56 protein-coding genes and 1 riboswitch (2 of these 57 only partly in view) are annotated in these 54,940 nt (G+C 71.0%); of the genes, 30 read left to right on the forward strand and 26 right to left on the reverse strand.

The genetic code is table 11. From position 1 onward, the window contains the following. Together ABZ928_RS31800 and ABZ928_RS31805 are read left to right on the forward strand one after the other, a co-directional pair. On the forward strand, positions 1–1,454 hold the 3' portion of the coding sequence (locus ABZ928_RS31800; protein WP_361526473.1) for an ABC transporter permease subunit. 523 nt of this gene lie to the left of the window's left edge; 1,454 of the gene's 1,977 nt are visible here — the last part of the coding sequence; its start codon lies off the left edge, out of view; it ends in the stop codon at positions 1,452–1,454. A 22-nt stretch (positions 1,455–1,476) separates the two neighbouring features. Next, positions 1,477–2,433 (forward strand): ABC transporter substrate-binding protein, encoded by a 957-nt coding sequence (locus ABZ928_RS31805; protein WP_361526714.1) that lies wholly within the window; start codon positions 1,477–1,479, stop codon positions 2,431–2,433. Between the two features lie 11 nt (positions 2,434–2,444). On the opposite strand, the gene ABZ928_RS31810 is transcribed toward ABZ928_RS31805, so the two are convergent. Genes ABZ928_RS31810 through ABZ928_RS31820 form a run of 3 tightly spaced genes read right to left on the reverse strand, consistent with a single transcriptional unit; the run spans position 2,445 to position 4,113 of the window. Next, positions 2,445–3,161, reverse strand: a complete 717-nt coding sequence (locus tag ABZ928_RS31810) for an isocitrate lyase/phosphoenolpyruvate mutase family protein (RefSeq protein ID WP_361526476.1) — start codon at positions 3,159–3,161, stop codon at positions 2,445–2,447. Continuing rightward, positions 3,158–3,607 (reverse strand): carboxymuconolactone decarboxylase family protein, encoded by a 450-nt coding sequence (locus ABZ928_RS31815; RefSeq protein WP_361526478.1) that lies wholly within the window; start codon positions 3,605–3,607, stop codon positions 3,158–3,160. Before ABZ928_RS31815 ends, ABZ928_RS31810 begins: the two co-directional genes overlap by 4 nt. Beyond that, positions 3,604–4,113 (reverse strand): carboxymuconolactone decarboxylase family protein, encoded by a 510-nt coding sequence (locus ABZ928_RS31820; protein ID WP_361526481.1) that lies wholly within the window; start codon positions 4,111–4,113, stop codon positions 3,604–3,606. The genes ABZ928_RS31815 and ABZ928_RS31820 overlap by 4 nt, the downstream gene beginning before the upstream one ends. Positions 4,114–4,160: 47 nt before the next feature. On the opposite strand from ABZ928_RS31820, the gene ABZ928_RS31825 reads away from it, so the two are divergent. Beyond that, on the forward strand, positions 4,161–5,546 hold the full coding sequence (locus ABZ928_RS31825; protein WP_361526484.1) for a PLP-dependent aminotransferase family protein: 1,386 nt from the start codon (positions 4,161–4,163) through the stop codon (positions 5,544–5,546). Between the two features lie 56 nt (positions 5,547–5,602). Here ABZ928_RS31825 and ABZ928_RS31830 read toward each other — a convergent pair whose 3' ends face one another. Next, positions 5,603–6,439, reverse strand: coding sequence for a hypothetical protein (locus tag ABZ928_RS31830; RefSeq protein WP_361526716.1), 837 nt, complete (start codon positions 6,437–6,439; stop codon positions 5,603–5,605). A 139-nt stretch (positions 6,440–6,578) separates the two neighbouring features. Between ABZ928_RS31830 and ABZ928_RS31835 the strand changes: the two genes are divergently transcribed. Both ABZ928_RS31835 and ABZ928_RS31840 read left to right on the forward strand, forming a co-directional pair. Continuing rightward, on the forward strand, positions 6,579–6,938 hold the full coding sequence (locus ABZ928_RS31835) for a hypothetical protein (RefSeq protein ID WP_361526486.1): 360 nt from the start codon (positions 6,579–6,581) through the stop codon (positions 6,936–6,938). A gap of 37 nt (positions 6,939–6,975) precedes the next feature. After that, complete coding sequence (locus ABZ928_RS31840; protein WP_361526489.1) at positions 6,976–8,160, forward strand: glutathionylspermidine synthase family protein; 1,185 nt, start codon at positions 6,976–6,978, stop codon at positions 8,158–8,160. A gap of 37 nt (positions 8,161–8,197) precedes the next feature. On the opposite strand, the gene rocD is transcribed toward ABZ928_RS31840, so the two are convergent. Beyond that, on the reverse strand, positions 8,198–9,403 hold the full coding sequence (gene rocD / locus ABZ928_RS31845; RefSeq protein WP_361526492.1) for an ornithine--oxo-acid transaminase: 1,206 nt from the start codon (positions 9,401–9,403) through the stop codon (positions 8,198–8,200). 92 nt (positions 9,404–9,495) lie between these two features. Then, positions 9,496–9,585: riboswitch (ZMP/ZTP riboswitch) on the forward strand. A 42-nt stretch (positions 9,586–9,627) separates the two neighbouring features. On the opposite strand from rocD, the gene ABZ928_RS31850 reads away from it, so the two are divergent. Continuing rightward, positions 9,628–11,079 carry a glycine hydroxymethyltransferase gene (locus tag ABZ928_RS31850; RefSeq protein ID WP_361526495.1) on the forward strand — a complete coding sequence of 484 codons (1,452 nt, stop codon included), beginning with the start codon at positions 9,628–9,630 and terminating at the stop codon, positions 11,077–11,079. Positions 11,080–11,117: 38 nt separating this feature from the next. Here the strand turns inward: ABZ928_RS31850 and ABZ928_RS31855 are convergent, their stop codons facing one another. The 3 genes from ABZ928_RS31855 to ABZ928_RS31865 form a co-directional block, all read right to left on the reverse strand. Further along, positions 11,118–11,849, reverse strand: a complete 732-nt coding sequence (locus ABZ928_RS31855; protein WP_361526498.1) for a hypothetical protein — start codon at positions 11,847–11,849, stop codon at positions 11,118–11,120. 122 nt (positions 11,850–11,971) lie between these two features. After that, the gene (locus tag ABZ928_RS31860) at positions 11,972–12,979 is read right to left on the reverse strand and encodes a hypothetical protein (protein ID WP_361526501.1); all 1,008 of its coding nucleotides are present in this window, start codon (positions 12,977–12,979) and stop codon (positions 11,972–11,974) included. After that, complete coding sequence (locus ABZ928_RS31865) at positions 12,966–13,526, reverse strand: RNA polymerase sigma factor (protein WP_361526504.1); 561 nt, start codon at positions 13,524–13,526, stop codon at positions 12,966–12,968. Before ABZ928_RS31865 ends, ABZ928_RS31860 begins: the two co-directional genes overlap by 14 nt. A 131-nt stretch (positions 13,527–13,657) precedes the next feature. Between ABZ928_RS31865 and trpS the strand changes: the two genes are divergently transcribed. Then, positions 13,658–14,671, forward strand: coding sequence for a tryptophan--tRNA ligase (trpS, locus tag ABZ928_RS31870; RefSeq protein ID WP_361526507.1), 1,014 nt, complete (start codon positions 13,658–13,660; stop codon positions 14,669–14,671). Positions 14,672–14,822: 151 nt separating this feature from the next. After that, on the forward strand, positions 14,823–15,392 hold the full coding sequence (locus ABZ928_RS31875) for a 2'-5' RNA ligase family protein (protein ID WP_361526510.1): 570 nt from the start codon (positions 14,823–14,825) through the stop codon (positions 15,390–15,392). Positions 15,393–15,488: 96 nt separating this feature from the next. On the opposite strand, the gene ABZ928_RS31880 is transcribed toward ABZ928_RS31875, so the two are convergent. Continuing rightward, positions 15,489–16,244, reverse strand: a complete 756-nt coding sequence (locus ABZ928_RS31880) for a decaprenylphospho-beta-D-erythro-pentofuranosid-2-ulose 2-reductase (RefSeq protein WP_361526513.1) — start codon at positions 16,242–16,244, stop codon at positions 15,489–15,491. A gap of 37 nt (positions 16,245–16,281) precedes the next feature. Further along, positions 16,282–17,631 carry an FAD-binding oxidoreductase gene (locus ABZ928_RS31885; protein WP_361526516.1) on the reverse strand — a complete coding sequence of 450 codons (1,350 nt, stop codon included), beginning with the start codon at positions 17,629–17,631 and terminating at the stop codon, positions 16,282–16,284. Between the two features lie 215 nt (positions 17,632–17,846). On the opposite strand from ABZ928_RS31885, the gene ABZ928_RS31890 reads away from it, so the two are divergent. From ABZ928_RS31890 to ABZ928_RS31905, 4 genes are read left to right on the forward strand one after another with little or no spacing between them, the layout of a single operon-like run. Next, on the forward strand, positions 17,847–18,437 hold the full coding sequence (locus tag ABZ928_RS31890) for a phosphatase PAP2 family protein (RefSeq protein ID WP_361526719.1): 591 nt from the start codon (positions 17,847–17,849) through the stop codon (positions 18,435–18,437). Next, positions 18,430–19,452: a decaprenyl-phosphate phosphoribosyltransferase gene (locus tag ABZ928_RS31895; RefSeq protein WP_361526519.1), complete on the forward strand. Its 1,023-nt coding sequence runs from the start codon at positions 18,430–18,432 to the stop codon at positions 19,450–19,452. Before ABZ928_RS31890 ends, ABZ928_RS31895 begins: the two co-directional genes overlap by 8 nt. Further along, positions 19,449–19,907, forward strand: a complete 459-nt coding sequence (locus ABZ928_RS31900; protein ID WP_361526522.1) for a GtrA family protein — start codon at positions 19,449–19,451, stop codon at positions 19,905–19,907. Before ABZ928_RS31895 ends, ABZ928_RS31900 begins: the two co-directional genes overlap by 4 nt. Before the next feature lie 23 nt (positions 19,908–19,930). Beyond that, complete coding sequence (locus ABZ928_RS31905; protein ID WP_361526525.1) at positions 19,931–20,842, forward strand: YihY/virulence factor BrkB family protein; 912 nt, start codon at positions 19,931–19,933, stop codon at positions 20,840–20,842. Here ABZ928_RS31905 and ABZ928_RS31910 read toward each other — a convergent pair. Beyond that, complete coding sequence (locus ABZ928_RS31910) at positions 20,796–22,091, reverse strand: D-alanyl-D-alanine carboxypeptidase (protein ID WP_361526528.1); 1,296 nt, start codon at positions 22,089–22,091, stop codon at positions 20,796–20,798. The genes ABZ928_RS31905 and ABZ928_RS31910 overlap by 47 nt on opposite strands. A gap of 181 nt (positions 22,092–22,272) precedes the next feature. Here ABZ928_RS31910 and ABZ928_RS31915 point away from each other — a divergent pair, with 181 nt between their 5' ends. The 4 genes from ABZ928_RS31915 to ABZ928_RS31930 all read left to right on the forward strand — a co-directional run bounded on the left by ABZ928_RS31915 (position 22,273) and on the right by ABZ928_RS31930 (position 26,072). Next, positions 22,273–22,515, forward strand: coding sequence for a hypothetical protein (locus tag ABZ928_RS31915; RefSeq protein WP_361526531.1), 243 nt, complete (start codon positions 22,273–22,275; stop codon positions 22,513–22,515). Between the two features lie 43 nt (positions 22,516–22,558). Next, the gene (locus tag ABZ928_RS31920; protein WP_361526534.1) at positions 22,559–23,821 is read left to right on the forward strand and encodes a metallophosphoesterase; all 1,263 of its coding nucleotides are present in this window, start codon (positions 22,559–22,561) and stop codon (positions 23,819–23,821) included. A gap of 193 nt (positions 23,822–24,014) precedes the next feature. Next, entirely contained in the window at positions 24,015–25,574 is a 1,560-nt protein-coding gene (locus ABZ928_RS31925) for an ABC transporter substrate-binding protein (RefSeq protein ID WP_361526537.1), read from the forward strand. Positions 25,575–25,670: 96 nt separating this feature from the next. After that, the gene (locus ABZ928_RS31930; protein ID WP_361526540.1) at positions 25,671–26,072 is read left to right on the forward strand and encodes an ATP-binding protein; all 402 of its coding nucleotides are present in this window, start codon (positions 25,671–25,673) and stop codon (positions 26,070–26,072) included. Between the two features lie 54 nt (positions 26,073–26,126). On the opposite strand, the gene ABZ928_RS31935 is transcribed toward ABZ928_RS31930, so the two are convergent. Both ABZ928_RS31935 and ABZ928_RS31940 read right to left on the reverse strand, forming a co-directional pair. Further along, the gene (locus ABZ928_RS31935; RefSeq protein WP_361526543.1) at positions 26,127–27,557 is read right to left on the reverse strand and encodes a HAMP domain-containing sensor histidine kinase; all 1,431 of its coding nucleotides are present in this window, start codon (positions 27,555–27,557) and stop codon (positions 26,127–26,129) included. Beyond that, a complete protein-coding gene (locus ABZ928_RS31940) occupies positions 27,554–28,243 on the reverse strand; it encodes a response regulator transcription factor (protein ID WP_361526545.1) in 690 nt (229 codons plus the stop codon). Before ABZ928_RS31940 ends, ABZ928_RS31935 begins: the two co-directional genes overlap by 4 nt. A gap of 168 nt (positions 28,244–28,411) precedes the next feature. On the opposite strand from ABZ928_RS31940, the gene ABZ928_RS31945 reads away from it, so the two are divergent. Beyond that, positions 28,412–30,823, forward strand: a complete 2,412-nt coding sequence (locus ABZ928_RS31945; RefSeq protein WP_361526722.1) for an MMPL family transporter — start codon at positions 28,412–28,414, stop codon at positions 30,821–30,823. A 33-nt stretch (positions 30,824–30,856) separates the two neighbouring features. Here the strand turns inward: ABZ928_RS31945 and ABZ928_RS31950 are convergent, their stop codons facing one another. Both ABZ928_RS31950 and ABZ928_RS31955 read right to left on the reverse strand, forming a co-directional pair. Beyond that, positions 30,857–31,594, reverse strand: a complete 738-nt coding sequence (locus tag ABZ928_RS31950) for a TetR family transcriptional regulator (protein WP_361526548.1) — start codon at positions 31,592–31,594, stop codon at positions 30,857–30,859. A 231-nt stretch (positions 31,595–31,825) separates the two neighbouring features. Next, the gene (locus ABZ928_RS31955) at positions 31,826–32,236 is read right to left on the reverse strand and encodes a VOC family protein (protein ID WP_361526550.1); all 411 of its coding nucleotides are present in this window, start codon (positions 32,234–32,236) and stop codon (positions 31,826–31,828) included. Positions 32,237–32,368: 132 nt separating this feature from the next. On the opposite strand from ABZ928_RS31955, the gene ABZ928_RS31960 reads away from it, so the two are divergent. After that, positions 32,369–32,806 (forward strand): hypothetical protein, encoded by a 438-nt coding sequence (locus ABZ928_RS31960; RefSeq protein WP_361526553.1) that lies wholly within the window; start codon positions 32,369–32,371, stop codon positions 32,804–32,806. Between the two features lie 41 nt (positions 32,807–32,847). After that, on the forward strand, positions 32,848–33,240 hold the full coding sequence (locus tag ABZ928_RS31965) for a hypothetical protein (RefSeq protein WP_361526555.1): 393 nt from the start codon (positions 32,848–32,850) through the stop codon (positions 33,238–33,240). A 26-nt stretch (positions 33,241–33,266) separates the two neighbouring features. Here the strand turns inward: ABZ928_RS31965 and ABZ928_RS31970 are convergent, their stop codons facing one another. The 8 genes from ABZ928_RS31970 to ABZ928_RS32005 all read right to left on the reverse strand — a co-directional run bounded on the left by ABZ928_RS31970 (position 33,267) and on the right by ABZ928_RS32005 (position 40,440). After that, the gene (locus tag ABZ928_RS31970) at positions 33,267–34,301 is read right to left on the reverse strand and encodes a M48 family metallopeptidase (RefSeq protein ID WP_361526557.1); all 1,035 of its coding nucleotides are present in this window, start codon (positions 34,299–34,301) and stop codon (positions 33,267–33,269) included. Positions 34,302–34,675: 374 nt separating this feature from the next. Beyond that, entirely contained in the window at positions 34,676–35,455 is a 780-nt protein-coding gene (locus tag ABZ928_RS31975; protein WP_361526560.1) for a hypothetical protein, read from the reverse strand. Between the two features lie 61 nt (positions 35,456–35,516). After that, positions 35,517–36,125, reverse strand: coding sequence for a Uma2 family endonuclease (locus ABZ928_RS31980; protein WP_361526563.1), 609 nt, complete (start codon positions 36,123–36,125; stop codon positions 35,517–35,519). Positions 36,126–36,280: 155 nt separating this feature from the next. Beyond that, the gene (locus ABZ928_RS31985) at positions 36,281–37,042 is read right to left on the reverse strand and encodes a succinate dehydrogenase iron-sulfur subunit (protein ID WP_046261720.1); all 762 of its coding nucleotides are present in this window, start codon (positions 37,040–37,042) and stop codon (positions 36,281–36,283) included. Then, the gene (gene sdhA / locus ABZ928_RS31990; RefSeq protein WP_361526567.1) at positions 37,042–38,796 is read right to left on the reverse strand and encodes a succinate dehydrogenase flavoprotein subunit; all 1,755 of its coding nucleotides are present in this window, start codon (positions 38,794–38,796) and stop codon (positions 37,042–37,044) included. The genes ABZ928_RS31985 and sdhA overlap by 1 nt, the downstream gene beginning before the upstream one ends. A 22-nt stretch (positions 38,797–38,818) precedes the next feature. Further along, positions 38,819–39,301: a succinate dehydrogenase hydrophobic membrane anchor subunit gene (locus tag ABZ928_RS31995; RefSeq protein ID WP_361526570.1), complete on the reverse strand. Its 483-nt coding sequence runs from the start codon at positions 39,299–39,301 to the stop codon at positions 38,819–38,821. Positions 39,302–39,306: 5 nt separating this feature from the next. Beyond that, positions 39,307–39,687 carry a succinate dehydrogenase, cytochrome b556 subunit gene (sdhC, locus tag ABZ928_RS32000; protein WP_361526573.1) on the reverse strand — a complete coding sequence of 127 codons (381 nt, stop codon included), beginning with the start codon at positions 39,685–39,687 and terminating at the stop codon, positions 39,307–39,309. A gap of 156 nt (positions 39,688–39,843) precedes the next feature. Continuing rightward, positions 39,844–40,440 carry a 2-oxo-4-hydroxy-4-carboxy-5-ureidoimidazoline decarboxylase gene (locus ABZ928_RS32005; RefSeq protein ID WP_361526576.1) on the reverse strand — a complete coding sequence of 199 codons (597 nt, stop codon included), beginning with the start codon at positions 40,438–40,440 and terminating at the stop codon, positions 39,844–39,846. A 230-nt stretch (positions 40,441–40,670) separates the two neighbouring features. Between ABZ928_RS32005 and ABZ928_RS32010 the strand changes: the two genes are divergently transcribed. The 4 genes from ABZ928_RS32010 (at position 40,671) to ABZ928_RS32025 (ending at position 44,391) form a co-directional block, all read left to right on the forward strand. After that, entirely contained in the window at positions 40,671–42,290 is a 1,620-nt protein-coding gene (locus ABZ928_RS32010) for a glycoside hydrolase family 20 protein (RefSeq protein ID WP_361526725.1), read from the forward strand. A 162-nt stretch (positions 42,291–42,452) separates the two neighbouring features. After that, positions 42,453–43,148 carry a DUF4328 domain-containing protein gene (locus ABZ928_RS32015; RefSeq protein WP_361526578.1) on the forward strand — a complete coding sequence of 232 codons (696 nt, stop codon included), beginning with the start codon at positions 42,453–42,455 and terminating at the stop codon, positions 43,146–43,148. Between the two features lie 104 nt (positions 43,149–43,252). Further along, positions 43,253–43,756: a hypothetical protein gene (locus ABZ928_RS32020; protein WP_361526581.1), complete on the forward strand. Its 504-nt coding sequence runs from the start codon at positions 43,253–43,255 to the stop codon at positions 43,754–43,756. An 86-nt stretch (positions 43,757–43,842) separates the two neighbouring features. Beyond that, positions 43,843–44,391: a hypothetical protein gene (locus ABZ928_RS32025; protein WP_361526584.1), complete on the forward strand. Its 549-nt coding sequence runs from the start codon at positions 43,843–43,845 to the stop codon at positions 44,389–44,391. 16 nt (positions 44,392–44,407) lie between these two features. Here ABZ928_RS32025 and ABZ928_RS32030 read toward each other — a convergent pair whose 3' ends face one another. Beyond that, positions 44,408–44,893, reverse strand: a complete 486-nt coding sequence (locus tag ABZ928_RS32030; protein WP_361526586.1) for a DUF1877 family protein — start codon at positions 44,891–44,893, stop codon at positions 44,408–44,410. Between the two features lie 178 nt (positions 44,894–45,071). Here ABZ928_RS32030 and ABZ928_RS32035 point away from each other — a divergent pair, with 178 nt between their 5' ends. Both ABZ928_RS32035 and ABZ928_RS32040 read left to right on the forward strand, forming a co-directional pair. After that, the gene (locus ABZ928_RS32035; RefSeq protein WP_361526589.1) at positions 45,072–45,470 is read left to right on the forward strand and encodes a hypothetical protein; all 399 of its coding nucleotides are present in this window, start codon (positions 45,072–45,074) and stop codon (positions 45,468–45,470) included. Between the two features lie 62 nt (positions 45,471–45,532). After that, on the forward strand, positions 45,533–47,008 hold the full coding sequence (locus ABZ928_RS32040; protein ID WP_361526591.1) for an MFS transporter: 1,476 nt from the start codon (positions 45,533–45,535) through the stop codon (positions 47,006–47,008). 50 nt (positions 47,009–47,058) lie between these two features. Here ABZ928_RS32040 and ABZ928_RS32045 read toward each other — a convergent pair whose 3' ends face one another. Further along, a complete protein-coding gene (locus ABZ928_RS32045) occupies positions 47,059–49,653 on the reverse strand; it encodes an FG-GAP-like repeat-containing protein (protein WP_361526594.1) in 2,595 nt (864 codons plus the stop codon). 294 nt (positions 49,654–49,947) lie between these two features. On the opposite strand from ABZ928_RS32045, the gene ABZ928_RS32050 reads away from it, so the two are divergent. The 5 genes from ABZ928_RS32050 (at position 49,948) to ABZ928_RS32070 (ending at position 54,304) form a co-directional block, all read left to right on the forward strand. Beyond that, positions 49,948–50,382 (forward strand): hypothetical protein, encoded by a 435-nt coding sequence (locus ABZ928_RS32050; RefSeq protein WP_361526597.1) that lies wholly within the window; start codon positions 49,948–49,950, stop codon positions 50,380–50,382. Positions 50,383–50,588: 206 nt separating this feature from the next. Beyond that, the gene (locus ABZ928_RS32055; protein WP_361526600.1) at positions 50,589–51,206 is read left to right on the forward strand and encodes an RNA polymerase sigma factor; all 618 of its coding nucleotides are present in this window, start codon (positions 50,589–50,591) and stop codon (positions 51,204–51,206) included. 102 nt (positions 51,207–51,308) lie between these two features. Then, the gene (locus ABZ928_RS32060; protein WP_361526603.1) at positions 51,309–52,094 is read left to right on the forward strand and encodes a hypothetical protein; all 786 of its coding nucleotides are present in this window, start codon (positions 51,309–51,311) and stop codon (positions 52,092–52,094) included. A gap of 327 nt (positions 52,095–52,421) precedes the next feature. Next, entirely contained in the window at positions 52,422–53,108 is a 687-nt protein-coding gene (locus ABZ928_RS32065; RefSeq protein ID WP_361526606.1) for an RNA polymerase sigma factor, read from the forward strand. Further along, entirely contained in the window at positions 53,108–54,304 is a 1,197-nt protein-coding gene (locus ABZ928_RS32070) for a hypothetical protein (RefSeq protein ID WP_361526609.1), read from the forward strand. Before ABZ928_RS32065 ends, ABZ928_RS32070 begins: the two co-directional genes overlap by 1 nt. A 223-nt stretch (positions 54,305–54,527) precedes the next feature. Here ABZ928_RS32070 and ABZ928_RS32075 read toward each other — a convergent pair whose 3' ends face one another. Then, positions 54,528–54,940 carry the 3' portion of a L,D-transpeptidase family protein gene (locus ABZ928_RS32075; RefSeq protein WP_361526612.1) on the reverse strand. The gene runs 424 nt beyond the window's last position, so 413 of the gene's 837 nt are visible here — the last part of the coding sequence; its start codon lies beyond the right edge, outside the window; it ends in the stop codon at positions 54,528–54,530.

Raw genomic sequence — 54,940 nt, forward strand, 5'->3', positions numbered from 1 at the left:
GCGCCCTGCGCCCCGTCCTGGACACCATGCAGGTGCTCCCGGCGTACGCGTACCTCCTCCCCGTGGTCATGGTCTTCGGCCTCGGCGTCCCCGCCGCCGTCCTCGCCACCGTCGTCTACGCCGCCCCGCCCATGGCCCGCCTCACCGCCCTCGGCCTGCGCGGCGCCGACAAGGAGGTCCTGGAGGCCGTCGAGTCCCTCGGCGCCAACGGACGGCAGCGCCTGCTGACCGCCCGCATCCCGCTGGCCCGCAAGGAACTCCTCCTCGGCCTCAACCAGACGATCATGATGGCCCTGTCCATGGCCGTCATCGCCTCGGTCATCGGCGCGGGCGGCCTCGGCGACCGCGTCTACCAGGCGCTCGCGTCCGTCGACGTGGGCGCGGCGCTGGCCGCCGGCATCCCGATCGTGCTGCTGGCCGTCGTACTGGACCGGGTGACGGGCGCGGCTGGCAGCGGTCGGGCCGAAGCCCTCCGCACCGGTGCCGCGGGCGGCGGCGGTACGTCGGCAACACCCCGCACCGGATGGGCGTACGCCGTCGTCGGCACCCTCGCCATCGCCCTCGCCGGACGTCTCATGGGCCGCCTCGACTGGCCCGACGCCTGGGTCGTGCAGGTCGCCGAGCCCGTCAACCGTGCCGTCGACTGGATGACCGACCATCTCTACTCCGGTGTCCCCGTCATCGGCGGCACCGCCGACTGGGCCGCCCACTTCACCACCTGGGTCCTCAACCCCGTCCGCGACGGCCTGCAATGGCTGCCCTGGTGGTCCGTGCTGCTCGTGGTCGCGGCCCTGGCCTGGCTGATCGGCACCTGGCGCACCGCGCTCACCGCGGTCCTCGCCATGGCCACGATCGGCGTGCTGGGCGTCTGGGGCCCCGCCCTGGACACCCTCTCCCAGGTGCTCGCGGCCGTCGCCGTCACGCTCCTCATCGGCCTCGCGACCGGCATCGCGGCGGCCCGCAGCGACCGCTTCGAACGGCTGCTGCGCCCCGTCCTGGACGTCTTCCAGACGATGCCCCAGTTCGTCTACCTGATCCCGGTGGTCGCCCTGTTCGGCGTCGGCCGCGCCCCCGCGGTCGCCGCGGCCGTCGTCTACGCGCTCCCCGCCGTCGTCCGCATCACCACCCAGGGACTGCGCCAGGTCGACCCGGCCGCGCTGGAGTCCTCGAACTCGCTCGGCGCGACCGCCTGGCAGCAGATCCGCCAGGTCCAACTCCCGCTCGCCCGCCCGGCGTTGCTGCTCGCCGTCAACCAGGGCGTGGTCCTGGTCCTCGCCGTCGTCATCATCGGCGGCCTCGTCGGCGGCGGAGCCCTCGGCTATGACGCCGTGTTCGGCCTCGCCCAGGGCGACCTCGCGACCGGCCTGGTGGCCGGCGCCGCGATCGTCTGCCTCGGCCTGATGCTCGACCGGGTGACCCAGCCGACGGAACGCCGTACGAAGAAGGGAGCGTGACATGCGCAGAAGAGAGCGTGACATGCGTATCCGTACGACCGCCGTAGTGGCCGGTGCCGCTTCCCTGCTGTTGCTGACCGGTTGCGGTGCCGCCGACATGACCCGGCAGGCCTCGCCCTTCGCCAACGCGCAGGGCGCCAGGACCGTGACCCTGTCCGTCCAGTCCTGGGTCGGCGCACAGGCCAACGTGGCCGTCGCGCAGTACCTGCTGGAGCACGAACTCGGCTATCGCGTCGACACCGTGCAGGTCGACGAGGTCCCCGCCTGGGACGCCCTCAGCCAGGGCCGCGTCGACGCCATCCTGGAGGACTGGGGCCACCCCGAGCAGGAACAGCGCTACGTCCAGGACAAGAAGACCATCGTGAACGGCGGCGGCCTCGGCGTCACCGGCCACATCGGCTGGTACGTCCCCACGTACTTCGCCAAGGAGCACCCGGACGTCACCGACTGGAAGAACCTCGACAAGTACGCCGACCGGATGCGCACCGCGGAGAGCGGCTCCAAGGGCCAGCTGATGGACGGCTCGCCCTCCTACGTCACCAACGACAAGGCGCTGGTGAACAACCTCAACCTGGACTACCAGGTGGTGTTCGCCGGCTCGGAGGCCGCCCAGATCACCCAGATCAGGCAGTTCGCCAAGGAGAAGAAGCCCTTCCTCACCTACTGGTACTCACCCCAGTGGCTGTTCGAGAAGGTCCCCATGACCGAGGTGAAACTCCCCGCCTACAAGGACGGCTGCGACACCGACCCCGAGAAGGTGGCCTGCGCCTACCCGCATACCCCGTTGCAGAAGTACCTCAACGCCGACTTCGCCCGCTCCGGCGGCACGGCGGCCGCCTTCCTGAAGAAGTTCAAGTGGACGACCGAGGACCAGAACGAGGTCTCCCTGATGATCGCCGACCAGAAACTGACCCCGGAGGAAGCGGCGAAGAAGTGGGTGGACAGCCACGAGGCCACATGGCGCACCTGGCTGCCCTGAGCCCCGTCACCTCACCGCATCTCCTCCACCAGCTCCGCCAGGATCGCCGCCGACCGACGCTGGAGGCCCGGCCCGAACGTGATCCGGGTGGCGCCCCGTTCCCCGAGATCGGCGGGGGACAGCTCCCCGCCGATCAGCGCGAACATGTTGAGCGGGCCGTGGATCCCGGACCGCAGCAACGGCAGTACGGTCACCGGGGCGCCGATCGGATACACACAGTCGGCGCCCGCCGCGGTGTACAACGCGGCCCGCTCGATGGCCTGTTCGGGATCGGTGACCCCGCGCACGAAGGTGTCGATCCGGGCGTTGACGAACAGCTCGTCCCCGGCCGCGTACCGCACCTCGGCGAGCCACTCGGCGTGCTGGTGCGGGTCCTTGAGGACACCCCCGTCGGAGTCCTCAAGGTTGCAGCCCACGGCACCCGCCTCCAGCAGCCGCTCCACCAGCTCCTTCGGAGCCAGCCCATAGCCGCCCTCGACATCCGCGGACACCGGAATGTCCACCGCCCGGGCGATCCGCGCCACCGCCGCGAACATCTCGTCCGCCGGCGTCGACCCGTCCTCGTATCCGAGCGAGGCGGCGATCCCCGCGCTGGGCGTGGCGAGCGCCCGGTACCCGGCGTCGGCGAGGACACGCGCACTGGACGCGTCCCAGGGGCCCGGCAGGACGAGCGGGTCGTCCGGCGCGGGGCGTCGGTGCAGCTTGTGGAAGATCTCGACCTTGCTCATGGTGTGTAGCCTCCCGGCGGGATACGACGGCTCACCATCACCCGGTTCCAGTTGTTGATGGCGACGACCAGGCCTATGAGATGGGCGAGCTGCCCCTCGTCGAAGTGCTTGGCGGCCCGCTCGTACACGGTGTCCGGCACGAACCGGTCCGTCACGACGGTCACCGCCTCCGTGAGCGCGAGCGCGGCCCGCTCCCGCTCGTCGTAGACGCCGTCCCCGGCCTCCTCCCACGCCGCCAGCAGATCCAACTGCCGCTCGCTCACCCCGTGTTCGCGGGCGATCCGCAGATGCATGTCGAGGCAGAAGGCACAGTGGTTGAGCTGCGAGGCCCGGATCACGACCAGCTCGGCCAGCGCGGGGTCCCCGAGCCCCCTCTTCGCGGCGGCACTCAGCGCGGACATGGCCTGCCCGACCGCCCGGTCCAGCAGCCGCGTACGCCCCGTCACTTGTTCCCCGGCCGGTAGTGCCCGGGCACGAGCCGACAGCTCACCCCGAACCGGTTCCACGCGTTGATGACGGTGATCGCCGCGATCAGCTGCGCCAGCTCCGCCTCCTCGAAGTGCTTGGCGGCCCGCTCGTACACCGCGTCCGGCACGAACCCGTCCGTCAGCACGGTCACCGCCTCCGTCAGCGCCAGCGCCGCGAGCTCCTGCTCCGTGTAGAAGTGCTCCGACTCCTCCCACGCGCTCAGCTGGACGATCCGCTCGACGCTCTCGCCCGCCGCGAGTGCCTCCTTGCTGTGCATGTCGACGCAGAGCGCGCAGTGGTTGATCTGCGAGGCCCGGACCTTCACCAGCTCAAGGAGCTTCGGATCGAGGCCCTTCCGCGCGGCCGCGTCCAGCCGGACCATCGCCTTGAAGACCTCGGGGGCCTGCTCGGCCCAGTTCAGCCGGGGGAGGTGCTCAGGGGCGTACTCCACGGTCGAGGTGGTGCCGTCGTTGTTCATGGTCATGCTGTCGACACTACGAGTGAGGCTGCCCACCGGTATGGTCCATTCCCATGCCGAAATCCTGGGCCACTCTGGGCGTCGACCTGCACCTCGAACCCACCGGCCCCGGCCTGCGCCGGGGACTGACCGACGCCCTGCGCGAAGCCGTCCGCACCGGCCGCCTCGCCCCCGGCACCCGGCTGCCCTCCTCCCGCACCCTCGCCGTCGACCTCGGCCTCGCCCGCAACACCGTCGCCGACGCCTACGCCGACCTCGTCGCCGAGGGCTGGCTCACCGCGAAACAGGGCTCCGGCACCCGGGTCGCCGACCGCGCCGTGGTCCTGCCCTCCGGCACCGGCCCCGGCCGCCGGGAACAGCACGGCCCCGCCCACGACTTCCGCCCCGGCCACCCCGACCTCACCGCCTTCCCGCGCACCGAGTGGCTCAAGGCCACCCGCCGCGCCCTCCTCGCCGCCCCGCACCACGCCCTCGGCTACGGCGACCCCCGAGGCCGCGTCGAACTCCGCACCGCCCTCGCCGGCTACCTCGCCCGAGCCCGCGGCGTCCGCACCGACCCCGACCGCATCCTCATCACCGCGGGCTGCGCCCACGCCCTCCGCCTCCTCGGCACCGTCCTCCGGGCCCGCGGCGCCCGCTCCGTCGCCGTGGAGTCGTACGGCCTCGACGTCCACTGGAACCAACTCACCGCGGCCGGCCTCCACGCTGCCCCGCTCCCCTTCGACGAACGAGGCACCGACCCGACGGAGCTGACGGACCAGGGAGCCGTCCTGCTCACCCCCGCCCACCAGTTCCCGATGGGCGTCCCCCTCCACCGCGACCGGCGCACCGCGGTCGTCGACTGGGCCCGCCGCACCGGAGGCCTGGTCCTGGAGGACGACTACGACGGCGAGTTCCGCTACGACCGCCAGCCCGTCGGCGCCCTCCAGGGCCTCGACCCCGACCGCGTCGTCTACCTCGGCACCGCCAGCAAGTCCCTCGCCCCCGGCCTCCGCCTGGCCTGGGCGGTCCTCCCACCAGGCGTGGCGGACGAGGCAGCCGAGGCCAAGGGGAAAGTGGACACCTGCGGAGTCCTGGACCAACTGACCCTCGCCGAGTTCATCACCTCCGGCGCCTACGACCGCCACGTCCGTGCCTCCCGCCTCCGCTACCGCCGCCGCCGAGACGCCCTCGTCACCGCCCTGGCCCACCACGCCCCCGACGTCCACGTCACCGGCATCGCCGCCGGCCTCCACGCCGTCCTCCGCCTCCCACCCGACACCGAACAGTCCGTAACCCAGTCCGCCTCCTGGCAGGGCGTCGCCTTCCACGGCCTCTCCTACTTCCGCCACCCCCAGGCGGTGACCGAACACCTGGACGCGGCGGTGGTGGGATACGGCACCCCGTCGGACCGGGGGTGGACGGGGGCGTTGGAGGCGTTGTGCCGGGTGATGCCGTAGCGGACGGGCAGGGGTGGCGGGGGCGAAACCAGCCGACGGCACCCAAGACCCCGCCGTCACACCCCCACTGACTCCTCCGCCGGCGCCTCCCCGAACCGCGCCAGCCCCAAGGCCCCCGCCACCGCCACGAGGAACCCCACGACCGCGAGCCACCCCCACCCCTCCCGCGTACGGTCCCCGAGCCACACCACCCCCACCAGCGCGGGCCCGACCGTCTCCCCGATCACCATCGCCGCGGTGGCCGTCGTCACCGACCCCCGCTGCAGCGCCGACGTCAGACACAGGAACGCGGCCGCCCCGCCGAGCAGCAGGGCGTACGACGCCGGGTTGGCGAGCAGATCCGACGGCGCGAGGGAGTCGATCAGCCGTACCGCCACCTCGACGACCCCGAACCCGAACCCGGCCCCTAGCCCCAGCAGCAGCGCCCGCCCCCGTTCCGGCAGCCGCCCTCCGGTGAGGCCGAGCAGCAGCACGCCGACGGCGACGGCGAGCATCACGTACTTCAGCGCCCCCGGCCCGCTCCGCTCACCCTCCGTCCCCGAAGCCACCCCCAACATCGCGAGCCCGGCACACACCACCCCCACCGCGCCCCACTCCGCCCCGCTCAACCGCACCCGGAGCAGCCGCGCCGCCACCACGGCCGTCACGGCCAGGCTCGCCGCCAACGCCGCCCCGACCGCGTAGATCGGAACCGACCGCAACGCCGCGACCTGCAACAGGAACCCCAGCCCGTCCAGCGCCAGGCCCGCCAGATACCGCCACTGCCGCACCGCCCGCAACAGCAGCGCCGCCTCCCCGCCGGAGCCGTCGGCCGTGCCCGCCGCCCGCGCGGCAACCGCCTGCAACACCGTCGCCGTACCGAAACAGACCGCCGCACCAAGCGCACACAGCATCCCAAAGAGCACAAAGCGACTGTAGGGGAGTCGTGCAGACGGGCGGGGTGCCTGCACGGCGCTTATTACCGATCTCTAGGCTGACCGCCGGACAACCGCACGACGAACGACACGGCAACGGACAACGGGGAGACAGGCAATGGCGGAAACCAAGCGACGGCTGCGTTCGAGCACCGTCGTACTCGGTGGCATGGGAGTCGTCGCGGCAGCGCTGACATCCTGCAGCTCCGACCCCGACCGACGCTGCGTTGACCGCGACAGCTACACCTACGAGGGCTACAAGGTCGTCGCCGACAAGAACTGCAGCTCCAGCTCCTCTGGTTCCACGTCCTCGTACGGCAAGAGCGGCAAGAAGAAGACCGGCACGAGCGCCGACGCCGCCTGGTACTACGACTCCGACGTCAGCGGCGGCCGCGCCGACTACGGCACCTTCAGCAAGAGCGAGGCCGTGGACCGCGGCGGCTTCGGCTGCTCCAGCTCGGGCAGCGGCGGCGGCTGAGCGAACGCAGGACCGTAGGCACCGAAGGACCAGAAGCATGGAACGCCGCACCATCGAGCCCCGCCCCGGCTGGCAGCAGACCGTCGAGGAGCAGGGGCTCGTCTACCCCCTCACCCGCTATCCCGACGACTCACTGCGCCCCTACTGGGACGAGAGCGCCTACTACGTCTTCTCCCTCGACGAGGTCGAGGCCCTGGAGGAGGTCGTCGAGGAACTCCACCGCATGTGTCTGCGCGCGGCGGACCACATCGTCACGACCGACCGCTTCGCCGACCTCGGCATCACCGACCCGCGCATCGCGAAGGCCGTCGCCGAGGCCTGGCACCGCCGCGCCGAACTCCCCTCCGTCTACGGCCGCTTCGACCTGCGCTACGACGGCACCGGCCCCGCCAAGCTCCTGGAGTACAACGCCGACACCCCCACCTCCCTGGTCGAGGCCGCCTCCCCCCAGTGGTTCTGGATGGAGGAGCGCTTCCCCGGCGCCGACCAGTGGAACTCCCTCCACGAGCGCCTGGTCGCCGCCTGGAAGAACCAGGCCGCCCTGCTCCCGCCCGGCAGCCCCCTGTACTTCGCGTACTCCTCGGCCGACGAACTCGGCGAGGACCTCATGACCGTCGCCTACCTCCAGGAGACCGCCGAACAGGCGGGCCTGGACACCGCCTGGATCTCCATGGAGGAGATCGGCTGGGAAGGCCTGTCGGGCCGCTTCGTCGACAAGCAACTCCGCTTCATCCGCAGCTGCTTCAAGCTCTACCCTTGGGAATGGCTCACCACCGACCGCTTCGCCGACCACGTCCTCGACACCCTCGACAACGGCGGCGGCACCGGCAGCACCCTGTGGATCGAACCCGCCTGGAAGATGCTCCTCAGCAACAAGGCCCTCCTGGCCATCCTCTGGGAGCTCCACCCGAACCACCCCAACCTCCTCCCCGCCTACCTCGACGGCCCCCGCGAACTGGCGACCACGACCGGCTACGTCGCCAAGCCCCTCCTCGGCCGCGAGGGCGCCGGCGTCACCCTCCACGCCCCGAACACCGCCCCGCCCACCCCCGAAGAGCCCTGCTGCTACCAGCAGCTGTCCCCCCTCCCCGACTTCGACGGCAACCACGTCGTCCTCGGCGCCTGGGTCGTCGAGAACGAGTCCGCGGGCCTCGGCATCCGAGAATCCTCCGGCCTGATCACGGACGAGTACGCCCGCTTCCTGCCCCATGTGATCCTCTGAATGTGATCCTCTGACGCGCGGCGGCGATCATGAACGGCTAGACGCCGAGCACCCCTCGCAACTGGGCCAGCCCCCAGTCCAAGTCCTCCTTGGAGATCACCAGCGGCGGTGCGAGCCGGATGGTCGCGCCGTGGGTGTCCTTGACCAGGACGCCGCGGTCCATGAGTTTCTCGGAGATCTCGCGGCCGGTGCCATAGGCGGGGGCGATGTCCAGGCCCGCCCAGAGGCCGCGGCCCCGGACCGCCGTGACGCGGCCGGTGTCGGTCAGCAGGGACAGTTCGCGGTGGAGGTGGTCTCCGAGCTCGGCGGCCCGGGCCTGGTACTCGCCGGTGCGGAGCATCGCGATCACTTCGAGGGCCACCGCGCAGGCCAGGGGATTGCCGCCGAAGGTGGAGCCGTGTTCGCCGGGGCGGAAGACTCCCAGGACCGCCGCGCTCGACACCACCGCCGACACCGGGACGACCCCGCCGCCGAGCGCCTTGCCCAGGACGTACATGTCGGGCACCACGCCCTCGTGCTCGCAGGCGAAGGTACGGCCCGTCCGGCCGAGACCCGACTGGACCTCGTCCGCCACGAACAGGACGTTCCGCTCGCGCGTCAGCTCCCGGACCGCCGGCAGATAACCCGCCGGCGGCACCAGCACCCCTGCCTCGCCCTGGATCGGCTCCAGCAGCACCGCGACCGTGTTCTCCGTGACCGCCGCGCGCATCGCCGTGAGATCTCCGTACGGCACGATCTGGAAGCCGGGTGTGTAGGGGCCGTAGTCCGCCCGCGCCTCCGGATCCGTGGAGAAGCTGATCAAGGTCGTCGTACGGCCGTGGAAGTTGTTGCCCGCCACCACGATCTTCGCCATCTCCGCCGGCACGCCCTTGACCCGGTACCCCCACTTCCGGGCGGTCTTCACCGCCGTTTCCACCGCCTCCGCGCCGGTGTTCATCGGCAGCACCATCTCCATCCCGCACAGCTCCGCGAGCTCCTCGCAGAACGCCGCGAACCGGTCGTGATGGAAGGCCCGGCTCGTCAGCGTCACCCGCTCCAGCTGCGCCTTGGCCGCCTCGACGAGCCGTCGGTTGCGATGCCCGAAATTGAGCGCCGAATAGCCCGCCAGGAGATCCAGATACCGACGGCCCTCGACATCCGTCATCCAGGCCCCGTCCGCCGTGGCCACGACCACGGGCAGCGGATGGTAGGTGTGCGCACTGTGGGCATCGACCGAGCCGATGAGTCTCTCCGTGGCGTTCACGGGATCCTCCCAGGGGTGAGGTGGCCTCCTTCCTATCGTCGCTCGCATGGTGGACGCAGGACCTTTCCCGTCCGGCGCGCCCGGTAGGCTGACCGGCGGGCCGTGACTGGCGCGCTGGGATGGGACGGACCATCGGGGAGCGGCCTGTGAGTGACCGAGTGCCGTGCGCCTGGGCCGAACCGTGAATCGTGACCGCAACCCGCCACGCCATCCGGAGGCCGCACATGTCGGACCAGCAGCCCCTTTCCACCGAGTCCACCGCCTTCCGTGCCGCCCTCGACGTGATCCGCGCCGTCGAGCCGCGCGTCGCCAACGCCATCGGCCAGGAGGTCCACGACCAGCGCGAGATGCTCAAGCTGATCGCCTCCGAGAACTACGCCTCCCCGGCCACCCTCCTCGCGATGGGCAACTGGTTCAGCGACAAGTACGCCGAAGGCACCATCGGCCGCCGCTTCTACGCCGGCTGTCGCAACGTCGACACCGTCGAGTCGCTCGCCGCCGAGCACGCCAAGGAGCTCTTCGGCGCCCGCCACGCCTACGTCCAGCCGCACTCCGGCATCGACGCCAACCTCGTCGCCTTCTGGTCGGTCCTCGCCGCCCGCGTCGAGGTCCCCTTCCTGGAGAAGACCGGCGCCCGTCAGGTCAACGACCTCACCGACGCCGACTGGGCCGAGCTCCGCCAGGCCTTCGGCAACCAGCGCATGCTCGGCATGTCCCTGGACGCCGGCGGCCACCTCACCCACGGCTTCCGCCCGAACATCTCCGGCAAGATGTTCGACCAGCGCTCCTACGGCACCGACCCGGCCACCGGCCTCATCGACTACGAGGCGCTGCGGGTCTCCGCCCGTGAGTTCAAGCCGCTCATCATCGTCGCCGGCTACTCCGCCTACCCCCGGCTGGTGAACTTCCGCCTCATGCGCGAGATCGCCGACGAGGTCGGCGCGACCCTGATGGTGGACATGGCGCACTTCGCCGGTCTGGTCGCGGGCAAGGTGCTGACCGGTGACTTCGACCCGGTCCCGCACGCCCAGATCGTCACCACCACCACCCACAAGTCGCTGCGCGGCCCGCGCGGCGGCATGGTCCTGTGCGACGACTCCCTCAAGGACCAGGTCGACCGCGGCTGCCCGATGGTCCTCGGCGGCCCGCTCCCGCACGTCATGGCAGCCAAGGCCGTCGCCCTCGCCGAGGCCCGGCAGCCCGCCTTCCAGGACTACGCCCAGCGCATCGTCGACAACTCCCGCGCCCTCGCCGAGGGCCTGATGCGGCGCGGCGCGACCCTCGTCACCGGCGGCACCGACAACCACCTCAACCTGATCGACGTCGCCTCCTCCTACGGCCTCACCGGCCGTCAGGCCGAGGCCGCCCTCCTCGACTCCGGCATCGTCACCAACCGCAACGCGATCCCGGCCGACCCCAACGGCGCCTGGTACACCTCCGGCATCCGCATCGGCACCCCGGCCCTGACCACCCGTGGCCTGGGCACCGCCGAGATGGACGAGGTCGCCGCGCTCATCGACCGCGTCCTCACCACCACGGAGCCCGGCACCACCAAGTCCGGCGCCCCCTCCAAGGCCGCCCACGTCCTCGACCCCAAGGTCGCCGAAGAGATCTCCCACCGCGCGACCGACCTCGTGGCCGGCTTCCCGCTGTACCCGGAGATCGACCTGGGCTGACACACGCCCTCTGTTGAGTTGTCAAAGATCAGCGACTCTCATAGATCAATGAGTTCCTGACGTGGTTCCTCCCGCGGCGGTCCGGCCTCCAGCCGGCCCGCCGCGCGGCGTATCAGCACCGTCCCGCCGACACCGGCCGCCACCCCGACGGCGAGACCAGGCGCCGCCCACCCCCAGTCCGCGCCGTCCGCCGACTCTGCCCGCCGGGCCGGGGCCGGAGCGGTCGCGGGTGCCGACTCCGGCGCCCCGGTGCCCGTGCTGTCGGCGTCCATGTCCCAGGGCGGTGGATACTCCACGGCGTTCCCGTCCCCGGACGCCTTGCCCATCACGCCGAGGTCCTTGAGGAGGTTGCGGAGCACGGTGGGTCGGCCGGCGCGATGCCAGGTGCCGTTCGTCGTCGCGTCCAGGTTCGCCGCCGTATGGATCCAGACGTCCTGGGAGCCCACGCCCGGGTAGACCCTGTCGACCCGCCACGGCGACACATCGTGCAGCATCCATGTCACGTTGATCTGCGGGCCGGTGACCAGGTCGGCCTCGGGCGGTTTGACCGCCGTGCCCATGGCCGTGTCCCCGAGCAGCCGCTCCAACGCGCCGTACTGCCGGTCCGAGTAGTACAGCGACGCCGTCTCCGAGCTCTCCGGCGACACGATCAGCACGCTGGTCGGACCACCGGCCGACGCGGACCCGGCGCCCGCCAGAGTGAGCCCGACCGCGGCCCCCAACACCCCTGTCAGCGCCGCCAGTCGACGACAGCCGTCCCTCCGATCCACCGCACACCTGCGCATCCTGAGCCCCCAACTTGCCGATGCCGTACGGCCCGTCAGCACCCCCGCGAGCCGTCTGTCACTTCTGGTACACCGCTCGACCCGCCGGGGTTCCCACTCGGCCGGAACTAATCGAGAGGCTCCTCCAGCGACTTCGCGATCTCCACCGCCCGCGCCTTCGACGCCACCCCCTCCAGCCGCAGCGTCACCTCCTCGGCGCCCGACCCATGGCTCCACAGCAGCGTCGGCCCGGCCGTTCGCTCCTTCCGCGTGTAGCGCTCCCCGTCCGCGTCCACCAGCCAGAAGCTCAGCAGATGAGGGCGGGGAAACCACAGCGCCGTGTCATACGCGGGGCCGGTGTCCGAGCCGCTGAGGGAGATCCACTCGGGCTGCTCACGCACCGTCTTCGCGAAGGCCAGGTCCAGGTCCGCCGCGAACTCGTCGAGCCGGACCGTGGCCCCCCGCTCCCGCCAGCACAGGCTGACCAGGAACCGCCCCTGCGGCTCACCGGTCACCGCCACCGCGTCCGGAGCGCCCAGCGCGTCCGGCACCAAGGGTGCGAACCCGGCCCTCCGCTCGGCCTGCGCCAGCGAGACCGACCGCCCGCAGCCGGGCACCTCGGCACCGGACGAGGGCATCGCCGACGGGTCGTAGCGCACCTCGACCCCGCCGAAGTCGAACCAGTCGACGACCGCGGCCCGCACCGGCGGCGTGAGCGCGAGCACCGTCAGCAGCCCGCACAGGGTCGCCGTCAGGGAACGCCACCGCACCCGAGTCCAGCGCCGCACCGCCCTTAGCCGCCCACGGACCCCCGGCGGCTCGGCCACCGGGACCGGCAGACGCTCGGCGAGTATCTGCCCCAGCACCCGCTCCACCATCGTCTCGGAGTCCAGGGAACCCGGGGAGCCCAAGGGCCCGCCGGCACCGTCGACCCCGGGCGCGTCCAGCGATCTGCCCAGCGCCCGCAGCTCCTCCGGAAGGCCGGATACACCCCCCTTGGACCCTCGCTCACGGTCATGCCCCCGCGCACCCGGACCCCGGTCACCGCCACGGCCACGCGGCCCCCGGCCCCCGGCGCCCTCGGGCCCCCGGGCGCCCTCACCGCCGTACGACTCTCGTCCCTCACTCACGCTCATCACCTCCTTCCCCAGGCTTGAAATCCGGCAGCAGCCGGCCCATCTTCGTCAGCGCGCGGTTCAGCCGGGACTTCACCGTGCCCCGGGGCCAGCCCAGGGCCTGGGCGGTCTCGGACTCGTCCATCTCCAGCAGATAGCGGTAGGTGACGACCAGACGATGCTCCTCGCTCAGCAGCTCCAGGGCGGCCACGAGCTCCGCGCGGCGCTCCGCGTCCAGCGTCGCCACCGCCGGGTCCGCCGATTCCGGTATCAACGGCTCGGCCTCTATGAAGGCCGCCTCCCGGCCGGCGAGCGTGCGCTGGCGCGCCGCCGTACGCACTGTGTTCCTCGTCTCATTGGCCACGATCGACAGCAGCCACGGCCTGAACGCCGAGCCGTCCTTGAACGTGCCCAGCGCGCAGTACGCCTTGACGAAGGCCTGCTGCACCACGTCCTCCGCGTCCGCACCCGCCCCGAGTACCGCTGCCGCCCGCAGCGCGATGCCCGTATGGGCACGCACCAGCTCCGCGTACGCGTCCGGCTCCCCGGCGCGTACACGTGCGATCACCGCGGCCTCATCGACGATGCGGCCCCCCTCCCGCGTTCTCACACTCTTGTTACACCGCAGGAGACGGATCGGTTCCCATCTGTTTCCGACCAGTTCCGGATCGCACCCCGACACCTGAGAGAATGGTGAGCATGGCCTCTGACCGTCCCCGCGTGCTCTCCGGAATCCAGCCCACCGCAGGCTCGTTCCACCTCGGCAACTACCTCGGCGCCGTCCGCCAGTGGGTGGCCCTGCAGGAGTCCCACGACGCGTTCTACATGGTCGTCGACCTGCACGCGATCACGCTCCCGCAGGACCCGGCGGACCTGCGGGCCAACACCCGCCTCGCCGCCGCCCAGCTCCTCGCGGCCGGTCTCGACCCGGACCGCTGCACGCTCTTCGTGCAGAGCCACGTCCCCGAGCACGCGCAGCTCGCCTGGGTCTTCAACTGCCTCACCGGCTTCGGTGAGGCCTCCCGCATGACCCAGTTCAAGGACAAGTCCGCCAAGCAGGGCGCCGACCGCGCCAGCGTCGGCCTCTTCACGTACCCGATCCTCCAGGTCGCGGACATCCTGCTGTACCAGGCCAACGAGGTCCCCGTCGGCGAGGACCAGCGCCAGCACATCGAGCTCACCCGTGACCTCGCCACGCGCTTCAACGGCCGCTTCGGCGAGACCTTCACGCTGCCGAAGCCGTACATCCTCAAGGAGACGGCGAAGATCTACGACCTCCAGGACCCGTCGATCAAGATGAGCAAGTCGGCTTCCACGCCGAAGGGCCTGATCAACCTGCTCGACGACCCGAAGACCACCGCCAAGAAGGTTAAGAGCGCGGTCACCGACACCGACACCGTCATCCGCTTCGACAGCGAGAACAAGCCGGGCGTCAGCAACCTGCTCACCATCTACTCGACCCTCACGGGTACGGGAATCGCGGAACTGGAGCAGAAGTACGACGGCAAGGGCTACGGTGCGCTCAAGACGGACCTCGCCGAGGTCATGGTCGAGTTCGTGACGCCGTTCCGGGAGCGCACCCAGCAGTATCTGGACGACCCGGAGACGCTGGACTCGGTCCTGGCCAAGGGCGCGGAGAAGGCGCGCGCCGTCGCGGCGGAGACGCTGGCGCAGGCCTACGACCGGGTCGGCTTTCTGCCCGCCAAGCACTGAGGTCTGAGCCCGCACACACGTACCACTGGACAGAGCGCTGCACATCACTACGGTTGCGCCTGCCCACAGCACAGCCGTGGCCGTACAGTCGATAGCCGGACGGCCGGGACCGAACCCGACAGGAAGCCCGAGAGGGAAGACAGGAGACGACGTGGGGACCGTAACGATCGGCGTGTCGATCGCGGTCCCGGAGCCACACGGCAGCCTGCTCCAACAGCTGCGCGCGGGCTTCGGCGACCCCGCGGCTCATGGCATCCCCACGCACGTCACGCTGCTGCCGCCGACCGAGGTCGAGGACGGCGCGCTGCCGGCCATCGAGGCGCACCTCACCGAGGTCGCCGCGGCGGGGCGGCCGTTCCCGATGAAGCTGTCCGGCACGGGGACGTTCCGGCCGCTGTCGCCCGTGGTGTACGTGCAGGTCGTCGAGGGGGCCGAGGCCTGTACGTGGTTGCAGAAGCAGGTTCGTGACGCGTCCGGGCCCGTCGCGCGCGAGCTCCAGTTCCCCTATCACCCGCATGTGACCGTCGCCCATGGCATCGACGACGAGGCGATGGACCGGGCCTTCGAAGAACTGTCCGAGTACGTCGCCGAGTGGCCGTGCACCGGGTTCGCGCTCTATGAGCAGGGGGCCGACGGGGTGTGGCGGAAGCTGCATGAGTACGCGTTCGGTGGGGCTGTGGTGCCGCCGCAGGCTTCGGCGCCGGTGGAGCAAAAGGCCTAGGTCGTGGCGTAGCTGCGGGCCGGTGGGGGCTGGTCGCGCAGTTCCCCGCGCCCCTGAAGGGGCGCGTTCAGCTGGGCCTGCGTTCGATGGGACCGATCAGATCGGCAGCCTTCGGAATGCCTCCCGCGGTACATGCCGCAGCGCCGACATCACCCACCGCAGCACCCCTGGCACCCACACCGTCTCCGACCTCCGCCGCAGCCCCAGTTCGATCGCCGTCGCCACCGCCTCCGGTGTCGTCGCCAGGGGCGCCTCCGGGAGGCCCGCCGTCATCTTCGACCGTACGAAGCCGGGGCGTACGACCATGACGTGTACGCCGGTGCCGTGGAGGGCGTCGGCCAGGCCCTGGGCGAAGGTGTCGAGGCCGGCCTTGCTGGAGCCGTAGATGAAGTTGGCGCGGCGGGCGCGTTCGGCGGCGACCGAGGAGAGGACCACCAGGGAGCCGTGGCCCTGGACCTGCAACGCGCGCGCGGAGACGAGGCTCGCCGACATCGCGCCCGTGTAGTTGGTCTGCGCGACACGTACCGCGGAGACCGGCTCGCGCTCGTCGTGGGCCTGGTTGCCGAGGATGCCGAAGGCGAGCAGCACCATGTCGATGTCGCCCTCCGCGAAGACCTTGCCGAGGACCGTCTCGTGGGACTCGGGGTCGAGGGCGTCGAAGGCGACGGTGTGGACGTCGGCGCCCAGGGCGCGGAAGTCGGCCGCGGAGCGTTCCAGCGCCTCGGAGGGGCGGCCCGCCAGCCATACCGTGCGGCAGCGGCGGGCGATCAGGCGGCGGGCGGTGGCCAGCGCGATCTCGGACGTGCCGCCGAGGACGAGCAGGGACTGGGGGATGCCGAAGGCGTCCTTCACGACAGCAGCTCCTAGAGGTTGCCTGGAATGCCCAGAGCTAGAGGGAGAGACGGCGGGACAAGTCCGAGACGAACACCCCGCGCGGGTCGGACTCCGCGCGCAGCGCCCGGAAGTCGTCGAGGCGCGGGTACATGGCCGCGAGCAGTTCGGGGCGTAGGCGGGAGTCCTTGGCGAGGTAGACGCGCCCTCCGGCGGCGGCCACCTCCTCGTCCAGTTCGTCGAGGAGGGCGCCGAGGCCGGGCAGGCCCGCCGGGAGGTCCAGGGCGAGGGTCCAGCCGGGCAGCGGGAAGGAGAGCCAGCCCGGGTCGGCGTCGCCGAAGCGCTTGAGGACGGCCAGGAAGGACGGGCAGCGGCGCTCCGAGACGCGCCGCACGATCCGGCGCAGGGTGTCCTCCTGGCCGTATGCGACGACGAACTGGTACTGCACGAAGCCGCCGCGGCCGTAGACGCGGTTCCAGTGCGGGACGCCGTCCAGGGGGTGGAAGAAGGCGGAGATGCTCTGCAGTTGGCCGGTACGCGCGCGTGGGGCCTTGCGGTACCAGAGCTCGTTGAACAGGCCCACGGTCGTCCTGGTGAGCAGGCCCTCCGGGAGGAAGGCGGGGGCGGCCGGGAGCCGGGGGGTGCGGAAGGCCAGCGGCTCTCTACGCGCGCGTGGGCCCAGTGCGTCCAGGGGCGCGTGATCGCCGCGGGTCAGTACCGCGCGCCCCATGGACGCGCCGCGCGCCAGCAGGTCGATCCAGGCGACGGAGTAGCGGTAGTCGTGGTCGGTGGCCGACAGCCGGGCCATCAGGTCGTCCAAGTCCCGGGCGCGTTCGGTGTCGACGGACATCAGGGACGTCTCGACCGGTTGCAGCTGGACCGTCGCGGTCAGGATCACCCCCGTCAGCCCCATGCCGCCCGTGGTCGCGTCGAACAGGGGCGTACCCCGGCTCACGGTGCGGATCTCGCCGTCGGCGGTGAGGAGTTCGAAGGACAGCACGTGGCGGGAGAAGGAGCCGGAGACGTGGTGGTTCTTGCCGTGGATGTCGGCGCCGATCGCCCCGCCGACCGTCACCTGGCGGGTGCCGGGCGTCACCGGCACGAACCAGCCGAGCGGCAGCAGCACCCGCGTCAGCCGGTGCAGGGAGACGCCCGCGTCGCACAGCACGATGCCGTTGGCGGCGTCGATCACATGGACGCGGTCCAGCCCCGTCATGTCGAGCACCGCACCGCCGGCGTTCTGCGCGGCGTCCCCGTACGCCCGTCCCAGGCCCCTCGCGATGCCGCCGCGGGCCCCGCAGCCCCGGACGGCGGCCGCGGCCTCCTCGTAGGTCCGGGGGCGGATCAGACGGGCCGCGGTGGGCGCCGTGCGGCCCCATCCCGTGACGGAAACGGTCTCGGCAGACATGCCGGTGACCGTATCGCCCTTAAGCGGGCGATTGGTTTTCAAACATCCCGGGACATTCATCCTCTCCCCGAAATGGGTGATTAATGGGATGTCGCTCAATATTGCCGGAGTTATCGCGGTGTTGACGTGAACAGTGACTCCACATGGACCCACTCGACGACCTCGGCCACCACGGCGCCTCCGGCGACCGCGACGCCCCCGGCCACCTCGGCGACATGGACCACCGCATCCTTTCGGCGCTCCGGGCGTGCGGCGCCGACCCGCGCGTCGGCGGCGCCGCGCGCGCCCTGTCCCTGGCCGGTGAGCACGGGGCGCTGTGGCTCGCGGCGGGCCTCGCGGGGGCCGCCGTGGACGGCGCGCGACGCGGCGCCTGGTTGCGCGGAACGGCGCTCGTCGCGGGCGCGCACGCCGTCAGCATGGGCGTGAAGAGAGTGGTCCGGCGCCCCCGCCCCGCGCACATCGAACCTCTCGCGCACACCGCCGGCCAGCACTCCTTCCCGAGCTCGCACGCGACGTCCGCCGTGGCCGCCGCGGTCGCCTTCGGAGGGCTGGGGGCGCGCGGGGCGCGAGGCGGAACCTCCCGCGCTGCAACCTCCCTCAACGCAAGCCCCCGGCGCGCACCGCTCGCCACGCGCGCCGTCCCCACCTTCGCCACCCGCGCCCTCCCGCCCCTCGCCGCCGCCATGTGCCTCTCGCGCCTCGTCGTAGGCGTCCACTACCCCTCCGACGTGGCGGCGGGCGCGGTCCTGGGGGCGCTCACGGCGCGTGTGGGAGCGCGCTGGATGAGAGGGGGCGCGCGTGACTGAGACCGCGCCGCTCACCGACACCGCGCACACCCCGAACACCGCGCGCACCCCGAACGCGGCGCTTCTTGAGCAGCGCACGCCCCCGTCACGCACCCCACCACCCCACCCCAGCCCCCTCTTCCTCCTCTTCCTCGGGCTCCTCCGCACCGCCCGCCCCAAGCAATGGGTCAAGAACGTCCTCGTCGTCGCCGCCCCCGCAGCCGCCGGGCAGCTCTTCACCCCGCACGCCCTCACCCGACTCGCCCTGGTCTTCGTCCTGTTCGCGGCGTGCGCCGCCGCCGTCTACCTGATCAACGACGCCAGGGACGCCGAGGCCGACCGCGCGCACCCCACCAAGCGGCACCGCCCGGTCGCCTCCGGCCAGGTCCCCGTACCGGTCGCCTATGCCGTCGGAGGCACCCTCGCGGTCCTCGCGCCGACCGTCGCCGTCTGGCTCACCCCGCCCCTCGTCCCGGCCCTGCTGACGGCCTACCTGGGCATGCAACTGGCCTACTGCGTCAGCCTCAAGCACGTCCTCGTGGTCGACCTGGTCGTCGTCACGACGGGGTTCCTGATGCGGGCGATGGCCGGCGGACTCGCCCTCGGGATCCCGTTGTCGCGGTGGTTCCTGATCACGACCGGGTTCGGCGCGCTGTTCATGGTGGCGGCCAAGCGCTACTCGGAAGCCGTGCAGATGGCAGGGAAGGGGAAAGCGGGCGCCACGCGCGCGTTGCTCACCGAGTACACCACCGGATACCTGCGGTTCGTCTGGCAGTTGGCGGCCGGAGTCGCGGTCCTCGGGTACTGCCTGTGGGCGCTGGAGGACGGCGGCACGCACAGCACGACGGACGCCGGTGTCCTGCCCTGGCGGCAGCTCTCCGTGGTGGCCTTCATCCTCGCGGTCCTCAGATACGCCGTCTTCGCCGACCGAGGGACGGCCGGGGAGCCCGAGGAGGTCGTCTTGAGGGACCGCGCCCTCGCCGTCATCGGCCTGGTGTGGCTCGCCATGTACGGGATGGCGGTGGCCCATTGGTGAGCACACGCGCGTCAGCGAGCCCACCCGCGTCGGCGAGCACACGCGCGTGGACCACCCGTCAGGAACTCCTCGGCTTCGCCACCGCCGGCCTCCTCGCCTACGCCACCGACCTGGCCCTCTTCACCTGCCTCCGTGGCCCCGCCGCCCTCGACCCCCTCACCGCCAAGGCCCTCTCCTTCCTCGCCGGCTGCTCGGTGGCGTACGCCGGCAACGCGCTGGGCACGTACCGGCACACCCCTCACCGGGGCGGCCCGAGGACGTACGCCACGTTCCTCGCGGTCAACCTCGCCGGCGCCCTCGTCCAGCTCGCCTGTCTCACCGTCAGTCACTACGGCCTCGGGCTCACCTCGCAGACCGCCGACACGGTCTCCGGCGCGGGAGTCGGCATGGCGCTTGCCACTGTGCTGCGCTTTTGGGGTACCCGCACTTTGGTCTTCCGTACGTTCCGCACCTAGGTCATCGAGGGAAGAGTCAGATCATGGACTGGCTGAAGAAACTCCCCGTAGTCGGGCCGGCCGTCACCCGGCTGATGGCCACGCACGCGTGGCGGTCGTACGAGCGTCTGGACCGGGTGAAGTGGACCCGGCTGGCCGCCGCGATGACGTTCATCAGCTTCATCGCGCTGTTCCCGCTGCTCACGGTCGCCGCCGCGGTCGCCGCCGCGACGCTCAGCGAGTCGCAGCAGGACGAGCTTCAGAACAAGATCGCCGACCAGGTGCCCGGCATCTCCGACCAGCTCGACATCGACAGTCTGGTCGCCAACGCGGGCACCATCGGTCTGATCGCCGGCGCGATCCTGCTGTTCACCGGCATCGGCTGGGTCGGCAACATGCGCGAGTGCCTGCGCGCGGTGTGGGAGCTGCCCGACGAGGAGGAGAACCCGCTCCTGAGCAAGGCCAAGGACGCGGGCGTGCTGTTCGGTCTCGGCGGCGCGCTCCTGATCACGATCGCCGCGTCGACCGTCGGCTCCGCCATGGTCGGCTGGATCAGCGACGAGATCGGCATCGACAGGGAGGGCTGGGGCGCCGTACTGCTGCGCACCGCCGCGCTCCTCATCGCCGTACTCGCCGACTTCCTGCTGCTGCTCTACGCCCTCACCCTGCTGCCCGGCGTCCAGCCGGGGCGCCGCCGGCTGCTGGTGGCGGCGCTGATCGGGGCGGTCGGGTTCGAGCTGCTGAAGCTGCTGCTGAGCGGCTATATGCAGGGCGTGGCGTCGAAGAGCATGTACGGCGCGTTCGGCGTGCCCATCGCCCTGCTGCTGTGGATCAACTTCACGTCGAAACTGGTGCTGTTCTGCGCCGCGTGGACGGCGACGCAGAGCAAGGAGGACGAACTGCCGGACGTCAGCGCCGACGACGTACCAGATCCGGCAGCGGCCACCGGCGGTTGACCAGGAACACGCCGCCCGCCAGCAGCACGAGCACCCCGCCGGTGATCGCCAGCGCGATGCCGATGCCGCCGGAGCCGCCGTCGACCTGGGCGGCCACCGGCTTGCCGGAGACGGACGGAGAGGCCGACGCGCCGCCCGCCTGGCCGTTGTCGTTGGCGCCGGGCTGGGCGCTGGGCTGCGTGCCCTTGGGGGCCACCAGCTCGCCCACCGGCTCGACCTTGCCCGCGGCCTTGAAGCCCCAGTCGAAGAGCTTGGCGGTCTCCTTGTAGACCTCGTTGTGCTCGTCCTTCTCCGGCTTCATGACGGTGACGAGCAGCACCTTGCCGTTGCGCTCGGCGACGCCCGTGAAGGTGGCGCCGGCGTTGGTGGTGTTGCCGTTCTTGACGCCCGCGATGCCCTGGTAGACGTCGATGTCGGAGTCGCCGGACAGCAGCCGGTTGGTGTTCTGGATCTCGAAGGACCCGCGGACCTTCTTGCCCTTCTTGTTCTTCTTCGTCTCGCCCGGGAACTTCGCGGTGACCGTCGAGCAGTACTCGCGGAAGTCCTTCTTCTGGAGCCCGGAGCGGGCGAACAGCGTCAGGTCGTACGCGCTGGAGACCTGTCCCTCGGCGTCGTAGCCGTCCGGGCTGACCACGTGGGTGTCGAGGGCCTGGAGCTCCTCGGCGTGCTCGTTCATCTGGGCGACGGTGTTCTTCACGCCGCCGTTCATCGCGGACAGCACATGCACCGCGTCGTTGCCCGAGCGCAGGAAGACACCGAGCCACAGGTCGTGGACGGTGTACGTCTCGTCCTCCTTTATCCCGACCATGCTGGAGCCGGCGCCGACGCCCGCCAGGTCGGAGGGGACCACCTTGTGCTCGGTGGTGCTGGGGAACTTCGGCAGGACGGTGTCGGCGAACAGCATCTTCAGGGTGCTCGCCGGGGCCAGCCGCCAGTGCGCGTTGTGCGCGGCGAGCACGTCACCGGTCTCGGCGTCCGCCACGATCCACGACCGCGCGGAGATGTCCTTGGGCAGCACCGGCACCCCGGTCGCGAGATTGGCCTGTGTCCCGGCCTGCCCGAGCCGGGCACCGCCCACGGTCGACATGTTCGCCGGGGGAGTGGCCGAGGGCGAGGCCGACGGCGACGGACTCGGCGCCGCGAACGCGGGCGCGGCGGACACGGCGGACACGGCGGTCAGTGCGAGGGACGACACGACGGCGGAGGTGACCAGCAGGGATCGCCTGGCGGTCTTCTTGGGTGCGGGCACGGAGGGAAACGTACCTGCCCCGGGCCGGTAAGTCCCGCCGCCCTCCCCACCCCGGCGACGGAACCGGACACCCGGCGGAGATACTGGACGTATGCCGTGCTCACCCGGGGGACAACCCCCGGACCCCCGGCCGATTGGGTTGGTGGCGGATGCCCGGAATTGTTTTGAAAGGTCCTTTCTTGTGAAGCTCAGCCGCCCCGTCTCCTGGTTCCTGCTCGCCTTCGGGGTGTGGAGCTGGTTCATCTGGATCACTTTCGTCAAGAACCTCGTCAAGGACGCCAGCGGGCTCGCGTTCGACGACGCGGGCGACCCGACGGGGTACTTCTGGGTGCACCTGACGCTGGCCGTCGTCTCCTTCGTATTGGGGACGGTCGTCGGGTCCATCGGGTTGCGCGGGGTGCGCGCACTGCGCCGCACGTCATAACCGGCGACCGGCGCCACCACCGACAACAAGGGGATACGACTCCGTGATCATCGTCTTCGCGCTGCTCGCCCTCGCCGTCCTGGTGACCGGCAACTGGTACCTGTGGCGCCGGTTGTTCCGGGACACCACCGAGCGGCCGGGGTGGGTCCGCCGCGCGGGTGCCGCGCTGATCGCCGGCGGCTGGCTGATGGCGATCGGCGCCCTCGTGGGCGAGCGCACCGGGGCGCCCTTCTGGCTTCAGCAGGTGCTGGCGTGGCCGGGTTTCCTGTGGCTGGCGCTGTCGATCTATCTGCTGCTGGGCGTGGTGGCGGGTGAGGTCGTACGACCCCTGCTGCGACGTTTCCTCGAACGCCGGGACCGGCGACGGGCGCCCGCCGAGGCGGACGTACGGCGGCCGGCGACCGTACCGGCCGGAGCCGCACCCGAGGAACCGCGGGAAGTCGACCCCGGGCCCGACGAGTTGCCGCGCCTTGTGGCGGCCCCCTCCCGCCGTCTCTTCGTCTCCCGCGTCGTCGGCGGCACCGTCGCCGCCGCCGCGCTCGGGACGGTCGGCTACGGCACGTACGGCGTGCTGCGCGGGCCGGGCGTCAAGCGGGTCACCGTCCCCCTGGCCAAGCTGCCGCGCGCGGCGCACGGTTACCGGATCGCCGTGGTGAGCGACATCCATCTCGGGCCGGTCCTGGGCCGGGGCTTCGCGCAGACGGTCGTCGACACGATCAACTCCACCCAGCCCGACCTGATCGCGGTCGTCGGCGACCTGGTCGACGGCAGCGTGAAGGACCTCGGTCCGGCGGCGGCGCCCCTGGCGCAACTCCGCGCCAGGCACGGCTCGTTCTTCGTCACCGGCAACCACGAGTACTTCTCCGGCGCTGAGCAGTGGGTCGAGGAGGTACGGCGGCTCGGCATCCGCCCGCTGGAGAACGACCGTACGGAACTGCCGTACTTCGACCTTGCCGGCGTCAATGACATCGCGGGCGAGAGCGAGGGCCAGGGGCCCGACTTCGCCAAGGCGCTCGGCGACCGGGACACGGCACGCGCGTGCGTGCTCCTCGCTCACCAGCCGGTCCAGATCGACGACGCCGTCGAGCACGGCGTGGACCTCCAGCTCTCCGGCCACACCCACGGCGGCCAGCTCTGGCCCGGCAATCTCCTCGCCGAGGCCGCGAATCCGACCGTGGCGGGGCTGGAACGGTACGGCGACACCCAGCTCTACGTCAGCCGCGGCGCCGGCGCCTGGGGGCCGCCGACCCGGGTGGGCGCCCCCTCCGACATCACGGTGATCGAACTGGCGTCGAAGCAGGCCTGAGGAGCAGCTCCGCGACCTTTCCGCGAGAACCCTGTGTGGGCCCTGTGAAACGAGGTGGTAACACCTTGCGGCAATGAGTTTCTCAACTCTCAAGATCCCTCTTCCCCCGGCTGAAACGCTTGTGGTTAGGTGAGCCGCGCCACTAGGGGAGTGGCATATGCGCTGGGGCCACAGGGGCCCGGGGAGGGCACCGATGCGATCGGTTCGCATACGGATTCTCGCGACGCTGCTGGTACTGGCGGCCGTCGGAGTGGGCGGCTGGCAGCTGATGCCGTCGCAGGAGGATCCGAGCAAGACCATCAAGGTGGGCACGTCGGACGTCGTGACGTCCCTCGACCCGGCCGGCGCCTACGACGCCGGATCCTGGGCCTTGTTCAGCAACGTCTTCCAGTCGTTGCTGACCTTCGACGCGGGCGGCGCCAAGCCGGTGCCCGACGCGGCGGAGAGCTGCGCGTTCGTCAAGGGCAGCGATCTGAAGACGTACGAGTGCGAGCTGCGGGAGGGGATCACCTTCCCGAGCGGGCGCGAGATGACCGGCGAGGACGTCAAGTACTCCTTCGACCGCGTCAAGAAGATCAAGTCGGACGTCGGTCCGTCCTCCCTCCTGGACACCCTCAAGTCGGTGACCGCGAAGGGTCTGACCGTCACCTTCCATCTCTCCTCGCCGGACGCCACCTTCCCGTTCAAGGTCGCCACCGGAGCGGGCTCGATCGTCGACCGCGAGAAGTACCCGGCGGACGGCCTGCGCACCGACAGCGGCGTCGACGGCACCGGCCCGTACGAGCTGACGGCGTATACGAAGGAGACCAAGGCGGTCCTCGCGCCCAACGGGCACTACAAGGGCGCCGTCAAGGATGCGGGGCGGCCCGTCGAGCTCCTCTACTACAAGGACGCCGAAGCCCTCAACAGCGCCTGGGACAAGAAGCAGATCGACACGGCGGCCCGCCAGCTGCCGCCGAAGACCCTCGCCGAGCTGAACCCGAGCGACCCGACCATGCGCGTCTCCGAGGCCGACAGCTCCGAGATCCGCAACCTCTACCTCAACACCCGCTCCTCCTCGCCGCTGCACGAGGAGAAGGTCCGCCAGGCGATGGCCTGGCTGATCGACCGCGAGCGGCTGGCGGCCACGGTGTACGAGGGGACCGTCGACCCGCTCTACTCGCTGATCCCGGCGGGCATCACCGGGCACACCACGTCGTTCTTCGACGCCTATCCGCAGCGCAGCGCCAAGAAGGCCAAGGACCTCCTCGAAGAGGCCGGGGTGTCCCTGCCGGTCCGCTTCACCTACGGCTACGGCACCGGCCGCGCCTCCGCCGCCGACGAAGCCGCCGAGCTCAAGCGGCAACTGGAGGCGAGCGGCCTGTTCAAGGTCACCGTCAAGGGCTACGAGTGGACCGACTTCCAGAAGCGCTGGGCCACCGGCAAGCTCGACGCGTACGCCGTCGGCTGGGTCGCCGACTATCCCGACCCGGACACCTACGGCGGGCCGCTCGTCGGCAGCGACGGGACCATGAACACCGGGTACAGCAGCAAAGAGGTCGACCGCCTGATTCAGGCCAGTCAGCAGTTCGAGGAGCGAGGTGACGCCACCGAGGACTTCCGCTCGATGCAGGACGCCATTGCCCGAGATGTTCCGGTCATCCCGCTCTGGCAGGCCAAGGAATACGTCGTGACCAGCGAGGACGTCGGCGGTGGCCAGTATCTGTCGGACGGTACCGGCGTCTTCCGCCTCTGGCGGCTCAACTGGATCTGACCCGATCCGGCGGCATCGGCATTCGCCGGAGTGACGCGGGGCAGTAGCCCTACGCAGCACCATGTGACGGAGGTGTGCGCGGGGTGAGGAGCAAACGTGTTGAGACGCAACTCCTTCCGGCTGCCCCGGCACCCGGCTTCCGTCGGCCTGGCCCGGCGCCGGGTCCGGGACCATCTGGCCGACTGGGGGCACGGATCCGACGACCAGGCGCTCGCTGACGCCGTCCTCCTGGTGTCCGAGCTGGCGACCAACGTCGTACGCCACGGGCCGCTCCTCGAGCGCGAGTTCGAGGTAGCGGTGACCGCCCTCGCCGACGGCTCCTGCCTCATCGAGGTCTCCGACGAGGGCCAACTGGAGCCCCGGCTGCGGCTGGTGGGCGAGTGGGAGGAGTCCGGCCGCGGACTGCACCTGGTGGAGAACGTGGCCGCCGCGTGGGGGGTGTGGAGCAGGGGGCGGCACGGCAAGACGGTGTGGGCGCTGGTGCTGGCGAACACCTGACGGTGTGGGCGGTCCTCACCGGGAGCCGGGGCACCCGAGCCCCCCGCCGCGCGATTACGTCCGCGCCGGCAGGATGACCGTCACCGCCACCCCCTCGCCGGGTGCCGTTCGTATCGCCACCCGTCCGCCGTGCGCCTGGACGACCCCCTGCACGATCGCCATCCCGAGCCCGCTGCCCGCGCCGCCGCCGGCTCGGAAGAAGCGGTCGAAGATGCGGGCCGCGTCCTCCTCGCAGAGCCCCGGTCCCTCGTCGGCGACGGACAGCCGTACGACGCCGTCCGCGCGCTCCACACCGAGCCGTACCGGTACGTCGGCGGGGGTGTGGGTGCGTACGTTGCCCACCAGGTTGCCCAGCACCTGCCGGAGCCCCGACTCGTCGGCGTGCACGAGCAGCGCCCCGTCGGCGCCGACGCTGACCGGACGCTCCGGCTGCTGCATCCGCAGATCCTCCGCCGCGTCCCGCACCAGGCGGCTCAGGTCGACGTTGCGGAAGCGGAGTTCGGGCTGCTGGTCGAGGCGGGCGAGGGTGAGCAGTTCGTCCACGAGCCGCCCCATGCGGTCGGTCTCCGCCATCACCCGCGCCCAGGCCCGCTTGCGCTCGGCCTCCTCGCGCAGCATGCCCTTGTCGTACAGCTGGAGATAGCCGCGTATCGCCGACAGCGGGGTGCGCAGCTCGTGCGAGGCGTCGGCGACGAACCGGCGCAGCTGGGACGCGCTGCGCTCGCGCGTGCGGTACGCCGACTCGACTTGCTGAAGCATGGAGTTGAGGGCGCCCCGCAGCTGCTCCACCTCCAGCGTGGCCTCACGGCTGGACGGCACCCGCCGGGTCAGGTCCCCCTCGGCGATCGCCGACGAGGTCTCCACCATGTCCTCCAGCGGCCGCATCCGGCGCCCCACGCTGACCATCGTCAGACAGGCCAGCAGCGCCAGCAGCAGTGTGCCGATGGCGAGATCGAGCCGGATGGCCTTGGCGACGCCTCGGTGGACGGCCTCCGTGGAGGTGGCGAGCAGGATGTACGTGCCGTCGGTGAGGCGTGTCGCGGTCGCCCGGTAGGCGTCCCCGCGCACCCGGATGTCATGCGGTTCGGCGTCGGCGGCCAGCGCGCGCGGGTCGGCCACGGCGGACGCGAAGTCCTTCTGCACGTCGCTCGGGGTGAATCCGGCCAGGGAGACCGTGTCACCCCGTCCGTCGACCACGGCGAGTATCTGGTCCGGCCGCGCCTGCTCGTCGTCCTGCTGGAGAAACCGCTCCCGCACGATCGCCAGCTCGCTCAGTCCGTCGATCATCTCCATCGTGAGCTGTGAACCGCCCAGCGAGTCACGGGTCTTGGCGAGCTCGGAGTCGATCTGGTCGAGCAGGTAGTACCGCATGCCCATCACGCTCACCGCGGTCGCCGCGACGATCCCGAGGAAGAGCAGCACCACATTGGCCAGGGTGAGCTGGACCCGCAACGAGTGGATACCGCGCTTGCAGCCGAACCTCATGCCAGCCCGTATCCCACGCCCCGCCGGGTGGTGATCACCGGCGGCCCCAGCGCGTCGAGTTTGCGCCGCAGATAGCTGATGTAGGTCTCCACGACGGTCGAGTCGGCCGGGCTGTGCTCGTACTGCCAGACATGGCGCAGGAGTTGCTCCTTGGGCACGATCCGCCCGCCGTTGCGCACCAGGAAGCGCAGCAGCGCGTACTCGGTGGGGGTGAGCTCGACGGTCCGTCCCGCGCGGTGGACGCTGTACGTCGTCTCGTCCAGCTCCAGGTCGCCGTACGTCAGCGGCGGCCGCTGCGGCAGCACGTCGGCGCGGCGGGTGCGCCGCAGTACGGCGGTGATCCGGGCGACGACCTCGTCGATGTTGAACGGCTTGGTGATGTAGTCGTCGCCGAAGCCGAGGGCGCCGACGATCTCGGCGGGCGCGTCGCGCGCGGTGAGGAAGACCAGCGCCATCTCCGGCTGCTCGGCGCGCAGTCTGCGCCCCAGGGCCCGGCCGTCGCCGTCGGGCAGCATGACGTCGAGCAGCGCCACGTCCGGCCGGGTGCGCTCGGCCAGCGCCAGGGCCTCGTGGACAGTGCCCGCGATCATCACCTCGAAGCGGTGGTAGCGCAGCGCGATGGCGAGGACGTCCGCGATGCTCTCCTCGTCCTCCACGACCAGCACAGTGCCTGGAACCGTCGTCATGGCCCCAGTATCGGCGGGCCCACTGACAGTCGGGCGGGTTCGGTGCTTTGGAGTTCCTTGAGAGTCGCTCGTATCCGGTGTCCACGCGTGCGTGCCGCCGCCAATGCTGTTGCCCAGGACCTGGGGGACCAACCGACAACCGACTGGGGAGTGTTGAGCGTGGCGGCATTGGCACGGTGGTGCTATCGGCACCGGCTGGTGGTCCTGTTGCTGTGGGTGGGGGCGGTGTTCGGTCTGGGCTACGCGGGTTCGGCCGCGGGCACGGACTACGCGAACGAGTTCTCCCTCCCGGACACGGACTCCAAGCGCGCGTACGACCTGATGGAGAAGGCCTTCCCGCAGAGCGCGGGCGACACCGACACGGTGGTGTGGAAGGTCGACGAGGGTTCGGTACGGGACCAGTCCGTACGGTCCCGGATCGAGCCCGCGCTCAAGGAGATCGCGGCGATGAAGGGGGTCGGCGAGGTCACCAGCCCCTACGCGGGGGCGGGCGGCGCGGCCCAGATCAGTGAGAACGGGCGGATCGCGTACGCCCAGGTCACCTTCGTGGAGCAGGCCAACGCCGTGCCCAAGGAGCTGGTCGAGGACGTCGTCGACACCGCGCAGGCCGCCGAACAGAACGGGCTCCAGGTCGAGTTGGGCGGTCAGGCGATCACCCGCACCCAGGAGCCGCCGACCGGCATCGCCGAGATGGTCGGCATCGTCGCCGCGGCGGTCGTGCTGTTCCTGGCCTTCGGTTCGCTCTTCGCGATGCTGCTGCCCCTCGTGGTCGCCATCGCGGCCCTCGGCACCGGCCTGATGGCGACCTCGCTGCTCAGCCATGTCACCGACGTGCCCGAAGTCGCCCCGCTGCTCGGTTCGCTGATCGGCCTCGGCGTCGGCATCGACTACGCCCTGTTCATCGTGACCCGGCACCGGCGGGGCATCCTGCGCGGCATGAAGCCCGAGGAGTCCGCGGTCACCGCCCTCAACACCTCGGGCCGCGCGGTGCTGTTCGCGGGCGGCACGGTGTGCATCGCGCTCGCCGGCATGCTGGTGATGAACATGAGGTTCCTGGACGGCGTGGTCATCGCGACCTCGCTGACGGTCGTCCTGAGCGTCCTGGCCGCCGTCACCCTGCTGCCGGCGCTCCTCGGCTTCCTCGGCCTGCGCGTCCTCAGCCGCCGCCAGCGGCGCAGGCTCGCCGCGGCCGGCCCCGAGCCGGAGCACGCGAGCGGACTGGCGGCGCGCTGGTCGTCGTACGTCGAGAGGCGGCCGCGCTCGGTCGCCGCACTGGCCCTGCTGGTGATGCTGGTCCTCGCGCTGCCCGTGCTGTCGATCCGGCTGGGCGCCACCGACCAGGGCAACCACCAGGAGTCGACGACCACCCGGCAGGCCTACGACCTGCTCGCCGAGGGCTTCGGACCCGGCTTCAACGGCCCGCTCCAGGTCGTCGTGTCCGACGGCGACGCCCAGGGGCTGGTCTCCCGGATCGAGGCCACCGAGGGCGTCGCACAGGTAGCCGCGGTCCCGCCCGCGAACGGTGTCACGCTCATCCAGGTCGTCCCGACGACCTCACCGCAGTCCGAGAAGACCGACCAGCTGATCGACCGGCTGCGCGACGACGTCATCCCCGCCTCCGGCGCCGAGGCCCATGTCGGCGGCGTGACAGCCGTCTTCAAGGACTTCGCGTCGGTGACCGGCGAGCGGCTGCCGTACTTCATCGCGGCGATCATCTCGCTCGGCTTCCTGCTGCTCCTCATCGCCTTCCGCTCGCTGGTGGTCCCGCTGACCGCCGCCCTGATGAACCTGATCGCGGCGGCCGCGTCCTTCGGCGTACTGGTCGCGATCTTCCAGTGGGGCTGGGGGACGGAGCTCATCGGCATCGGCAAGGAGGGCCCGATCACCGCGTTCCTGCCGGTCATCATGCTCTCCCTGCTCTTCGGCCTCTCCATGGACTACCAGGTGTTCCTGGTGAGCCGGATGCACGAGGAGTGGGTCCACACGAAGGACAACGCGCGCGCGGTGCGCGTCGGCCTCGCGGAGACCAGCCGGGTCATCAACTGCGCGGCCCTGATCATGATCTGCGTGTTCAGCGCGTTCGTGCTGAGCGGCGACATGGAGGGCGCCATGGCGGGCATCGGCCTCGCGGCCGCGGTCGCCCTGGACGCGTTCATCCTGCGTACGGCCCTGGTGCCGGCCGCGATGCATCTCCTCGGCAACTCCAACTGGTGGCTGCCGGAGGGCCTGGAGCGGCGGCTGCCGCATCTGGCGGTGGAGCCGCGGGAGGAGGCCGTCGCCGAGGCGCCCGACGCGACGGACGGGCCCGCCTCCGCCGTGCACGGGTTCGTCCGGGACGCCGACGGCGAGCCGGTCGCGGGTGCGGCGGTGACGCTGCTGACGAAGGGCGGCCGTCAGCTGGACCGGGTGGTGTCCCTGGCGGACGGCTCGTACATCGTCTCGGTACCGACTCCGGGCACGTATCTGCTGGCGGCCTCGGCACCTTCGTACGCCTCGCGCGCGGGGCACGTGGTCGTCGGTGAGGGCCCGCTGGTGTACGACGTGGAGCTGGCGGAGGGCGAGGTCGACGCCGTCAATTGAGGTGACCAGGGCTTGGTGACCAGGGCTTGGTGACTAGGGCTTCTTGCCGGGGTTCGGCATCATCTTCGTCATCCCCGGCAGGAAGTCCGTGAACAGCTCGTGCACCTCGCGTACGAGCGGCCGCAGCACCCGGAACCGGGCGAGCGCGACACCGCGCGCGGTGAGGCGGGCGCCGCGCTCGGCGAGCCGGTAGCTCCGCTCGCGCCCGTCGGTCCGGTCGAAGACCCAATAGAGCACGAGCCCCATCTGCGAGAGCCACATCAGCTCCGGCAGCACGTCCTTGAGCTCCTCCGGCACCTTGGTCTTCGTCCCCGCCAGCACCGCGCGGTGCACGCTGATCGCCTCCACGCGCGCGTGCTCCGACTCGGGGGAGAACGGGCTGAGCGGGCTGTCCGGGTCGGCGGCGTTCTTGAAGAACTGCACCGCGAACTCGTGGTACGGCGTCGCGATGTCCAGCCACACCCGCAGCACACCCGCGAGCCGCGCCTCCAGGTCGGTCTCGCGCTCCAGGATCTCCCGGACCGCCACCTGGTGCTCGGCGGCGATCCGGTCGTAGAACCCCTGGATCAGGTGTTCCTTGCCCTCGAAGTAGTAGTACGCGTTCCCGACGGAGACCCCGGCCTCCTTGGCGATGGCCCGCATCGTCGTCTTGTCGTACCCCCGCTCCTGGAACAGCCGCATGGCGGTCTCCAGGATCAGCGCACGGGTCTGCTCGGACTTGCTGGGTTCGGACTTGCTGGGCGTACCGCCCTCTTCGTTGTTCGCGGGCACGGCGAAGAGCCTAACCAGTGGCGTGGACTCCGCCGTCACCCGTTCCGGCTGAGCGCGCGGGCCAGGCAGACGGCCAGCCCGATGGCGATGGCCACATAGACGATGTAGACGATGGCCAGCGGGTCCATGCGTCTCCCCTTCCCGAACGCGTTCACAGCCGGCAGGAGCCCGGCAGGAGCGACTCTAGACCTGCATTTGAACGCGTTCAACGCGGGCGGGTGATGGGGTGCGTCACGGGCGGCGTCCCAGCTCCGGGCGCTTGGTGTAGTCCGTGAAGCCGATGACGTTGCCCCAGGGGTCGGCGACCTCGACGGTCCAGCCGGTGGCGACCGGGAAGGGCTCGTCGAGGAGGGGGGTGCCTGCCTTGCGCAGCTCGCGGGCCGCCACGCGCGCGTCCGGGACCTCCAGCCAGACCCGGGGGGAGGGCCACGGGGGTGGGCGATGGCCGATCGCCTCCTCCTGCCGGAGCAGGATCCCCGGCGTCTCGCCCCCGACCTTCAGCAGCGCGATCCCGGCCTCGTCGAGCCGGAACGCCACCGCGAACCCGGCGCGCTCGTAGAAGCCGACGGCCTCGCCGAGGTCGCCGACGGGCAGCAGGAGGTTGTCGAATCCGAGCAGCTCGTACGACTGTTCATCTGACATGCCATCAGATTAGGTGCGGGGGCGACGGTTGCGGGACGGCGTTTCCGCGGGGTCACTCATTGAGCCGAGAAGGGACCGCCTCCGTCGGTACGCTGAGCCCTCGTCAGTGCCGCGTCGGCGGAGGGGGCGGGAATGGTTCCGGGGACAGAGGCCTTCCTCGACGAGGTGCGGGCGGCCTTCGCGGAGGTCGCCGAGCGACACGGCCTCGCCGGGCCGGGCGAGGAGGAACGGGACCGCCACCTCGCCGTGGCCACCTACACCGGCGCCGGGGTGCGCTACCGGGTCGTCCTCGGCCTGTGGGACGGCGACGTCGAGATCCACGCGTGCCGCGAGACCGGGCCGACCGAGTGCAAGGTCGGCATCGGGAAGCTGGCGGTGGCCGCGGGGGTGGTGGCCGGGGGCCGGGTGTCGTTCGGCGCCCGCAGCCTGCGGCAGCTGCGGAAGTCCCTGGCCGAGCAGGTCCGTTGCCTGGAGCTGGTGCACCCGCTGGTCTCCGGCGAGTTGGAGCCGGCCGTCGCGCTCATGCGGGCCGCGGGGGCACGGGAGTGGCGCAGGCCGGTGCTGAGCTGAGACCGGGGCCGTTGTCAGTGGTGGGTCGTACTGTCGGCGGCATGGGAATCGTGACGTTCGTCGACGAGACGACAAGCGGCGGCCGGAGCGACGGCTGGGGTCTGGAGATCGCCGAGGAGCGGCTCAGCGTACGGGAGTTGATCCGGCGCCGGGTCTTCCAGGAGGTCGCCGAGTACAACGCCCGCACGCCCGAGGTCTTCCAGGGCCTGGTCCAGCCGGAGAACACCGAGCGCGTCCTGAACGGCTACGCCCTGCGCACACCCCGCCGAATAGACCCCGAGAAGCAGACCGCCCTGGCGCTGAAGGCGTTCACCGGCAACGGCTTCCTCGTCCTCGTCGGCGACCGCCAGGTCACCGACCCCGACGAGGAGCTCGAACTGGCACTCGGCACGGAGGTCACGTTCCTGAAGCTCGTGCCGCTGGTGGGTGGCTGACGACGGGCCATGTCCAGCGGGCCGTCTCACCCGTCGAGGCCGTCCCGTACGAGCTCCAGGGCCACGGCGGCGCGCGGGTCGGTGAGTTCGCCGGCGATGCGGTGGGTGCGGTCGGTGTCGGCCCGTACCGAGGCCTCCTGGGGCGGGAGGTGGAGCAGCAGGGCGCGGCGCAGATGGGTGGGCGGATGGATCGCGTCGACGCTGTGGCCGCGGCGGGCGCTGACCCGGCGGCGGCGCTCGTGCTCGGACGCCGGGACCGAGTCGAGATGCGTGGCGAGCGCCTCCCACAGGCCCTCCGCGTCCTTCGCGCTCACCCGTGCCGAGCCGCGCATCTTCCGGCCGTTGACCTCCCGGTACAGCGTGGTGTCGATCGACTCCACGACCATCAGCCGGTCCATCAGCCCGACCGCGGCCTCGGTGGAGCCGACCCGGGCCGCCGCCGCGTCGGCGAGGTACTCGCTGCGCTGGGAGGCGCGCGTGGTCAGGAGGTCGAGCAGCATGATGACACCGCTGATCAGCCAACGGGGAAGGAGGTAGAACAGGTTGATGACGTACCCGTGGATGTCCGGGTCCTCGATCGGGGACAGGTAGTAGTGCCAGGTGGTCAACGAGCCGTAGGCGGTGCCCACGACCATGCCGTGCCGGGTGTCGCCGTGGGTGAAGTGGCCGAACTCGTGGCCCAGGAGGGCGATCCGTTCCTGCGGGGACAGCACCTCCCACAGCGGCAGCCCCAGGGCGAGAACCCGACGGCGGACACCGAGGTGCGTGACGCTCGCGTTGGCCTCGGCATTCAGCACGATGACGTCCACGCTTCGGGTACCCAGCGCCGCCGCGACCTCGTCGACCAGGGCGTACAGCTCGGGTGCGGTGCTCCTGGACACGGTGTGGGCGCCCGCGCGCAGCCGGTTCGGCCGCGGGCGGAGCGTCACCGCCAGCGCCAGCAGGAACAGCCCGGGCACCATGCCGAAGCCGCCCCAGCCGCCGATCAGGAGCCACAGCCCGCCCGCGAGCAGGACCAGGGTCACGCCATGCACCAGCAGCGCGATGGCGTACGCCGCCACACCCGCCGCCGACCGTCCGGGCCGCTCACGCGCCGGGCGCCGGGCCTCGGCGGCCAGGTCCCCCAGCAGCCGCTCGCCGTACTCCTCGGCCGCTCTGCGCCGCCAACGCTCCAGCCGGCCCTGCTTCTCCTCGCCCGGCCCCTACGGATCCACGTTCCACTCGCACTCCGCGCACCACAGGGTGAACCTGCGGTCCCCACGGATCTCCACCCCGCACTGCGGGCACGGCTGAACGACCTGCTCCTCGACGGCACGCAACGGCGCACCCTCCCCCTCCTCGCAGCCTCTCCCCAGAAGCTGCTGTGTACATGGCGGCACAGTTGATCACAGCCACCGAGGCCCGGCCAAGCCCGGCGGAACACCGAGCCGCCGCGTCAGGCTCCGCAGCCACCCACCCTGCGCGTGCTCACCGCGATGTCGTCGAGAGCCAGGTCGTACGACGACGGGGTCGGGTCGGCCTGGTACAGCTGCCAGCCCAGCTTCAGCTCGTCGAAGGCCGGGAACGTGAAGTCGTCGCCCGTACCGCCGTGTTGCCTAGTGGACACGGTCAGATCGGACTGCTCGACGCCGTCGAAGTACACCGTCACGCGATTGTCGGTGGCGTCCAGATGGAACTCGACGCACTGCCAGGCACCGGCGACGGCCGGGGCGGAGGTCTTCCACGACGTCCAGTCACCCGTGGGACCGAGATCGGAGCCGACGCCCCAGAAGTTGCCGTTGTCGGTGGGGGCGTACTGGCCGCCGAGCGGCCGGACCAGGGTGGGGGCGTCGGACCCGGAGGCCTCGGCGATCGTCCAGTGCGCCCAGTCGGGGGCGGTCGGGAAGGCGTCCACGCGGAGGCGCAGACGGGCCCAGTAGCTGTTGCCGGGGGCGGTCAGGTCCGGGAAGACGAGGAAGGCGCGGCCGTTGCCCTCGGTGTGGAGGCGGAGTTCGCGGCTGTGGCCGGTGGAGCTGGGGGCGACGGTGAGGCTGCCGTTGGCGGTGTCGGCGGTCCATCCGTGGCCGGCGGTCACCGGGCCCAGGGGGAGACGGTCGAAGGTCTCGCGGGCGAGGGTGCCGTGTGGGGCGGGGGTCGCCGAGGAGGGGGTGGGGAGCGCGAGCAGGAGGGCCGCTGTGGCGGAGAGGGTGGCTGCGGCCTTCTTCAGGAGGGGCATGGGGGCATTGTGCAACTGAGGACACACAAGTCTCAGGTGTCACAGGGGAGTTGGCTGGATCTCAGCCGCTCTTCGGCTGGCCTGCCTTGAGGATCTCCGCCACGTCCAGGGTGACCTCGGCGCCGATGGAGTCGGGGAGGGTGACCGTCTCGCCGGGGGAGTGCGGCCGGTGGCTCTCGTAGTCGTCCCCGGTGGGGTTGGTCAGGACATGAAGGCGCTGATGTTTACGGTCGATGATCACGTAGACCGGGATCTTGGCGGCAGCGTACGCCTTCACCTTGTCTCGTAGATCGGTCCGATAGTTGCTGGAAGTGACCTCTAGGACCAAGCGGAAGCAGACGGGGTCGTAGCAGTTGTTCTCGACGTAGTGGTCCCGATAGTCGGCGTCGACCACCGAAAGGTCGGGGATCGCGTAGTCCTCGGTGCCGGTCGGCAGCCAGAGGCCGGTGCCTTGGATCACCTTCGACTCGGTCCCGTGCAGACCGGAAGCCGCGAAAGGCAACACGAGGTCGGTCAACGCTTCGCCGTGTGGGCCGTCCGGTGGCGGGGACACGATGATCTGGCCTCCGATGATCTCGACGCGGTAGCCCGGGAGACGATCCATGATCCGGTTCGCCTCCGCGATCAACGGACGGTCCTCATGCGGCCGCTCGACAGCTGCTGCGGACATCAGGTGCCTCCTGTGGGCTGGTGTCGAGACCATCATCGTAGGCCGCCCCCACCGCCATGTCCTTAACGATCACGTTCACCCATACGGGTGTCCATACGCGAGAAGGCCCCGCTCCCAAAGGAAACGGGGCCCTCACAGCCGTACCGAAAACGACCTCAGAACCGGCGCGTGATCAGCGCCTTCTTCACCTCGGCGATCGCCTTCGTGACCTCGATGCCACGCGGGCAGGCGTCCGTGCAGTTGAAGGTGGTGCGGCAGCGCCAGACACCGTCACGGTCGTTGAGGATCTCCAGGCGCTGCTCCCCGGCCTCGTCGCGCGAGTCGAAGATGAAGCGGTGGGCGTTCACGATCGCGGCAGGACCGAAGTACTGGCCGTCGTTCCAGAAGACCGGGCACGAGGACGTGCACGCCGCGCAGAGGATGCACTTCGTCGTGTCGTCGAAGCGTTCGCGGTCCTCGGCCGTCTGGAGACGCTCGCGCGTCGGCTCGTTCGTGTCCTTCGTGATGAGGAAGGGCATGACGTCGCGGTACGCCTGGAAGAACGGCTCCATGTCGACGACCAGGTCCTTCAGGACCGTCAGGCCCTTGATGGGCTCGACCGTGATCGGCTTCTCGGGGTTGATGTCCTTGATCAGCGTCTTGCAGGCAAGGCGGTTCTTGCCGTTGATCCGCATCGCGTCCGAGCCGCAGATGCCGTGGGCGCAGGAGCGGCGGAAGGTGAGGGTGCCGTCCAGGTCCCACTTGATCTTGTGGAGGCCGTCGAGGACGCGCTCCTTGGGGTCGATCTCCAGCTGGAAGTCTTCCCAGGTCGCCTCGGCCGAGATCTCCGGGTTGAAGCGGCGGACTCGGAACGTGACCGTGATGTAGGGAGAGGCCGCGGACTCCGCCTCGACCTTGTCCAGAACAGGGGTAGCCATCAGTACTTACGCTCCATCGGCTGGTAGCGGGTCTGGACGACCGGCTTGTAGTCGAGACGGATGGACTCGGTGCCGTCGTCGCCGACCTCGCGGTACGCCATGGTGTGGCGCATGAAGTTGACGTCGTCGCGGTTGGGGTAGTCCTCGCGGTAGTGACCGCCGCGGGACTCCTTGCGGGCGAGCGCGGAGACCGCCATGACCTCGGCGAGGTCCAGCAGGTTGCCGAGCTCGATCGCCTCCAGCAGGTCCGTGTTGAAGCGACGGCCCTTGTCCTGGATCCCGACGTTCTTGTAGCGCTCGCGCAGCTCCGCGATCTTCTCGACCGCCGTCTTGATCGTCTGCTCGGTGCGGAACACCATGACGTTGGCGTCCATGGTCTCCTGGAGCTCGCGGCGGAGGACCGACACGCGCTCCGTACCCGTCGAGTTGCGCAGCCGCTCGACCTGCTCGACCACGAACTCCGCCGGGTTCTCCGGCAGTTCGACGTAGTCCGCGGTGTGGCTGTACTCCGCCGCCGCGATGCCCGCCCTGCGGCCGAACACGTTGATGTCGAGCAGCGAGTTCGTGCCCAGACGGTTCGCGCCGTGCACCGACACACACGCGACCTCGCCGGCCGCGTACAGGCCGGGGACGACCGTCGTGTTGTCGCTCAGGACCTCACCCTCGACGTTCGTCGGGATGCCGCCCATCGCGTAGTGCGCGGTGGGCTGGATCGGGATCGGGTCCGTGTACGGCTCGATACCGAGGTAGGTGCGCGCGAACTCCGTGATGTCGGGCAGCTTCGCGTCCAGCTGCTCCGGCGGGAGGTGCGTGAGGTCGAGGTAGACGTGGTCGCCCTCGGGGCCGCAGCCACGACCCTCGCGGATCTCCGTGTAGATGGAGCGCGAGACGACGTCCCGGGACGCCAGGTCCTTCATCACCGGCGCGTACTTCTCCATGAAGCGCTCGCCGTCCTTGTTGCGGAGGATGCCGCCCTCACCACGGGCGCCCTCCGTCAGCAGGATGCCCATGCGCCAGATGCCGGTCGGGTGGAACTGGAAGAACTCCATGTCCTCCAGCGGCAGACCGCGGCGGTAGACGGCGGCCTGGCCGTCACCGGTCAGGGTGTGCGCGTTGGACGTCACCTTGAAGAACTTGCCGGTGCCGCCGGAGGCGTAGATCACGGCCTTCGCCTGGAAGATGTGGATCTCGCCGGTGGCCAGCTCGTACGCCACCACACCGGCCGACTTCTTGACGCCGTCGACCTCGGTGATCAGCTGGTCGAGGACGTAGAACTCGTTGAAGAACTCCACGCCCTCCTTCACGCAGTTCTGGTACAGCGTCTGGAGGATCATGTGGCCGGTGCGGTCGGCCGCGTAGCAGGAGCGGCGGACCGGGGCCTCGCCGTGGTTCCGGCTGTGACCGCCGAAGCGGCGCTGGTCGATCGTCCCGTTGGGCGTCCGGTTGAACGGCAGGCCCATCTTCTCCAGGTCGAGGACGGCGTCGATGGCCTCCTTCGCCAGGATCTCGGCGGCGTCCTGGTCGACCAGGTAGTCACCGCCCTTGACCGTGTCGAAGGTGTGCCACTCCCAGTTGTCCTCCTCCACGTTGGCCAGCGCGGCGGCCATGCCGCCCTGCGCGGCGCCCGTGTGGGAGCGGGTGGGGTACAGCTTCGTCAGCACGGCGGTACGGCTGCGCTTCGTCGACTCGATCGCGGCGCGCATGCCGGCGCCGCCCGCGCCGACGATGACGGTGTCGTACTTGTGGATCTTCATCAGGAATTCCTCAGCCCCGTGCCTAGCGGATGTTCGGGTCGAAGGTGAAGATCACCAGCGTGCCCAGCAGGATGGTGAACACCGTGGCGGTGTAGAGCAGGCCCTTCAGCCACAGCCGGGTGTTCGCGCGCTCCGCGTAGTCATTGATGACCGTGCGCAGGCCGTTGGCGCCGTGCAGCATCGCGAGCCACAGCATCAGCAGGTCCCAGACCTGCCAGAAGGGGCTCGCCCAGCGGCCGGCCACGAAGGCGAAGCCGATCTTCGACACGCCGCCGTCCAGCACCAGCTGGATCAGCAGGTGGCCGAGGACCAGGACGACCAGCACGATGCCGGACAGCCGCATGAACAGCCACGCGGCCATCTCGAAGTTGCCGCGGGTCGAGCGCGGCGTCTTCTTGGTGCGCTTGCGCGGGGCCTCGATGAGGGGGGCCGGGTTGTCGACGTCGTAGAGGGACTCGCCCTCGACGGGGCCGATCCCGGTCGCGGTCTTCTCAGTGGTGGACATACGCGTCAGCTCCCGAACAGTTCACGAGCGGCGTGGCCGAGGACGGGGTAGATCGCCCCGATCATCAGCACGACCCACAGGCCTACGACCGTCCAGAGCATCTGCTTCTGGAAGCGCGGGCCCTTCGACCAGAAGTCGACGGCGATGACGCGCAGGCCGTTCAGTGCGTGGAAGAGGATCGCGGCGACGAGGCCGTATTCCAGCACTGCGACGATCGGGGTCTTGTACGTGGCTACGACCCTGTCGTAGTCCTCGGGGGAGACACGGACGAGAGCGGTGTCCAGCACGTGAACGAACAGGAAGAAGAAGATGAGGACGCCGGTGACTCGGTGAGCCACCCAGGACCACATTCCTTCCCGGCCGCGGTACAGCGTTCCAGCCGGCACGGAAGTCCCTCCGGGAGCGGGGATTGGGGCCGCGCCGGCTTTTGGGTGTCGGTCGGGCCCGGCCGGGTACGGTCCACCGGCCCCCAGCATCGTAGCGACGTGTTGTCGGGATGCTTACAGCGGCCCAACCGATGTGATCAAAGTTGCACGGACGGGCTACTGGGGTGGGTGGTTCTGTTGTGTGCCGGGTGCGGGTGCGTTGTGGCTTGTCGCGCAGTTCCCCGCGCCCCTGAGGACGTCTACCAACCGTCCCTTTGCAAGGCGTCGCAGTTCCTCCGCTGCCACCACCCGCTCCTCCTCCGGATCGTTTGTCAATCGTGACCGGATGCCTGCCAGGACGTGGTCCAACGCCTCGCCCTTCGACAGGCCGTCGAGGCAGATGACGAAGGCGTGGCCGAACTTGGCCTCGTATGCGGCATGTGCGGCGTCGAGGGCCATATGTGCGGCGCCGTACGTACCGTCGGGAAGCGTCGGCAGTGTCTCTCCCGCCAGCGCCTCCGAGAGGTCACTCGGGGACAGGTCGTACGCCGCCTCGTCCGACGCGGCCTGCAAGGACTCCAGGTCGGGGTAGGGGCGGTGGTCTGCGACTCGGCGGGCCCAGCGGAGGCTGCGGAGGCAGGACAGGAGGAGGTGGTGGGCGTCTTCCGCGGACGCGGTGTTGAAGGCGTCCAGCAGGTTCGGCGACGGTGGGGTACGAGTCTGTTCGGGCAGCGCCGGTATGGCGACTCGGCCGGGAAGGTGTGTGGGCGTCACGTGTGTTTCGGCAGGGGAAGCTGTGGGAGCAGGGGAAGCTGTGTGAGGTGTTGCGTCACGTTATCGAGAGTGGGCGTGACGTGTCCGACGGATGCCCGAATTTCACTCGAACGGCAGAGTTTCGGAGCGTCTGGTGGACACTTCCGGCCACTGGACCTGTCTAGGTTGGCGTGGTGAGCCAGCACAGGCGTCGGGCGTCGGCGGAGAAGACGCGGCAGGTGAGGACCCGGGTGGTCGTTCTCACGGCGGTGGCCGTGACGGTCGCGGCCGGCGTGGGGCTCGGGCTGTGGGCCTCCGGGGACGGGGGCGACGACAGCGGGCCCACGGGCTCGGCGGTACGGCAGCCCTCCGCCGGGGAGTCCAGCAGCGAGGCCGCCGCCTCGGCGCGGCAGGACACGCCCACCCCGACACCCACCCGCTCCTACCCCCTGTCACAGACCCCGCGCACGATTCCCGCCGTACAGGCGCACACCCCGGAGCGCGGCCCCGGGTGGCGGCCGAGGAGCGGGGCGCGGGTCGTCGTGAACGACGCGGCGCTCGCCGACGAGGGGCGACTGGTCGCGGGGGAGCTGGGGCTGACGTACGCCGGGGTGAAGGCGGACGACAAGGCCGGGGATCTGCGGCTGACGCTCACCGACGACAAGAAGGCCGACCCGGAGTCGTACACCCTCACCGTGCGCGGGGGGCGGGTCGCCGTCAGCGGGGCCGGCGACGCCGGGGTCTTCTACGGGACCCGGACGCTCAAGCAGGAGGTGCACGGTGGGGGTACCGCGCCGGAAGGGGTCGTGCGGGACGCGCCCGCCAAGCCGGTGCGCGGGTTCATGCTCGACATCGCGCGCAAGTACTACACCGCCGGGTGGATCGAGGACCGGGTGCGGGAGCTCGGGGACCTGAAGTTCAACCAGCTGGGGCTTCACTTCTCCGACGACCAGGGGTTCCGGATCGCGTCCACCTCGCATCCCGAGGTCGTCTCCGACGCGCATCTGACCAAGGCCGAGGTCGAGCGGATCCTCAAGCTCGCCGCCGAGCGGCACATCACCGTCGTGCCGGAGATCGACTCGCCGGGGCATCTGGGCGCGGTCATCGCCGCCCACCCCGAACTCCAGCTGTACAGCGGGCAGGGCGTGGCGGCGCGGGGCGCGGTCGACATCTCGAAGGACGGGGCCGCCACGATCGTCGACGAGCTGCTCGACGAGTACGCCGACCTCTTCCCCGGCGGGCAGTGGAACCTCGGCGGCGACGAGTACCGGGCGCTGATGGTCAGCAACCCCGAGGCCACGTATCCGCAGCTGGCCGCCGCCGCGAAGGCGGAACTCGGGGCGGGGGCGACCATCGCGGACCTCGCCACTCAGTGGCTCAACGACCGTGCCACCACCGTCCGCGCGCACGACAAGGCCCTGCTCGCCTGGAACGACGGCTTCTTCGCGGACACGTCCGTGCAGCCCGCCGCCGACATCCGGGTCGGGTACTGGACCGGTAAGGAGATCGGGGCGCGGCAGCCCGTGGCGTATCTGAGCGCGGGGCGTGAACTGGTCAACTACAACGACCTGTTCCTCTATTACGTCCTCGGGCAGCCCAACAACTTCGTCTATCCGACGGGGGAGCGGATCTACGAGCTGTGGACGCCGCGGGTGGTGCGGGGCACGCTGGCGGTCGACGCGAAGTACGACGACCAGATCCTCGGCGGGACCTTCGCGGTGTGGGGCGACTATCCGAACGCCCAGACGCAGGACCAGATCGCGGCCGGTGTCCGGATGCCGTTGCGGGCGACGGTCCAGAAGCTGTGGCACGCGGGGAAGCCGTCCCTTTCCTGGGCGGAGTTCAAGGTGCTGGCGGATCGGCTGGGCTGACCGCTGCGCATGGGGTGGACGTACGGGGATGGTGAACCGTATGTTCCGCATGCCGCGCGTGAGGTTCTGGGGAGGACCGGGCGCGGTGTTCCGTTCGTCCAGTCAGTACTTCCAGACTTCTGGTCAGTACTGCCAGTCAGTACTTCGGGGGATCGCCTCACCATGATCGAGAATCCGCACGCCCACCTCAGCCCCGCACCGGCCGTCTGGCTGCGGTCGCCGATCGGGCTCGGGTGGGCCGCCGTCGCCGGGCTCGGCGCGGTCATCGCCACCGACCTGTTCGCGATCTACGCGGACTTCGTCATGTACGACGTGACGGGCGACCTCATGGGCGACGGCTTCGGTGCCGTGCTCACCGAGCGGGCCGATCGGGCGGACCGGCTGTACGCCGTCGCCGGCACCGTCCAGACGGTCGCGTTGATCGCTACCGTCGTTCTCTACCTGTGCTGGTTCCACCGGGTGCGGGTCAACGCCCAGGTGTTCGATCCGTCCGGGCACAGCATGAAGGGGCACTGGGCGGTCTGGGGCTGGTTCGTGCCGGTCGTCAACCTCTGGTTCCCGCGCCGGATCACGCTGGAGATCTGGGACACCAGCAGCCCTTGGGGCGCGCCGCGGCCGCATGGGCTGGTCAACACCTGGTGGACGTTCTGGATCATCGCGCTGGTCTCCGGACGGCTCGCCCAGAGCGCCGGGCGCAGGGCCGACACCGCCGAGACCCTCCACATGGCGGCGGGGCAGACGCTGTTCGCCGACGTCGTCGACATCGTGGCCGCCGCTCTCGCCATCGCCGTGGTCCTGCGGCTGACGCGCATGCAGAACGAGAAGGCCCTGGGCGGGCCCGCCCCCGTAGCCGTCTGAGGTCCCGGATTGTCCGATCCGGCTGCGAACTGCCGTACGACTGTGGTGTATTCGGCCCCGAGTCACAGCTGAGCCGCAGCCGAGACGCCGGGGGGGAGCCGGGAATGGGCTACTGGGGGTATTACGTCGTGGGCCGCAGTGCGCGGCCGCTCCGTGAGCTGGACGCGCTGGCCGGGGCCGAGGGGCTGAGCCTGCGGGCGGAGGCGCCCGGGGGATGGCAGGTGTGGGAGTACCCGAGCGGGGACGGGGACGTCGGGTCGATGAACGCGCTGGCCCAGGAGACCGGGGCGCCCGCGTTATTCGGGTATGTGATGGACAGCGACTGTGTGGTCGTGGAGGCGGCCGGGCCGGAGAGCGGGGCGTGGACGACCTGTCTGGCGCGGACCGCGATGGCTCAGTACATCGGTGCCGACAAAGAGGGCCTCACGCTTGAGGACTACTTCCTGGAACCGGGGGACGCGGCCGAACGGGCCGTCGCCTGGGCCGAGGAGGCGGGGTGCGCGGTCGAGGCCGGGGCCGTGCTGGAGGTACTGACCGCCGAGGCCGACCCGTTGGCCGAAAACCTGTTCTTCCGGCTGCTCGACCGGCTGGCGGTAGTGCCCCTGTGACACTCCGGCGCCGTCGCACGCAGTAAGGGGAAGTGCGGGCTCCGTTAGGGAAGACCGCAGACGGCACCGCCCTGATGGAGGCGTGGATGAGTCTGGTGGAGCTGATCGCTCAGGCCGACGAACGCGGACTGGCCGCCAGCGGGTTGGCTTGTTTGGATCGGTGCGTGCCCCTGCTGGGCGGCGACGACGAGCTCTTGCGGCCGCTGTGGGCGAGCCTCGCCGACACCGGGGACTGGGGCGCGGGGCTTGAGGCCGCGCGCGGCAAGCTCGGTGCGGGGGAGGACGCCGGCGAGGACGAGGCCGCCGTGCTCGCCCGCCGGATGCTCGACGCCGCGCCCGCCGCTCCGGACGCCGGCGAGGTACGGGTGTGGGCCGACGCCTGCTCCGTCGCCTCGCTCCAGATCCACCGGCTCCTCGACCCCGCCTCCGCCGGCACCCCCGTCGACGCCTGCCGGGAGGGCCGTACGGACGGCGTGCCCCCGCTCGTCGCCGCCGAACTGCGCCGCCAGATCACCGTCCTGGAGGTGGTCGCCGGGCACGGCACGGCGGGGCTGCGGCGCGCGCTCGAAGTGTCCGTGGAGGGGCGCCGGGTCCTGCGCGCGGTGGTGTCACGGCGGGCGCGGGGGCGCAGCTGACACCACTGGACCGCCCCTACGGCACCAGCCACTTGACCACCGCGTCGCCGTAGTGCGCCGTCTGCCCGTAGAACGCCGTCAGGTCGCGATGGGCCGCCGCGAAGGCGCCGTGTATCTCGGGCTCGGCCTCCTGGCCGCCGTACGACTTCAGGAGCAGGTCGCGGGCGTCCAGCCACAGGTCGTCGAAGTCGGCGGCGGCGAGATACGCGGCGACTCGGCCGGCCTGGGCCGCGGTCAGCAGCACGAAGGGCGGGAGGGCCGGGTCCGGGTGGGGCAGGGGGCGGCCGCCGAGGACGACCTGGGCGGCCGGGCTGTCGCCGCCCTCGGTGCCGGCGTACAGGAGTTCGTGGTCGAGGTAGCCCTTGTCCAGCACCTCCTCCCGGTGCCTGCCGATCCGCTCCCGTACGGCGTCCCAGTCGTCCTCGAAGAGCTTCTCCAGCCAGGCCGGACTGTTGCGGAGCGCGGCGGGCCGGATGGCGCGGAAGTGGAAGTACATGCTCATCAGTGACAGGAGCGCACAGGGGCCGCGAACCGTCACTCCCGGGCGAAACGCCCAGCTGAGAACGGTGCGTGACCGTCGTGCGGCGGAGGTGGGGCGGTCTTGCGCCGGTCTCGCGGATCCGGCCGGAAACGGTGACGATCGCGCACTCCGGCACGCTCTTGGGGATGTGACGACTCATGTGACGACACAGCCCGTGACCCGGCCCTCCGCGGCGACGAAGCCGATGCGCTGGGCGGCGGACGCGGTGGCGACGATGCGCGAGGGCGCGCGGGTGCGGCTCGACTACTCGGCGCAGAGCCTGTGGAGCGTCGACCGGATGATCGAGGACCTGCGCCGCGAGGGCACACCGTACGGCGCCGTCGAGGCGGTGCTGCGCGGTTTCGGGGCGTACGCCGGTGAGGTGATCGTCCGTCAGTCGGGCGCCGAGTGGTGGGCGAGCGGGGGCGACCACTGGATCCGTACGCCCGACGGCAAGCTGTGGGATCCGATCGACGAGGCGCGGCGGGGTTTCGCCGGGGACGGGTCGTTGCGGTTGCTGTGCCGGGACGCGACGGGGGCCGGTTTCGAACGGCGGTAAAAACGCCGTAATAAGAGACGCTCGCGTTCCCAAGCAGTGGGTGGCGGGAGCACGATGGGGCCATGGCCGACAACCGTCGTTGGTGGGCGCTCGTCGTCATCGCGCTCGCCCAGTTGATGGTCGTGCTGGACATGACCATCGTCAATATCGCCCTGCCGTCCGCCCAGGCCGACCTGAACATGTCGGACGGGAACCGGCAGTGGGTGATCACCGCCTACACCCTCGCCTTCGGCGGACTGCTGCTCCTCGGCGGCCGGATCTCCGACCTCGCGGGACGCCGTACCACCTTCATGATCGGGCTGCTCGGCTTCGCCGCCGCCTCCGCGCTCGGCGGGGCCGCGACGGGCTCCGCGACGCTCTTCGGGGCGCGGGCGCTCCAGGGTGTGTTCGCCGCGCTGCTCGCACCCTCCGCGCTGGCACTGCTCGCGACGACGTTCACCGACCCCAAGGACCGGGCGAAGGCCTTCGGGGTGTTCGGGGCGATCGTCGGGGCGGGCGCGGCGATCGGGCTGCTCGCGGGCGGACTGCTCACCGAGTATCTGGACTGGCGCTGGTGCCTGTACGTCAACGTGCCCGTCGCGCTCATCGCGTTCGCCGGCGCCTGGGTCATCCTCGCCCCCGGCGAACGGCATCCCGACGCCCGTCTCGACGTGCCGGGCGCGCTGCTCGGCTCGGCCGGGATGCTGTCGATCGTCTACGGCTTCTCCGAGGCGGAGTCCCGGAGCTGGGGCGACGGACTGGTCGTGACGCTGCTGGTGGGCGGGGTCGCACTCCTCGCCGCCTTCGGGGTGTGGCAGACGCGGGCGCGGGTGCCGCTGCTGCCGATGACCGTCGTGAAGGACCGGCAGCGGGTCGGGGCCTTCCTCACCGTGCTGCTCGTGACGATCGGTATGTTCGGCGTCTTCCTCTTCCTCACGTACTACCTGCAGGGCGTCCTCGGCTGGTCGCCGCTGAGGACCGGGTGCGCGTATCTGCCGATGACGGCCGCGATGATCGTCGGGTCGACGCAGATCGCGGCACGGCTGCTGGGCAAGGTGCAGCCGCGGTTCCTGATCGTGCCGGGGCTGCTCGTCGGTGCGGGCGGGCTGGCGGTCATCGCGCAGGTCGGGGTCGAACCGGCGTACGCCTCGCATGTCCTGCCCGGCATGCTGATGCTCGGGCTCGGCATGAGCACCGCGATGATGACGTCCGTGTCCCTGGCCACCGGCAGCGTCGCGCCGCAGGACTCCGGTGCCGCCTCGGCGACCTTCAACACCGCCCAGCAGGTGGGAGGTTCGATCGGTACGGCCCTGCTGAACACGATCGCCGCGAGCGTGACCGCACGCTATGCGACCGCGCACGCGGGGCCCGGCGTGGACCGGCGGGAGCTGGCGGCCCGGGCGACCGTGCACGGGTTCAACGTGGCCACCTGGTGGGCGATGGCCGCGCTGCTGCTGGCCGCGCTGGTCGCCGGGGTGGTGGTGAACGCGCGGAGCGCGCCGACGCCGCCGGGGGCGGCCGGGGCGAAGGAGGCGGAGCCGGTGGATCTGCGGGGGTGACTGCCGGGGTCTCCGGCAGTGGTGGAGACCCCGGCCGCTGTTCCTGCGCCTTACGGCGTCAGCACCTGGCCCAGGCGGGCGTCCGTCGGGGTGCCCAGGGCCGTCTTGCTGTAGATCGCCGCCTCCGCGTAGCCCAGGCCCGTGCTGTTGCTCGGGACGTGGAGGAGGATGCCGTCGCCGGTGTCCTCGTTGTCGGCGCCGAAGGTGAGGTCGGCGCGGCCGTAGCCGGAGAGGTCGGTGAGGGTGACCGAGGAGCCGAAGCGGTCGTCGGTCTCGGTGGCGCCGGGGATCGTCGACGTGTCCTGGGAGATGCCGATCGAGCCGGTGCCGGTGAGGCCGGTCGACGCGCCCTTGACCAGGATCGCGTCGCCCGCGTTGGTGCGGTTCACGCCGTCGCGGACCAGGTCCTCGCCGGGGGCGCCCGCGAGGACGTCCGCGTAGCCGTCGGCGTTGTAGTCGCCGATCGAGACCGAGCTGCCGAACGCGTCGCCGGACTCGTTGCCGCCCGGGACGGACGCCGTGTCCTGGTGGATGGTCGTCATGCCCGTGGTCGTGAAGCCTGTGGACGTACCCGGGACCATGGTGATCTGGCCGCCCGAGACACCGCCCGACTCCGAGGCCACCGGCTGGCCGATCACGATGTCGTCGTAACCGTTGCCGTTGACGTCACCGGCCGCGACGGACCGGCCGCCCTTGACCGAGATCACGCCCACCTTCGTCAGGCCCGTCGCCGAGCCCGCGAAGCGGACCACGCGGCCGATGCCGCCGGTGTCGCGGTAGTTGAGGGCGACGTCCGCGTACCCGTCCCGGTTGAAATCGCCGGTCGCGGCGTCCAGGTAGGCGACCGCGCCGGTGGCGGAGGTCAGCGTGCCGTACTGGTACTTGCCGGCGCCGAGACGCACGTTCCAGTTGCCGCCCTTGCCCGCGCCCGCCGCGAAGACGTCCGCCTTGCCGTCGCCGTTGAAGTCGCCGACGGTGACGGTCGAACCGAGCTTGGCGCCCGTCGCCGTGACGCCCGAAGTGCTGTACGAGAAGCCGGTGTTGAGCGCCGGGCCGTACATCACCGTCACATTGCCGCGATCGGTGCCGACCGTGTCGTCCTCGCCGGGGGAGCCGATCGCGAGGTCGGCGTAACCGTCGCCGTTGACATCGCCCCAGGCGGTGGCGGCACCGAAGGCGTCACCGGTCTCGGTGCCGCCGGGGACACCCGCGCTGTTCTGAGTCAGCGTCACCTTGCCCGCCGTGACGGGCCCGTTGACGCTGCCCGGCACCACCTTCACCGCGTTCGCCTTCGGCACGCCCGCGACCAGGTCGGTCACGCCGTCCCGGTTGTAGTCGCTGGTTGCGAGGGCGTGCGAGATGCCCGGCGTCTTCGCGAGCGCCGCGATCCGCGACAGCTTGGAGTAGAGGTTGGCGCCGGGGCAGGCGGTGGCGTTGGTGTCGCGGTGCCCGAAGACGCGCGGCAGGGTGATCGAGCTGCCCTTGGCCACCTTGTTGCCGTCGACACCCGCGTCGCTGCCGGAGACCAGGGTGACCTTGCCGGTCGGGTCGATGCCGTACATGCCGAACTTCCACGCCACGATCCGCGCGATGGCGTCCAGCGCGGCCTTGCTCGGCTTGGCCGACTCGTAGTTGCCGATGTACGAGATGCCGACCGTGTTGGTGTTGAACCCGATGTCGTGCGCGCCGACCACCGGCAGGTCCATGCCCCCGCTGCGGCCCTCGAAGATCTGGCCGCACTTGTCGACGACGAAGTTGTAGCCGATGTCGTAGTAGCCGCGCGCGAAGTGCTCCTGCTGGATGGAGCGGAGACGGGCGCGGGAGTCGGCGCAGGACAGGGTGTTGTCGCTGTCCACGCCGGTGTGGTGGATCACGGCGGCCTTGATCTCGGCACCGTAGGAGGGGGTGCCGTCGTAGTCCGTGGACGCGCCCCACTCGGCCTGGGTGATGACCGGCGGCTTCACGACCGTGGAGGGTCGGGGGGCCGGGACGGTGGAGGTGGGGGAGGGGGATGGCGACGCGGACACCGACTCAGATGCCGATGCCGATGCCGACGGGGACGCTGACACCGTCTCCGTAGGAGATCCGGACGGGGACACCGACTCCGTGGGCGCCCCCGATGCCGAATCCGATGCCGACGGCGTCACCGTCTCCGCCACGAACCCCGCCGGCTCCACCCCGCCCTTGCCCCCGGGATCCGTCCCCGGGTCGAGCAGCTTGACGTCCATCCCGGCCGGTTGCCCGCCCGCCTCCGTGCCGTCCGCGTTCACGACCCGTACCTCGACGCCGTCGGAGTCGCCGGTCCACAGGGACTCCGTACCGCCGCGCAGCGCGGCCCGTTCGCCCTCGGCGCCGTCGGCCTGGCTGGGATCGACGGTCAGCTTCTGCCAGCCGGACCACTTGCCGGTCTCCAGGTCCCGGGTGCGCACCTCGGGCGTGCCTTTGGCCTTGGCGTCGGCGTCGTCCCAGGTCACCAGCAGCGCGCTGAACCGGTTCGTGTCCCGCTTGGCGAGGCCCTTGCGGCCGGCGCCCTCGCTCTGGAGCTTCAGCGTGTGGACGGCGGCTTTGCGCGTCCCCGCCTTGCCGTCGGACTGCGCGCCCTGGTCCGCCATGGCGTACGTGACGATGCCCGCGCCGCTCAGCACGACGGCCCCGGCGGTCAGCCAGGCCCGTCTCCTGAGACTGAGAGGTCTGTACGCACGGCTCCTGCGAGGACTCAACTACCCCACCCCTGTGAAATGAACTCGGTCGTATCTCCTGCCACTTGGGCAGCACATAGACACAGCGCACAGCTCTGGCCAAACATCACCGGCGCAAAGGGTTGTACGGCCGCTGTGGTTTTCCTGTGTGGGAATCGCCACGCCCGTGACCCGTGATGCTCCCGGCGCTCCATCCGCTGGGACAGCGGGGAGTGCGAGCCGAACGAAGGGGTGGGGGCCATGGGGAAGCAGGCCGGGCGTGTGGTGGGGGCGAGCGGGATGCGCGGGGCGGCGGGGGAGTTCGTCACGCGGGTCACCGCCCGCAACCGGCTGCCGCTGGACTACTCGGTGGCCAGCCTGCGGGTCGTCGACTTCCTGGTCGACGGGCTGCGCAAGGGCGGCGCCGACCAGGAACGGGTCCGCGAGCCGCTGTTCGCCCTCGGCGCCTACGTCGGTGAGGTACTGGTGCGCCGGGCGGGCGCGGTGTGGGTCGAACTGGACGAGACGCAGCGCGCGTACTTCGGCCAGCCGGTCGGCGTCCGGATGCCCGACGGCCGGGTCTGGAACCCGCTCGGCAAGGTCCTCAACCGCTTCGAGGCGGGCGGCCCCGAGGAGTCCCTCCAGACCTTCTATCTGACCCTGCACGGGCGGGCCCGCAGAAGGAGCGCGGCCTGACGGTGAGGGGCGGGGCCTGACGGGCGCCGTCGTACGACCGGGTGGGACGTCGTCGTACGACCGGGCGGGACGTCGTCGTACGACCGGGTGGGACACAGTGACACTTCTGTGCCGCCAGGCGCTGTTGACCGTGGGGGAAACCCCGCAAGGGCGGTCGTGCCGCACGGCATGAAACCGCCATGAACCAGTACGGACGAGGACAGTTCTTGGGTCGAGGAGGGGAACCCCGCCGCGTGCAGGCGTACGACGGGGAGCTTGGCGCGGCTGTCGCGCGGGCCCAGGAAGGCGACGAGGCCGCCTTCGCGGTCGCGTACCGGCTCGTGCAGCCAGGTCTGCTCGGCTACCTGCGCGGCATCGTCGGGGACGACGCCGAGGACGTGGCCTCCGACGCCTGGCTGGAGATCGCCCGCGACCTCGGCCGGTTCAAGGGCGACGGGGCCGGCTTCCGGGGCTGGAGCGCGACCATCGCCCGGCACCGGGCGCTGGATCATCTGCGGCGGCAGAAGGTACGGCCCCGGTCGGCGGCGCTGGAGCAGGACGTACTGGATCTGCCGGGCCCGCACAGCACCCACGACCAGGCACTGGAGTCCCTCTCCACCGCGTACGCGCTGGAGCTGGTCCGGGGGCTGCCGCGCGATCAGGCGGAGGCCGTGCTGCTGCGTGTGGTCGTCGGTCTCGACGGCCCCGCCGCCGCCCGCGTCCTCGGCAAGCGCCCCGGCGCGGTGCGCACCGCCGCGTACCGGGGGCTGAAGCGGCTCGCCCAGCAGCTGGGCATCGAGAGTGTGACGGATGACGGCCCCCGAACGCTGGGGGAGTCGAAATGAACAACGCCGAAGCGCACGACGTGAACGAAGTCGAGGTGAACGGCGGCGGCGACCGGCCGGACAGGGACCGGGACCAGGACAGGGACGGGAACGGGATCGGGCATGGGTGAAGGGCAGAGCGGCGGCGGGGCTTCCGGCCGTCGGCGTGTGCACCCTGGCGGCGCCGGTTCTCCGAACGGTGCCGGTTCTCCGAGCGACGCCGCTTCTCCGACCGGCGCCGAGCTGGAGACGCTGCTCGCCGCCGCCATGCGCGAGACCCACGACAGCGGTGCCGGTGCAGGTGCCGCGGGCGAGCAGCAGGCCGTCGCCGCGTTCCGTGCCGCCCGTGACGCCGGGGCGCACCGGGCACCCGCCCGCACCCGCCGCCGGGACGACTGGCGGCCGCGCGAGCAGCGCCGCCTGTCGCGCTCGCTGAAGGCCACGCTCTCCGTGTTCGTGGCGAGCCTCACCCTCGGCGGGGTCGCGTTCGCCGCGATCGGCACGGTCGGCTCGTCGTCCGGCACCGGGGACCAGGCCGGCCCGCACACCTCCGCGCCCGCCCGCCCGACCACCACGCCCTCCGCCGATGCCTCCGCCGGTTCCTCCTCCGGCGCCTCCGACCGCCCGGTCACCGCCCAGGACACCGAGGCCCACTGCCGTGCCTACGAGCACGTCAGCGGTCGCGGCAACGCCCTCAACTCCACCGCCTGGCAGCGCCTCGTCGAGGCGGCAGGCGGCGAGAGCAAGGTCGCGGCCTACTGCGCCGAGCAGCTGGAGCAGGCGGACCAGCAGGGCCAGGGCAAGGCGACGCAGAAGCCGGACAGCCCCGGCAAGGGCGCGACCAAGAGCAGCGAAGAGAAGAGCAGCGAGGAGAAGGCCGACAAGGCCTCCGGCAAGGACAAGCAGTAACTCCTGCGGTAACTCCTCGGCAGTGAGCCCCTCGGCAGTGAGTCAGTCACGCGGAGACGGCCGGGGCCGCCACCCCCCACAGGAGAGGCCCCGGCCGTCGCGCGGCACGGGCCGCGCGGCGGCCCGTACTTTCTTCAGCGCCGTGGATGCGTTTTCTGTCACACCCGGAGGCGTACCGACCCCCTCACGAGGTAGTTGCATCTTGTACGGACATGGACGAGCAGCGGTTTCAGGTCGTAACGTGCCTTTCGCGCCGAGCGCGGAGGCGAAGGATCACCGCAATCGCAGGCGGCCCCGGGGCCGCGACCATCGACTGAGGAACCATGCGTGCTGGGGGATGACGCGGAGCTGACCGCCGCGGTGCTTGCGGCGCAGGACGGGGACGAGACCGCGTTCCGGACTGTGTACCGCACCGTGCACCCGCGGCTGCTCGGCTACGTCCGGACGCTGGTCGGCGATCCGGACGCCGAGGACGTCGCCTCCGAGGCCTGGCTCCAGATAGCCCGTGACCTGGAGCGGTTCAGCGGGGACGCGGACCGCTTCCGCGGCTGGGCCGCCCGGATCGCCCGCAACCGCGCCCTGGACCACATACGGATGCGCGGCCGCCGCCCCGCGATCGGCGGCGACGAGACCGAACTGACCGGGAAGGCCGCCGAGTCCGACACCGCGGGCGAGGCCATCGAGGCCCTGGCCACCGACAGCACCCTCTCCCTCATCGCCCGGCTCCCGCAGGACCAGGCCGAAGCGGTCGTCCTGCGCGTGGTGGTCGGCCTCGACGCCAAGACCGCCGCCGAGACGCTGGGCAAACGGCCGGGAGCCGTACGGACCGCCGCGCACCGCGGCCTGAAGAAGCTCGCCGAACTGATCGCGGGCGATCCGGAATCGGCCGGTGTCCTCGACGCGCTCCCGCCCCAGCGAGAACCCCAGCGAGAACCGCAGCGAGAACCGCACAGCCGCGCGGTGACGTCCGCGAGTGTGACGCATACGCGTCCGCGGACGCAGAAGGACATGTGATGGCCGACAACGCCGACAACAACGAGTGGCTGAACGCCGAAACGGCGGAGCGTCTGCTGCGCGGCGAGTCACTGGACAACGCTGTCGAGCCCGCCGCCCGCGACGAAGCCGAACGCCTCGCCAAGACCCTCGGCGCGCTCACCACGGACCCCCCGCCGAACGGCGTGGAACTCCCCGGCGAGGCCGCCGCACTGGCCGCCTTCCGCAAGGTACGGGCGGACCGCGCCCCCGCGACGACCACGGCGTTCGGGGCGACCGCCAGAACCTCCGGCGCGGCCGCCACGCCCTCCAGCGCGGCTTCCGGCGCACCTTCCACCGCTTCCGGTACGACCCACCCGGCCCCCGGCGCCGACGAGCGCTTCTCCGACGCCGGTCTCATCCGTATCGGCGCCCCGGACCACCGCGCCCCCGGCCGTCACACGCCCGGTCACCGCGCCTCCCGCTCCCTCCGCCCCCGCCGCGGCCGTCCGGTCCGCCTGGGTCTCGCCGCAGCGCTCGCCCTCGGCATGGCCGGCGGAGTGGCGGTGGCGGCGGGAACCGGAATCCTGCCGAGCCCGTTCGGTGACGGCGAACCGGGCCCCAACGCCTCCGTCTCGGCCGCCGTGACCCCGGACCGCCCGCTGTCGTCCCCGTCGCCCAGCGGCGGCGCCGAGGGCGAGCCGACGCCCGACGGCTCGGCCGACCCGGGTGCCTCCCGCGAGGACGCGGGCAAGGACCCGAGCGCGAACCCGAGCACGAACCCCGGCTCCGGTACGGCCGACAAGGACAAGGGCTACGGCTCCTGGTGGAGCGGCGCCCTGTCGTCCTGCCGTGACCTGCGTGACGGCAAGCAGCTGTCGGCCGACCGCAGACGGGCCCTGGACGGGTTCGCGGGCGGCTCCTCGCAGGTGTGGAAGTACTGCCACGAGATCCTGGCGAACACGGACCCGAACACCGAGGGCCGGCCGAGCCAGGGCGACGACCGCCAGGGCCAGGGCGACGACCAGGACGGCAAGGGCGACAAGGACGGCAAGGGCGGCGACGACGAAAGCCACCCCGGAGCCCCCGGCCGCGGCAACGACCACCGCCGGAACGGGGGCTTCACCACCCCGTCCCCGCTCCCGGAACCGTCCTCCTCGGAAGCCGCCTCGCTGCTGCCCAGGCACGCCGCGACCGCACCCGACCCGTCGCCCAGCCCGACGTATTCGGCCCTCTGAGCTGCGCTTTTGTCACGCCTGAAACTTTTCTCGCGCCGGGTGTGACGTTTTCGCCCGGACCGGCGCTGACATGAGTGAGCCGACTGGTCATCGGCCGTCGCACAGAGCCGGGGTTCCCCCCGTACCCACGGCTCGTGCACCTGGCGCGGGCGGGACACGTTCCCCCGGTCCCGTCCGCGCCCCACAGGTCCCCCACAGGTCACAGGGTCACCTGGTCACGGAGTCACCAGTACACGACGACCTTGTCGCCGCTGCGCACCTCGTCGAACAGCTCCGAGATCGCCGCCTCGTCCCGTACGTTGACGCAGCCGTGCGAGGCGCCCGCGTAACCCCGGGCCGCGAAGTCGGACGAGTAGTGCACCGCCTGGCCGCCGCTGAAGAACATCGCGTACGGCATCGGGGAGTCGTACAGCGTCGAGACGTGGTGGCGGGACTTCCAGTAGACGCTGAAGACGCCTTCCCGGGTCGGTGTGTACTCCGAGCCGAACCGCACCGGCACCGTCAGCTCGGTCCGCCCGTCCACCATCCAGCGCAAGGTCCGGCTCGACTTGCTGATGCACAGCACCCGCCCGGTCGTACAGCGCGGGTCGGGCGCGGCGGCCGGCTGCCCGCCCATCAGATACAGCTCCCACTTGC

Origin of the sequence: Streptomyces sp. NPDC046909 (assembly GCF_040644695.1) — a bacterium.
In the GTDB taxonomy this organism is placed as follows: domain Bacteria; phylum Actinomycetota; class Actinomycetes; order Streptomycetales; family Streptomycetaceae; genus Streptomyces.

What these genes read in the sequence shown, in the direction of transcription:
- ABZ928_RS31965 (WP_361526555.1), top strand. Translation starts at nt 32,848, where the DNA reads ATGGGAATCGTGACGTTCGTCGACGAGACGACAAGCGGCGGCCGGAGC.
- ABZ928_RS32070 (WP_361526609.1), top strand. Translation starts at nt 53,108, where the DNA reads ATGGCCGACAACGCCGACAACAACGAGTGGCTGAACGCCGAAACGGCG.
- ABZ928_RS32050 (WP_361526597.1), top strand. Translation starts at nt 49,948, where the DNA reads ATGGGGAAGCAGGCCGGGCGTGTGGTGGGGGCGAGCGGGATGCGCGGG.
- ABZ928_RS32015 (WP_361526578.1), top strand. Translation starts at nt 42,453, where the DNA reads ATGATCGAGAATCCGCACGCCCACCTCAGCCCCGCACCGGCCGTCTGG.
- ABZ928_RS32040 (WP_361526591.1), top strand. Translation starts at nt 45,533, where the DNA reads ATGGCCGACAACCGTCGTTGGTGGGCGCTCGTCGTCATCGCGCTCGCC.
- ABZ928_RS31940 (WP_361526545.1), bottom strand. Translation starts at nt 28,243, where the DNA reads ATGACGACGGTTCCAGGCACTGTGCTGGTCGTGGAGGACGAGGAGAGC.
- ABZ928_RS31960 (WP_361526553.1), top strand. Translation starts at nt 32,369, where the DNA reads ATGGTTCCGGGGACAGAGGCCTTCCTCGACGAGGTGCGGGCGGCCTTC.
- ABZ928_RS32025 (WP_361526584.1), top strand. Translation starts at nt 43,843, where the DNA reads ATGAGTCTGGTGGAGCTGATCGCTCAGGCCGACGAACGCGGACTGGCC.
- ABZ928_RS32030 (WP_361526586.1), bottom strand. Translation starts at nt 44,893, where the DNA reads ATGAGCATGTACTTCCACTTCCGCGCCATCCGGCCCGCCGCGCTCCGC.
- ABZ928_RS31820 (WP_361526481.1), bottom strand. Translation starts at nt 4,113, where the DNA reads ATGACCATGAACAACGACGGCACCACCTCGACCGTGGAGTACGCCCCT.
- ABZ928_RS31980 (WP_361526563.1), bottom strand. Translation starts at nt 36,125, where the DNA reads ATGTCCGCAGCAGCTGTCGAGCGGCCGCATGAGGACCGTCCGTTGATC.
- ABZ928_RS31925 (WP_361526537.1), top strand. Translation starts at nt 24,015, where the DNA reads ATGCGATCGGTTCGCATACGGATTCTCGCGACGCTGCTGGTACTGGCG.
- sdhA (WP_361526567.1), bottom strand. Translation starts at nt 38,796, where the DNA reads ATGAAGATCCACAAGTACGACACCGTCATCGTCGGCGCGGGCGGCGCC.
- ABZ928_RS31850 (WP_361526495.1), top strand. Translation starts at nt 9,628, where the DNA reads ATGTCGGACCAGCAGCCCCTTTCCACCGAGTCCACCGCCTTCCGTGCC.
- ABZ928_RS31810 (WP_361526476.1), bottom strand. Translation starts at nt 3,161, where the DNA reads ATGAGCAAGGTCGAGATCTTCCACAAGCTGCACCGACGCCCCGCGCCG.
- ABZ928_RS31890 (WP_361526719.1), top strand. Translation starts at nt 17,847, where the DNA reads ATGGACCACCGCATCCTTTCGGCGCTCCGGGCGTGCGGCGCCGACCCG.
- trpS (WP_361526507.1), top strand. Translation starts at nt 13,658, where the DNA reads ATGGCCTCTGACCGTCCCCGCGTGCTCTCCGGAATCCAGCCCACCGCA.
- ABZ928_RS32060 (WP_361526603.1), top strand. Translation starts at nt 51,309, where the DNA reads ATGGGTGAAGGGCAGAGCGGCGGCGGGGCTTCCGGCCGTCGGCGTGTG.
- ABZ928_RS32020 (WP_361526581.1), top strand. Translation starts at nt 43,253, where the DNA reads ATGGGCTACTGGGGGTATTACGTCGTGGGCCGCAGTGCGCGGCCGCTC.
- ABZ928_RS31885 (WP_361526516.1), bottom strand. Translation starts at nt 17,631, where the DNA reads ATGTCTGCCGAGACCGTTTCCGTCACGGGATGGGGCCGCACGGCGCCC.
- ABZ928_RS31985 (WP_046261720.1), bottom strand. Translation starts at nt 37,042, where the DNA reads ATGGCTACCCCTGTTCTGGACAAGGTCGAGGCGGAGTCCGCGGCCTCT.
- ABZ928_RS31975 (WP_361526560.1), bottom strand. Translation starts at nt 35,455, where the DNA reads ATGCCCCTCCTGAAGAAGGCCGCAGCCACCCTCTCCGCCACAGCGGCC.
- ABZ928_RS31905 (WP_361526525.1), top strand. Translation starts at nt 19,931, where the DNA reads ATGGACTGGCTGAAGAAACTCCCCGTAGTCGGGCCGGCCGTCACCCGG.
- ABZ928_RS31825 (WP_361526484.1), top strand. Translation starts at nt 4,161, where the DNA reads ATGCCGAAATCCTGGGCCACTCTGGGCGTCGACCTGCACCTCGAACCC.
- ABZ928_RS31860 (WP_361526501.1), bottom strand. Translation starts at nt 12,979, where the DNA reads ATGAGCGTGAGTGAGGGACGAGAGTCGTACGGCGGTGAGGGCGCCCGG.
- ABZ928_RS31955 (WP_361526550.1), bottom strand. Translation starts at nt 32,236, where the DNA reads ATGTCAGATGAACAGTCGTACGAGCTGCTCGGATTCGACAACCTCCTG.
- ABZ928_RS31995 (WP_361526570.1), bottom strand. Translation starts at nt 39,301, where the DNA reads ATGTCCACCACTGAGAAGACCGCGACCGGGATCGGCCCCGTCGAGGGC.
- ABZ928_RS31835 (WP_361526486.1), top strand. Translation starts at nt 6,579, where the DNA reads ATGGCGGAAACCAAGCGACGGCTGCGTTCGAGCACCGTCGTACTCGGT.
- ABZ928_RS31830 (WP_361526716.1), bottom strand. Translation starts at nt 6,439, where the DNA reads ATGCTGTGTGCGCTTGGTGCGGCGGTCTGTTTCGGTACGGCGACGGTG.
- ABZ928_RS31840 (WP_361526489.1), top strand. Translation starts at nt 6,976, where the DNA reads ATGGAACGCCGCACCATCGAGCCCCGCCCCGGCTGGCAGCAGACCGTC.
- ABZ928_RS31805 (WP_361526714.1), top strand. Translation starts at nt 1,477, where the DNA reads ATGCGTATCCGTACGACCGCCGTAGTGGCCGGTGCCGCTTCCCTGCTG.
- ABZ928_RS31935 (WP_361526543.1), bottom strand. Translation starts at nt 27,557, where the DNA reads ATGAGGTTCGGCTGCAAGCGCGGTATCCACTCGTTGCGGGTCCAGCTC.